Genomic DNA, 57,671 nt, shown 5'->3' with positions numbered 1-57,671 from the left:
TGATTCTATTCGAGCTTCAGATCTCCCAGCTCACATTCTTCCAATACAATTCTTTCGCTCACCTTTTTATGGTACGTCCATTTGATCAGCCTGATACACTTGCCCTCAATTTCTATCCCGGTAATATCTCCGTCATCAAAACAGCAGCAGCCTGTGTTAAAATAGGTATCAAGGTAACCGTTAAAATCGGGTGGGGTATTTCCCTTTAGGTGCAGGCCGGTTATCTCTCTTTCTAATTCGACTGTCTTTATGGTGTCGTTCGCTTCTTTCGCTTTATCCAGGCTGATATACAGGCTTTCCAACTGCGTTAACGACCGGAACACGGGCTGGTGCGTATGCCCGGTTATCAGCAGCAGATCCTTTCGCTGGCTGCTCCATTCGTACATAATACGGTTATGGTCAGTTTTCATTTTGTTATTAAAGGCTGGTGTATTAGGGTTAATGCGCAGGTAACCCTGTAGTGGACCCCACACATCAGACACAAACCATTTGCTAAACCAATTGCCATCGCTTTGCAGATCGCCCTGGTGCCCGTGTGTCATAAAAATGGAGAGCGGCTTATTATTTATGGTGGTTTGTAATACCACGCCCTCGTACACTCTTATCACCTTACCATAAATTTGCGCCAGGCTCACCATCGCCAGCGGATCGTTTCCCCAATACAGATCGTGGTTGCCAAATATTTTAATGAATCTTTCCTGATCAATAAAAAGCTTCTCCCTCAGGAAAGTCGCTTTATTGTGCCTTTTCACGGTTAAAAAAACATTCTCCCAAAGTTCTTCGCTATCCCCAAGGTTGATGTAGGTAAAATCTTGCCGGTAATAATGATCCAGCGCCGCCAGGTAGTTGCGCTCCGAATGCGCGAAGATATCGGCACCATCCCGGGCGCCCTTATGCTGATCGGACAGGATGATGAATTTATCGTGGCTGGCATCAAACGGTATCACCAGCCCTTTTTTGCCGGGCCGGGTTGTAATGCTTTTATAAAGCGCGTTCAGCGCTTTATCCACCCGTTTTTTGCTTGGTCTCGACGAATATTTATCCGTAAGCCGTACTACGGGTTTATATAAAAGTTTTTGCAAAAACTTGCGCATGGGTGGATAACGCACAAGGGGCCTAAATTGTTGCTGGTAGATGCAGGGCCTTTTTGTTGAGGGATAGATGATTTAAATTGGAAGGAGGCGCGGGGGGCGCATTGCCCCCCAACCATTCCTTCCGTCCCTAAATTCCCCCGAAGTAGGGATTAACTTTAAACGCTTATTTGAGCCTAAGCGCTTGTAACACTTTTTTTCCTTTGCCCGGGTGGTAACCCTTAAGCAGAGGCACAATCAACTAATTATCTGATATGTCAAAGTAACGCCATAATTGGCAGCGCCGAAAGAAGCAGAACACCCAAAAAAATCGCGGTTTTAACGGTGAAAAATACCGTGAAAACACCCTCTTAATTTGAACGCCAAATCCTAACTTAGAAAACAGTTTTAAACCCTTAATCATAATTTAACTATGTCATCCCCAGCAGTATCAGCAGATCTGATTAAACTCCTATCAAACAACCTTTTTAAAAAATTGCACATTACCCGTAAAGATGGTTCTATAGCACCGTTAGATACCAGTATCGACACTCGGTCAATCTGGTTTTCAAAAGAGCGTGTTGACCAGCTTTTTGCCGATAACGGTTATAAAGCCGGTGATACCGATTACGGCCTGCGTATTTATTTTGGCTTACATGATAAGGCCAGTATTCTTACAGATATTGCAGACCACGAGCACAACCGCCTTATGGCTGTATTGGTTGCAACAAAAGGCTCGGCCGATGCGCCCCAAGACCTGCTGAACCATCTACCGACAAAACTCAGGCAAAATGCATTACTTACGGGCGGTGAGCTTACAGGCGAAGGGTTAGACAGGGGCAAGATGTGCCCGCCAGATATTTGTGGAAGTATTTAACAACTATACCGTTTGCTGTATTTAAACATTATATTGCGGGGTGTTTCCCCCAGCAATATGGAGCTTGATATTTACTATTGTTTTGAAGTTTTGGCATTGGCAACTGCCTGCTTTAAATATAAGGCGCTTTTAAAAACGCCTTATAAATATTTTTTACCTTTTTTGATCATCATTGTGTCGTACGAAACCTGTACGCTCTACGGCGCGTTTGTGGTAAAGGGCCGCAATTTATGGATAATTAATATCGTAGCTATTTTTGAGTTTTTGTTTTACAGCATGTTCATCCGCAATATTATTACATCGCCCGCGTATAAAAAGGGAATACTTATATCGGTTGGTGTTTTCTTTGTTTACAACATTTTCAGCCTGTTTATTATACACGGCTTTTGGAACCTTAATATCAGCGGGATAATTTTACAAACGATATTCATAATACTTATCACGGGTCGCTACTTTTGGGAATTACTGGAAGTGCCCTTTAGCAGCAGCCTCAGCCTTATAAAGCACCCCGGGTTTTGGCTAAACACCGGGGTGTTATTTTACTATGTGGGCGAATTTTTATTTTTTGTGTCATTCAGCTATATGGCATACAAGCATAACCTTACTTACTTGTACGTTTGGAGGTTTGTTACTAATGTAGCTAACGCGATATTATATGGTTGTTTAATTACTTGCTTTTTATGCCTCAACCAGATCAGGGAATCATCTCGGTTATCGTAGCCGGTACGGTTATTTTGTTATTGTTGGCCATTTTTATTATTGGCTTTTTATTCCTTTACCAGCGCAGGCATAACAAATACCACATGGAACAAGAGCAGCTTAAGGCGGCTTTTAGCCAGGAGCTACTTAAAACCCAGATAGAAATGCAGGAGCAAACCCTGCACTATGTGAGCCAGGAGATCCATGATAATATTACTCAGGTGCTCTCTTTTGTGAAACTCAACCTGGCACTTACCGGCAATTTAAACGAAACCGATAAGGCTCATAAAATAGATGAAAGCCGCAAACTGGTTGCCCAGGCCATCGGCGATCTGCGCGACCTTTCTAAAAGCCTCAGCTTTGAACATATCGCTCAGCTTGGCCTTGTAAAAACAATTACTATAGAGGTAGAGCGGATAAACAAAAGCAGCATTATGGATGCCGTGATGGATGTTAATGGGCAAGCCTTTAGTTTGGGCGACGAACGGGAGCTGGTGATCTTTCGGATCTTCCAGGAGGCGCTGAACAACGCACTCAAACACGCCGGTGCCAAACAGTTTAAGATCAACCTGAAATATACTGAAAACTCATTTCAAATAACCATCGCTGATGACGGGGCGGGCTTTTCCATCGACAACTTGACTACCGGAGGCTCGGGCCTCAGAAACATGCAGAACAGGGCCGCTCTTATTGGTGGCGTTGCCAATATAAGCAGCGAGCCGGGTAAGGGCTGCGCCATCACCATTATCATCGAACCCATAGCGCAACATAGCTAATAGCCGGTATGCACCGTAGGTTTTTGCGGCGTTATCTCCTAACTCTAATTGCCGGTAAAGCCGAATGCGTATATTGCCGCCGATGTTGTGGTCAGACTACCTCTACTTTTTATTTGAGCTGATGGCTTTTATTGCTGCCGTTGTGCAATGGCCAAAAATGAAGGGGACACCATACAGTTATTTTATGCCTTTTTTGTTTTTTATAGTGGTTTATGAGTTCGGCACTATCCGTAACTGGTTCAGCATTAACCACTCTAATTTATGGGTCGCTAATATCCAAATGGCAATTTTCTTTTTATTTAACGCGCTCTTTTTGCTGGGGGAGCTAAAAACACCCGTGTTTAAAAAACACCTGGGGGCGGCCATCGTTTTTACTATCGTATTCTCCATTACCAACATGGCTTTTTTTCAGGGTTTCTGGAAACTCGATACCATGAGCATCCTGCTGCAGGACGTAGTGCTTATTGTTTTGTGCTGCCTGTATTTTTCGGAATTGATGCATTACACTTTGCAACCCTTATCTATTATTCGGCTACCCGGTTTTTGGGTAAATACTGGGCTGCTGTTTTTTTGCATTATTACCTTTATGTTCTTTGCCTCCTATACCTACATGGCCTATAAAAATAACTACAACTATTTTTTACTGTTTCGGGGCATTGCCAATTCTTCAAATGCCATCCTTTATTCGTGCCTGGCGGTTGCGTTCCTGTGTTTTCGCAAGGGTGTGGAACCAGGCTGATCCGGGCTGCAAAGCGCACTTAAACACGCCCAGGTAAACAGTTTAAATTTTGTTTGTGGTATTCTTCACATTTATTTAACTTAACCCTCGCTGATGACAGCGCCGATTTCTTTGATGATATAACTAAAAAACGGCACGTCGGGCATTAAAAACAGGCAGAACAGAGCAGCCTTTACCTGTGCTGTTGCTACTAAAGCAGCAAAAGGATAAGGGTTGTTGTATTACAATTAGTATTGACCCCCTCTTACAACAAACTTATGCCGACGGAAGCTATACAAATAGTGCTGGTTGATGACCATCGCCTGTTCAGAAGTGGGCTGGTGTCGTTAATAAATAGCCTGGGCGGATACAAGATCCTTTTTGAAGCCGCCAATGGCGAAGAACTTACCCGCAAGCTATCCCCCCAGCTAAAACCCGATATTATTTTACTGGATATAAATATGCCGGTAATGGGCGGCATAGAAACCGCGCGCTGGCTAAAATCAAACTATCCCGATATTTGTGTAATTGTATTATCAATGTTTGAGGATGCCGAAAAGGTTTTAACCATGGTAAAGCTCGGCGTAAAGGGCTACCTGCTTAAAGATGCCGAACCCTACGAGTTTGAAAGCGCCCTCCGCAAAGTAGCCCAGGGCGAAATTTATTACCCCGAGTTTGTTACCCGCCACCTCGTAAACAGCTTTAACCGCAATGCCGACGAAATTAAGCTTAACAGCCGCGAGCTGGAATTTTTAAAACTTGCCGGTACCGAACTTACCTACAAAGAAATTGCCGACCACATGTGCATCAGCGCACGCACCGTTGATGGCTACCGCGACCAGCTTTTTGAAAAACTGCAAATAAAAAGCCGCGTTGGCCTGGTACTTTACGCCATAAAAAACAATTTGGTACAGTTGTAATTTGCTAAAATAATTAGCAAATTTGTTCTCATGGCACATGAGGAGAACGGGGAGTTTTTTAAGGGAAGAGGCGCCCAGGTAAACACACACAACAAGTTTTTAAAGCAGAAATACGTACTGGACCACATTGAAGGGCTGGACGAACAGTTGCTGGAAGATACCCGTACGCAGCTTTTTGAAGAGAACGCCAAAAAGATAGTAAGCGAATCTAACAGCCCGGACCTGAGCCATTTTGTTTCCATCAATCCTTACCAGGGCTGCGAACATGGCTGTATCTATTGCTACGCCCGTAACACCCACGAGTATTTTGGTTTTAGCGCAGGGCTGGATTTTGAGCGCAAGATCATTGTAAAGCGCAACGCCGCCGAACTGCTGGAAAAACATTTTAATAAAAAAGGCTACCAGCCCGTGCCCATCGTACTATCGGGCAATACCGATTGTTACCAGCCTACCGAGCGCAAGCTGAAGATCACCCGTTCGCTGCTGCAGGTATTCCTCAAATACCGCAACCCGGTAAGCATCATCACCAAAAACAACCTGGTGCTGCGCGATATAGATATTTTAACCGAAATGGCGCAGATGAACCTGGCGCATGTAAATATCTCCATCACCTCGTTAAACGAATCGCTTCGCCAAAAGCTGGAGCCGCGTACCGTAACCGGCATGGGCAGGTTAGCGGTAATACAAAAGCTATCAGAAAAAGGAATCCCCGTAAGGGTAATGGTGGCGCCCATTATTCCCGGCCTAAACAGTAACGAGATCCCCGATATTATTAAAGCCGCCGCAGATAGAGGTGCCCTCTCCGCCGGATTCACCATTGTACGCCTCAACGGCAGCATTGCCGAAATATTTACCGATTGGGTACACAAAGCTTACCCGGACCGGGCCGAGAAGGTGCTGAACATGATAAAAGCCTGCCACAACGGCAACCTGAACGATAGCGAATTTGGCCGCCGCATGAGCGGCGATGGCCATGTGGCCAACTCTATCCACCAATTGTACCGTATGGCCTGTGTGCGCTTTTTAGCGGGAAGGGAAATGCCCTCGTATGACCTGAGCTTGTTTACGCCGACGGGCGGCAAGCAGATGGGGATGTTTTAGTTAGCTCGGCGAGCTATATAAGGTTGGATGGCATTTCTATCATCAGCGATTTGTCCGTTTCTGAGGAATCGACCCGTCGATTGTATATTTCTATTAAATCCTTCATCCTCAGTCCGATATTGGTCCGATCGAAAATACTAATTTCTTCAATGTTTTGGGACACAAACGATTCAATTGATTCGACAGCAATCTGTTGCTGACACACTTGTTCGGCATTTTGCCTCGCACCAATTAATTTATTATCTGGAACAAGCAAAAAAGGCTTAAATCCCTGAGAAATATTGTCTTTGCACTTTTCATAAACGGCAGGCATTGGCGCTACTGTGACATGAAAAGCCGTTTGTCCTATTAAAAAATCTCCTGGTCGATTGGTTTGCATATCAGCAGTACTTCCCGACTCATTGGATATTACAATTTCGGGGAAACGTAATTGTAATTTAGCCCCGATCAAGTGTTGTGCGATGTAGCCAGACTTGCCTTCTTGCGCCGCCACTTTTAATAAATTATGAATATTATACCAAGTTGAAAGATGCGAATTAAACACAAGTTTTATCTTTTGCCTATTGTGAAAATCGATTACCTTATCAACGAGGAAACGCTGCATTGATATTAGCGCGTCTCCTCTTTGTATTTCATCTAAAGAGTCGAGATTCAATTCTTTCAGCGATAACAACAAGGATTTAACTTCTGAAGGACCTCCTCGATTAGTGCGCCCACCTTCTTTTGCGAATGGTCTCTCCTCTCCAAAAGATTTGAGTATAGCGGCCACCGCTGCCCCACTTGCGCCCTTGATTTGCATACCACCGTTTGCGACGTGTTTACTGAAATCAAGATCGTAGTCGTCTTGCAAGCGATGCAATACCACCAAAGCGGTAGCAATGCTTCCATTTGCGGGTCCACTATTAGCCTTAACTTGCTTTAAAGATTGGTACCAGTTTATAAATTCTTCAGGCAGGTTTTGCATAGTCTCCAATTATTTCCGAAGGTTTTCTCTCCTTAGTATTAGCAATATTTATTAGAGCAGGTTCGAGATAATTTTGTGCTATCCAGGATATAACAGGGACACAAACAGCGTCTCCAAAACCAAATAGCGCCTCATTTGCTGTTCCTGATATTTTGAAATCATCGGCACCCATAAGTCGAGCACACTCTGTAGGATTCAGCAACCTGACTTTAATTTCTCCTTTCCCTACCCGTACTAAGATTTGACGGGCGCTCCCTCCTTTGGGTGTACGTAAACATCCTGCTATTCCATCAAATCTAATTTCGGCCATTGATTTTCCATTTCTAAGGCGTCTAAATGCTGTAAAATAGGTATAGCCAATAGCGCTTTTTAACTCCATCAATTTTTCTAAATGGCGATCGAACGTTTGACTCAAAAAATAATTTCGCCTCTCTTCACTCCACCAAGTATCGGATTGTTCATCAATATTTTGTACAATGTCTTTTAATGAGCTGCTTAAAATCGGCAAGGATGGCAATGTGTGATTTATATCCCAGTTGATATCTGGGTGATTAAAGATAAATTTTACAATTTTATCGGGACGTAGCTCCGTAGCTGGAAAATAATGTCGGATTTTAAATCGTTCTGACCCTTGATTAACACGCTTACCCACTACAAACAATCTAACTCTACTTTGAGGAACAAAATTAGCGGCATTAATTATAAATGCGTCTACAGCGTATCCAACTTCATTTAAAGCCAGCAATGCGTCTTTAAAGTCGTTCCCATCATTTGAGGTTAAAAATCCGGCAACGTTCTCTAAAAGCACCAATGGAGGCTTCCTTTCGCCCATTCCCCTTAATATATCGATAAAGCCCCAAAAAGCGGAGGAATGTTTACCACTTAGTCCTTCTCTGCGACCGGCCAAAGAAAGGTCGGTGCATGGGAAAGAAGCTGTAGCTAATGCCACGTCTGGAATTAAGGTTGGTGAGAGTTTGTGTATATCTTCTAAGCTAAAATGGCTTTTGGCATCGACGAAATTGTTAACGTAAAGGCGCTTTTTAACCGGGTCTATGTCGTTTGCAAAAACAACATCCCAATTCGCCTTCTCAAGGCCTGCACGCATCAAGCCGATACCTGCAAAAAACTCGACAACGTTTTTATTTAGAATATTTTTTACCATACGTAGTCTATCAACGCCTAATTGCTAATGTTCATCGAAGATAAGACATTAATCATAAGTCAACAAAAACCAAGGCCACTACCTACAAAAAAGCTCTCATAAATAGTGCTTTTACCACACCCTCTTAGTTTTCACCCCATCCTATTAAACCCAACCGTGTCCCGGTACATTTGCGGGCTTACGTCGGCATTGGTTTTAAAGAACCGGCTAAAGTAGCTTTCGTCATTATACCCCAGTTCGTAGGCAATTTCTTTTACGGGTTTGTTGGTGAGGTATAATTCGCGTTTGGCTTCAATGATGATGCGCTCGGCTATCAGGTCGGTTAATGTTTTATTGAAATGCGCCTTGGTTATCTTGGCCAGGGCCTTTGGTGTAATATTAAGCAGATCGGCATATTCGCCCGCGGCGTGGCGGGTTTTAAAATGAAGCTCTATATAATCCTTTAGCTTCTGCAGAATAAAAGGCTCCTTGCTGCCGGCTGTTGCTTTTTCCGCTTCGGGCTGCTGCTGCGTTTTTAAGCGCGATGCGGTTATCAGTAATATTTTCAAATAAGATATCAGCAACTCGTACTGCGCCAGGGCCGGGTTCTGCATTTCGGCGCGGATCTGTGTCAGCAGCATTTCCAGCGTAGCGGAGGCAGGCTCGTCTAAATATAAAAAAGGCGGGTTATAAATATTGTTGAACAAAACACCATTACAGGCCACCTCTTTTTGATGTTTGTGGATACAGAAGAAGTCGGGGTGAAAATGAAGTGCGAGCCCGGCTATTCCATCCTTTGGTGTAAACATAAAAGGCTGATAGGGCGAAAAGGCAAACAGCGTATTCGCGGTAAAAGCATAGTCGTTAAAATCGGCCCGTGCATTACCGCTCCCCTGCCTTACCCAAATAAGCGAATAATAGTTATTCCGCTGCACATGGTCGAAATAACTATTATCGGTAAAGTTGACAAGCTTAAAGGCAAGGTTACCCGTTTGCGGGTTAACCAGCGTATAGCTCTGCTGATCTGTCATTACTTATAATTTACGGTCGGTTTCGGCAATGGGCATATCGTTTATGCTGGCAAAGCGTTTTTGCATGTAGCCGTTCTCGTCAAATTCCCAAAGCTCGTTGCCGTAGCTGCGATACCATTGCCCGGCCTCATCGTGCCATTCGTATTCAAAGCGCACCGCCATACGGTTCTCACGGAAGCCCCAAAGTTCTTTCTTCAGCTTGTAATCCAGCTCCTTTTCCCATTTGCGGGCCAGGAAGGCTTTTATCTCTTCGCGCCCGTTTATAAAATCGGTGCGGTTGCGCCATTCCGAATCAATGGTGTAGGCAAGGCTCACTTTTTCCGGGTCGCGGGTGTTCCAGGCATCCTCTGCCGCCTGTACTTTTTGTGAGGCGGTTTCCATATTAAATGGCGGTAGCGGGTATCTTTTATTTTCTGTGCTCATCTTTAATTTACTTAAGCCGGGCGGCATTATTACAATGCCGGTGCCAGTGGGAAATCTACCGCAATATCTGTTAAATTGTGCAGGTAATTCATAGCGGTTTTATCGCTTATCTGTAAAATTAAATCTACCAGGTTTTCGTTGGTGTAACCGTTGGCGTAAAAGTTGTTTACGGTTTCATTTGCGGCGTTACCACGGTTGCGGGTGATGTCGTCGGCTAATTGTACCAGTGCATTCAACTTAGGATTTTCGCTTTTTCCCCTGCGGAAATCTAAGATCTGTTCATCGGTAAAACCATTCATTTTGCCAATTACGGTATGCGCGCTTAAACAGTATGAACATCCGTTTACTTCGCTTACAATTAAGTTAACAGCTTCTTTCTCTTTATTAGTCAACGTTGCTTTTGCGTTTTGATAGGCAAGGTAGCGGGCAAGGCCTGCATCAGAATAGGCGATGGTTGCGTACAGGTTTGGCACAAAGCCAAGTGCTTTTTTCAGGTTATCAAAAATGGCCTGGTTGGTTGGGGTAACTTCTTCGCGGGTAGGTATTAAAAATTGCTTTTTCATTTTGCTTTGTTTTTGTTTGTCGTTATTGACAATACAAAGGTGCAGCATACCCCGTTACGGGTAAATGGATAAAGGGCGCAAGTACATGGATAGTTTTCCCTCGCACAAAACAAGTATCCAACAAAAAGGCTCCATAGCTGGAACCATCTATATATTAGGTTTATTTTGGTTGCGTGTTATCCGTTCTCGTCTTCCAAAGCCATCTGCTCATCAACCAGGATACAGCCGCAGTGCTGAAATCCGATTCGATGTTTTCTACGCAAAAGATGCGAAGCATACGGGATGTTTTAGAAGAATATAACTGTTTATTTGCAGCATCCGTTAACTATATTTGGTTATGCCTATTAGTGCCCTTACCAACAAAATGATCGCCTACCCGGTGATTACTAATTTCAATGCTTGCGAATCTATCGACTGGGCTATTGAGATGATAACCCTCGGATATGAAAATGAAAACATTTTGATATTGGCCGGACTTTCAAAACCATGTAATTATTTTGAAACAATTAAGTATTTGAATGCCGCTTTATCAGAGCTAAACTTACAGCCAAAAAGTGGCGAGAGTGGCATTGTTAGTTATGCGCACTATCTTGTTTCATTAATTAGCAGTGGTAGCTCGATCAGGCGTAGCTTGGCTGAAATAACAGACATTTCTATCGATACAGATAGCAGCAATATACTATTCGACTTTAGATTATTGAATTGGGCTTGGGGAGACTTAGATTATAATAAAGATTACCAGCATTATTGGGAAGGAGCTGATATCAACAATATCGAGCAAATAACTATTGATGTGGCGCGGCAATGGTTAAGTGTATATTCCATTTAAATGCCAACAAAAAAGGCCCCATAGCTGGGGCCTTCTAAATATAAATTTATAGTTGGTTGCTTGTTATACGTTCTCTTCTTCCAAAGCCATCAGTTCATCAACCAGGATACGGCCGCAGTGCTCGCAAACGATAATTTTTTTGCGCTGACGGATATCTGACTGGCGTTGTGGCGGGATCTGGTTAAAACAACCAGAGCAAGAATCGCGCTGAATGGTTACTACAGCTAAGCCATTTTTTGCGTTGCCGCGTAAACGGTTGTAAGCGGTAAGTAAACGTTCCTCTATGTTCGGGATAGCTTTTTCAGCTAACGCGGTCAGTTCGTTTTCTTCTTTTTCGGTTTCGGCGGTAATGGTGCCTAACTCGTCTTTTTTGGCATCAAGATCTGCACGGCGGGCATCAAGGTCGGCCAGTGCTTTTTCGTAAATGGCAGTTTTAGAAGAGATCTCAAAACCAAACTCACGAATTTTTTTCTCGCTTACCTGTATGTCTAAGCCTTGTATCTCAATTTCTTTGGAGATAGCATCGTATTCGCGGTTGTTTTTAACCTCGTTTAGCTGGGCTTCGTATTTTTTAGTGTTGGCTTGTGAATCTTTGATAAGGTTCTTGCGGGTTACAATTTCGTCCTCAAGATCATCAAGTTCATTTTTTATTTTTTGTATACGGGTTTCTAATCCGGCTACGTCATCTTCCAGATCGGCAACTTCCATAGGTAATTCACCACGTACCTGGCGAATTTTATCAACTTTGGTGTGGATGGTTTGCAGGTCGTATAAAGCTTTAAGCTTTTGTTCTACGGTTTGTTCCATTAAATATAATATTTGACGGGGTTTGTATTCACTTTTGTTAAACGGACCGCAAAGTTAACAAATTTATTTTGAATAATTTCATACAATAATTGTTGCGTAAATTGCTCACTTTCAAAATGTCCGATGTCTGCGATCACTATTTTTCCTTCGGCATCAAAAAACTCGTGGTATTTGTAATCGGCAGTGATAAAAACATCCGCTCCGGCTGCTATTGCCTGCTTCAATAAAAACCCTCCCGAGCCTCCGCACACCGCTACTTTTTTGATGGGTTTGCCGGTAAATGCCGTATGCCTTATCACGCTGGCGTGCATCTTCTCTTTCACAAAAGCTAAAAAAGCGTCGGCATTTTTGGCATTCTCCAGTTCGCCTATCATGCCGCTGCCCACCTGTTGATGCTGGTTGGTAATGGGGTAAAGATCGTAAGCCACTTCTTCATACGGGTGCGAGAGCACCAGCGCCATAATAATTTTACTCTCCAGGTTGGCGGGGTAAATGCTTTCTATGCGGATCTCGTGCTCGCGGTGGCGTTTGCCTGGTTCGCCTACGTAGGGGTTGGTATGCTCGTTCCCTTTAAAGGTGCCAAAACCCTCTGCATTAAAACTCACCTCGCTGTAGTTGCCAATATTACCGGCACCGGCAGCAAATAAAGCGCTGCGAACTTCTTCGGCCTGGGCAACGGGCACATAGGTAACCAATTTTTTAAGCAGTTGGTGTTTGGGTGCCAGGATGCGGCTGTTCTTTAAGCCAAGTGTTTCGCAAATGCGGGCGTTAACCCCAGTCATGATGTTATCGAGGTTGGTATGGATGGCGTAGATAGCAATATTATGGCGAATGGCTTTCTCCACCACGCGTTCCACATAGGTTTTGCCGTTGAACTTTTTTAAGCCTTTAAATACAATAGGATGGTGCGATACGATCACCTGGCAGCCGGTGGCAATGGCTTCGTCCACCACGGCCTCGGTACAATCCAGCGAGATAAGCGCCTGGTGGATCTCCGAGTCGGGATGCCCGACGATCAGGCCCGAATTATCGTATTCTTCCTGGTAGGCCAAAGGGGCCAGGCTTTCCAGGTAAGCGGTGAGTTGTGCTAATTTCATATTAGCTAAGGTAGTGTAGGAATTGGGAGATTGGAAGATATTGGAGGTATTTTTATTTGGTAGCCTCACCCTGCCCTCTCCAAAGGAGAGGGTTCTGTAATCTTTTTTAAGTCCTCTCCTTTGGAGAGGATTTAGGTGAGGCCTAAAACAAACAAAGATCAAAACGCATGTAATATTTTCTTTGGTGGGCTAATCGCCGCCGGGCCTCTCTGCCCTTCCCAATGCTTACATTCGTTTTGATCTTCCAGGGCCAATCGCCCTTATTTATTTTACTATCAGGCTTTTTTAGCGCGGACAGATTTCAGGTCGCTCTTCAATAAATTCAACAATTCTTTGTCGAAACGAACGGTTAGTTTATTTGCGGTTTTGTTAAGGGTTTTCATTGTGTATGTATTTTAAGTTTGGTTGATGATGTGTTAATTATTCCTGAACGGCCATTTTGGTGATCTGGAAGCTTTCGTAAGCCATTTTTTGGTTGTACTCCGTAGCAATGTTGCGGTGGTTCACCAGATCTACAATGGTACCGATACCGCAGAAGCCGCCGGTGATCAGGAAGAATATACCCATTGTTATCTGGCCGGTAATAAACCGCTGGATACCAGCAACGCAAATAAAACCAAGCAGGGTAAAGATCAGTATCTCCTGCGGGCTGCGCCTTTTACCGGAGTAAACCATGTAAAAGTATTGCTTTTGTTTTTCGGTAAGGCCGTTTGTTGCCTGTTGCAGAGAACCCATTTCTTCGGCAGTCATGTCCGAGAATGTCATATAAGGATCTTGATACGTGTTCATTGTCTTAACTTTTAAATTGTTTGTGATGATTTATGATGTAAAACTACATCCAAACACAAAAAATGCCAATACAAAATTGGCAGTCAGTAATAAACTATCGGTAAACAAGGTGAATTTTGCGGTGAAGTGAGGATGATTGTTTCGCCGGGTTGCGGGTGTATCGGTGAGTGGGCTTTATGCCGGGCTATTTTACTCACCCCGAATGCGCTATCGCTGTTCAACCTACGTAAATTAACGATCAAGAAATAGACGCAACTGCCTAAATCCTCTCCTTCGCCTCTTCCGCTTTTATCCTGGCTAAATAATCCACCGGTCTTGCCAAAACATAGATCCGGTAAAATATGCCAAACACTACCGGTATCCCCAGCCAGTGCGCGTGAAAAGAATTGCTGATGTCGCCATGGAAAAAATAAGCGATAGAATGTCCCAGTCCGCAGCCCGGGCACCAGGTAAAGCCTATCCATTTAAACGGGCACAGGCTAAAATGCGAATGGTTTGCCGGGTTAGTAAACGCCAGGCAAACCATTGCAGTTATCCAAAATACCAGTTCGAAGTACTTATCGAAAAGCTTTCTAATCAACTTTGTTGCTCTTGGTTGTGAGCAATAAAGATACGCCAAAAGCCATAATTACACCAACCAGCAACGCGCCAAAAATACGACCGCTAAAACTTTGGAAGGTAGTGTCGTGAGAATCGGGGTTACCCCAGTTAATAAATACGATGCCTGCAAAAACTGCCAGGGCGCCGCCAACCAGCAATATTTTAAAGCTTTGTATCAGCGCCTCTAAAAAGCCCATATTGCCTTTCAGTTCGCCATCGCGGAAGTTTCTTACACCAAAGTACAAGCCAACAAGCGGTATAAGTACCGATACATATTCTATGGGTGATGCTTCGCTATCGGTAAGGTTGTAGCCGGTGGCCCGCATTACAAAAAGCCATATCAGGCTTAAAACACCTATTACTAATCCGAAAATTACTGAATTCTTCATGGTAGTATTAAAGTTTGGTATCTGGATTTAAAAAAGCTGTTGCGCCATGTAACAGCGAAATATCATTTAAAAGTAAACAATGCCCGCTTTTGTTTGCTTTAATTTTTGATAATTGTGCGGCGAAAACAAAAACGCCTTTTTTCCATATATTTGCACCGCTTTGAACATCCGCGATATATTAGAAAGATACAAGGCCGACGAACGGATAAAGGCACTGGCGCAAGCGCTTAATGCCGGTAAAAATCCAAGAGTACAGCTTAGGGGGTTAGTCGGATCGGGCGATGCGGCCATGGCGGCAGCATTGTATTTTTTGCAGCACAAGCACATGATATTTGTACTGCCCGAGCGCGAGGAAGCTGCTTATTTCCAGGCCGACCTGGAAAACCTTACCGGTAAAGAAGCCCTGCTTTTTCCCTCCTCATACCGCAAACCCTTTGAATTTACCCAGCCCGATAGCAGCAACGTTCTGGCACGTGCCGAGGTATTAAACGAGCTGAACCATGCTACCGAATACGGGCAATTGATAGTCACCTACCCCGAGGCCATCGCCGAAAAGGTGATAGACCGTGCTTCACTGGAAAAAAACACCCTGGAGATCTCGGTAAATCACAAGTTAAGCATCGAATTCATCAGCGAGTTTTTGGTGGAGTATGATTTCGACAGGGTAGACTTTGTATACGAGCCGGGCCAATTCTCGGTACGCGGCGGTATTGTAGATATCTTCTCCTTCTCGCACGATCTGCCCTACCGGGTGGAGTTCTTTGGCGATTTTATCGAGTCGATCCGTACATTCGAGATAGAGAGCCAGCTCTCTGCCGAAAAAGTAAAGAACATCACCATCGTGCCCAATGTGCAATCCAAATTCCTTACGGAGAATAACATCTCCCTGCTGGAATATGTGGATGCCGGCACGCAGGTGTGGATAAAGGATGTGCAGTTTACGCTCGATATTATCCAAACCGGGCATAAAAAGGCAACCGCCTTGTGGAAGGCTCTATCCGCAGAAGAGAAAAATCAGAACCCCGATTGGATAGACCCCAAGTTTAGCTTTACCGATGAAAAACTGATTGCCGACCAGTTGCACGATTTCCCGCTGGTAGAATTTGGCAAACAATTCTTTTACCACGATGCCGCGCAGATCAGCTTTGATATGCGGCCGCAGCCGTCATTCAACAAAGATTTTAGCCTGCTCATCCATAATTTTAAAAATAACGAGGCGGAAAAGATAGAGAGCTATATCCTCACCGATTCTTCGCGCCAGGTGGAACGTCTTTATGCCATATTGGACGACCTGGATAAAACGGTAAAATTTACCCCTTTAAGCGTATCCATCCGCGAAGGTTTTATTGATAAGGAACAAAAACTCGCCTGCTATACCGATCACCAGATCTTCGACAGGTATTATAAATATAAACTCAAAAAGGGTTACCAGCGTTCGCAGGCCATCACCCTGAAAGAACTGCGCGAGCTGAAGCCGGGCGATTTCATCACCCATATAGACCACGGCATCGGCAAATACGCCGGCCTTGAGAAAGTGGAGGTGAACGGCAAGGTACAGGAGATGATCAGGCTGGTGTATGCCGATAACGACCTGTTGTACGTAAACATCAACTCGCTGAATCGTATCAGCAAATACAGCGGCAAAGAAGGCACACAGCCCCGCATGAATAAGCTGGGAACCGACACCTGGGAGCGGTTGAAGAAGACAACAAAAAAAAAAGTTAAGGATATAGCCCGCGACCTTATTAAACTTTACGCCCTGCGTAAGGCCCAGGATGGGAACGCATTTTCGCCGGATAGCTACCTGCAAACCGAACTGGAAGCCTCCTTTTTGTATGAGGATACCCCAGACCAGGAGAAAGCCACTACCGATTTTAAAAAGGATATGGAATCGCCCCACCCGATGGACCGCCTCATTTGCGGTGACGTTGGTTTTGGCAAAACCGAGATTGCAGTACGCGCCGCGTTTAAAGCCGTTGCGGATAGCAAGCAGGTAGCCATATTGGTGCCGACCACCATTCTTGCCGCCCAGCATTATAAAACCTTTAGCGACCGCCTAAAGGGCTTCCCGGCCAATATAGATTACATCAATCGCTTTAAAACGAGTAAGCAGATCAAAGACACCCTTGCTAAATTAAAAGAAGGCAAAGTGGACATCATCATTGGCACCCACCGTTTGGTGAGCAAGGATGTGAAGTTTAAGGACCTCGGCCTGATGATCATTGATGAAGAGCAAAAGTTTGGCGTAACCGTTAAGGAAAAGCTAAAACAAATGCGCGCCAACGTAGATACGCTAACGCTTACGGCTACGCCGATACCGCGCACCTTGCATTTTTCGCTGATGGGCGCGCGCGACCTTTCCATCATCTCCACCCCGCCGCCAAACCGCCAGCCGGTAGTTACCGAGCTGCATGTGTTTAACGATAAGCTGATAAAAGAAGCCGTAGAGCACGAGATTGAGCGCGACGGGCAGGTGTTCTTTATTCACAACCGCGTAGCGGATCTGCCGCAGTTAGGCGGTATGATCCACAAGCTGGTGCCTAAAGCCCGCATCGGTATTGCCCACGGACAATTAGAAGGCGACGCGCTGGAAGATGTGATGCTGAAATTTGTGAACCACGAATACGATGTGCTGGTGGCCACTACCATCATCGAAGCCGGTTTGGATATCCCCAACGCCAATACCATCATCATCAATTACGCCCACATGTTTGGCTTAAGCGATCTGCACCAGATGCGGGGCCGCGTTGGGCGAAGCAATAAAAAGGCGTTTTGTTATTTGCTGAGTCCGCCTTTGTCTACGCTTACCAACGAGGCCCGCAAGCGCCTGAGTGCCATAGAAGAATTCAGCGACCTGGGTAGCGGCTTCAACGTTGCCATGCGCGACCTCGATATCCGCGGCAGCGGTAACCTTTTAGGTGCTGAGCAAAGCGGCTTTATTGCCGAAATTGGTTTTGAAATGTACCACAAGATATTGGACGAGGCCATACAAGAATTGAAGGAGGACGAGTTTAAAGGCGTATTCCCCGATGAAAAACCGAAGCCATTTATCACTTTCACCCAGATAGATACCGACCAGGAGATCCTTATCCCTGACGAATATGTAACCAGTATAGCCGAGCGCTATAACCTGTACACCGAACTAAGCAAGCTGGAGAACGAAACTGAGCTGGAAGCCTTTAAACAACAGCTGCATGACCGTTTTGGACCAATCCCTCTCCAGGTAAACGACCTGCTGAATTCGATGCGCCTGCAATGGTTGGGCAAAACCATCGGCTTTGAAAAGGTGTCCCTTAAAAACAACGTACTGCGCGGCTACTTTATCACCAACCAGCAGTCCGCCTATTTTGAAAGCGACGCCTTCCGCGAAGTACTCAATTTTGTACAACGTAACCCAAGGCGCACCAACCTCAAAGAGGTTAAAAACACCCTGCGTTTAAGCGTAGACCGGGTGGGGAATATTAATGAGGCACTGGAGGTTTTGGAAGAATTGCTGGTGGTTGGGGTGTAGGGTTAACTTTGTGCCGCTTGGGTGTTTGCAAAATTGTCCATACTTAGCCTATTGCCAAATGCGGTCACGGCTGAGACTATTTTTAACTTATTGAATTTTTTTACACAGTTATCTGCTTCTCGCTGCCTGAGTATTATTAGATCCGGCACATCACATTCAAACTTAGCGAAAGCACCGCCTAATTCCTTAACGATGGTATCATAGCGCACCATGCCCGACTCCTCAACTGTTTTAAAAAAAGACTTATAAACTTTCTTTATAATAACATAATCTACTTTGGGAAGCATTATAGGTATATGCTCGGGCCAAACGCATATGGTGTATAACTGCAAATCTGCGTCGCTTTGCATTACTATTATATTAGGAACAAAAATATCTTCTGTTAGCCCGGCCTCCAATTTCAACCGGTTTGTCTGAAATTGCCATACATAATTAGACTTTTCCGCGGGCATATATCTCAACTTAAGCTCCTCGAACATCTGCGCAGTAAGCTTCTTGTTTTGCTTTAGCCAGCTTGCGCAGAGAGCTCCCGGGGTTAGGTTATCAGATATTTCCGCCTCCCCGTCGGCTTGCGGATCATGGATAATTACACCCAGATCGCTTGCTAATTTCTCAACAATCGGGAAGCTTTCGATACCGAAGAAATCAGGCCTAAAAAAATTCAGGCTAAAATTGAAATTAAGATCTACGAGGCCCTCAAACCCTTCGCTTTCCTCATAATCTTCGTTGGGGTCATTCCAATCAATCAAAAAATAAACCCCAGTTTCCGGATTCGCATAATTCCATTGCCGGGCGTGGTCGCTTATATTACACGGAAGATTGTGATTTAGGTATGTTGCCACGTCCTTTTCGGTTAAAGCGCTTTCCTTCTTTTTATAAAAGTATAGGTCAAAACTCATGCTGGCGTATTAAAATATTTAGCTAAAGATATATAATAGGCTTCAAATCAAAACACCTTTGGGTTAGGTGTTGGCAATATCGATGAAGCGCAGGAAGAATTGTGGTGGTTGGGGGCGTAGGGTTACCAAACAGTTTTTACTTGGTTTTCATAAAGTTTGAATTTATCGTCCCCAGAAATAATTATCGCATTTTCCTCTATCGCGGTGGCAATTAATAACCGGTCAAATGGGTCGCGATGATTGTCGAAAAGTTCAATTTGATTATATTGGAAAATATGGTTGTTTTGAATATTGACATACGAAAACCCGTCTGCCAATGCTTGGGCGTAAACATCTTCGAGGGGCACGAGAAAAGAAAGTTTACCAATCCTTTGCTTTATCGCAAGTTCAAAAATACTGATTTGACTAAATAATATTTCGTTATCCGGGTTTTGAATTATAGCTGACGCTGCATACGGAATACGAGAACTTCCTTCCTGAAACCAAATTAAAGCATGAGTATCTAAGAGATACTTATTTGCCATTACATGTAATCTTTAAGGTCATCAAGTGGCTCATCAAAATCGTCAGGAAGAGAAACTTTGCCTTTCAATCCGCCCGGAATCCTTTTACCTTGCTTCTTCTCTATGGGCTCGGTTAAAAAAGTAACGATTACATCCGTTTTGGTATGCACTGGGGCCTCCTCGCTTAAAACGATTTGCCCTTCTTCGTAATATCCTTTAATTGCGGTTAGCATAATAATCAAATATACAAAATTGTAATTTGTTTTAATATGCTAACCACAAGCTTAAAACTACTTATCTTCCTTTGTCTTCGCCACCATTTCCGTAAAACTCCTCGCGGCATTGGTAAAATCTGATGGTACCAGCACAATGGTGGTAGTATTGTTATCGATACCAATTTCGGAGAGCATTTGCATACGGCGCAGTTCCAGGGCTATCGGACTGGCTTCCATTTGCTTGGCGCCTTGTGTAAGTTTGATGGACGCTTCCAGCTCGGCTTCAGCTTTGATGATACGGGCGCGTTTTTCGCGGATGGCTTCTGCCTCGCGGGCCATAGCGCGCTGCATCGATTCGGGGATCTCTACGTCCTTCATCTCTACCATTACAATTTTGATACCCCATGGCTCGGTAGCCGCGTCGACTATTTTTTGCATGGTAGCGTTTATCTGCTCACGTTCGCGCAGCACCTCATCTAAATGGTGCTGGCCAATAATGTTCCGTAGGGCTGTTACCGCAAACTGGTAAACAGCCATGTTGTAATTGGCCACTTTAATAATGGCATCTTCGGGGTTGATCACCTTGAACCAGAGCACGGCGTTCACCTTAATAGTTACGCTATCCTTGGTGATGGTTTCCTGCTGCTCCAGGTCGACGGTGCGGGTACGGATGTCCACGGTTATCTGTCTGTCGATAAAGGGGATAATAAAGTAAAGCCCGGGCCCGGCGGTGCGGCTGTAGCGGCCCAAACGGAAAACAATAGCGCGTTGATACTCCTGTGCAATGTGCGCACTAATTCCTATCAGCACAATGGCGATAGCTAATCCAATAAGTAAATACATGATGTTTGTTTGTTAAATTTTATCGCCTGCCTGTAGGTTCCGGGGAGGGTTTTTTGAGACGATCGGGGAAGATATCCGGTATGCGATTTGCGCGGTAAATGTAGCGTAGATTTTGATATCTGCAAAAAATATTTTAAGGCATGGTTCGGCGGCAAGATGCCGCGTAATAATCGTCACTCGCCAGGAGGCGAGCGACAGCAGGAAAATTAATTCTTTTAAGCTTTCTTCCTGTATATGCCCTTCAAATTTCTGCCCAGCTCACGGTAATCTAAACCGTAGCCTACCACAAAGTCATTCGGGATCTGGAAGGCTACATAGCGCAGTTCTTCAATACTGTATACAACGGCATCGGGTTTAAACAAAAGCGATACTACGGTGATGGAGGCAGGTTCGCGCACCATTAGTTTTTGGATAAGGTAGCGGATGGTGTTACCCGTATCGATAATGTCTTCCACCAATATCACATCCCGGCCTTTTATATCGCCCGAAAGGTCAAAATCGTCGCGGATGGTTTGCGTGCTGCTTACGCCGCCGAAATAGGAGGCCAGCTTGGTAAAGGTAACCTGGCAGGGTAGGGTTATTTCTTTCAGCAAATCGGCAAAAAACATAAAACTGCCGTTGAGTATGCCTACAAATATGGGTTCCTTATCTTCAAAATCGTTGTTTATATCCTGTGCAACTTCGGCGATGCGTTGTTGTATCTGCTCGTAGGAAATCAGCGGCTCAAACTCCAGATCGGCTATTTGTAGTTTCATCTCACTAAAATAAAATAAATATGTATACCAAGGTATAAATTTTTCGCAGGCGACAAAAATTATAACAATTGGCCTATCTGCCTAAACAAGTGGTGCCCGCACAGGTTAATATAAACACTATCTTTGCGCCTTAATGACAGACCACCAGATACATACCCTGCCCAACGGCATCCGCATATTATTTAAACATTCGCCATCGCCCATTACGCATTGCTGCTTTGTGCTCAACGCCGGTTCGCGCGATGAAACGCCAAACAAAGAAGGCCTGGCGCACTTTATAGAGCACCTGCTGTTTAAGGAAACCGAGCGCCGCAGCACCAACCAGATCCTTAACCGGCTGGAGCTGGTAGGTGCCGACCTGAACGCTTATACTACCAAAGAGTATACCTGCATCCATGCGTCGTTACTAAAACAGCATTTGGAGCGCGCGGTAGACCTTTTTGAGGATATCCTGTTTCACTCCACCTTCCCGGAGGACGAAATGGAGAAAGAGCGTGGGGTTATCCTTGACGAGATCTCCAGCTACCTGGACCAGCCCGAGGAAGCCATCCAGGATGATTTTGAGGCATTTTTGTTTAAAGGGCATACCATAGGCAACAACATATTAGGCACGCCCGAAAGCGTGGCCGCTATAAACGGGCAGGACATAAAGCAATTTATGCTGGCCAACAACAACACGCACCAGATGGTATTTGCCGTATACGGCGATTACGATTTCAAAAAACTGGTGAAGCTTTGCGAAAAGTATTTTGGGAACGTGCCCGAGAATACCAGTCAAAAACAACGCGTAGCGCCTTTGCCAATAATGGGCGGGCAATACGTTATCCAAAAACCCATCTCGCAAACGCATTGCGTGTTAGGTAGCCGGGCTTATCCATCGGCACATCAAAATAAATATGGCCTGCTTCTGCTGAACAACCTGCTTGGCGGCATGGGCATGAGCAACCGTCTTAACCTGGAGATCCGCGAGAAATACGGCATCGCTTACACTATCGAGAGCAATTACACTTCGCTTACCGATACCGGCATTTTCTCCATTTACTTTGGTACCGATGCCGAAAAGGCGGAGAAAGCCCTTAAGCTGGTGCATAAGGAACTAAAAAAGCTCCGCGATAATACCATTGGCACCATTCAGCTAAAACAGGCTAAGGAAAAATTTATAGGGCAGATAGCACTGGCCGAGGAAAGCCGCATGAGCCTCATCATCAGCATGGCCAAAAGCCTGCTCGATTTTAACCATATCGATTCGCTGGAAGACATCTTCGCTAAAATAAATGCCGTAACAGCCGAACAATTATTAGAAATAAGCAACGAAATTTTTGATAATGACGGTATGATAACCTTATTATTTGAGCCTAAACAGTAAATCCCTTATTTTTGCATAATGAAATATCCTATTGTAGCATACGGCGACCCTATTTTGAGGCGTAAGGCCCCATCCATTGAGCCGGATGAGTACCCTCATATAAAAGAACTGGTTACCAATATGTACGAAACCATGTACGCCGCGCGCGGCGTTGGACTGGCTGCCCCGCAGATAGGCATGAGCGCGCGTTTATTTGTGGTTGATCTGTCGCCCTTTGATGATGAAGAGCCGGAACTGGCCGATTTTAAAAAAGCGTTCATCAACGCGGCTATATTAGAAGAGAGCGGCACCGAATGGTCTTTTAACGAAGGTTGTTTAAGCATCCCCGATATCCGCGAGGATGTATCGCGCAAGCCGGTTATCCGCATGTCGTACTACGACCAGAACTGGAAACACCACGAAGAAACTTTTAAAGGCATGGCCGCCCGCGTGATACAGCACGAGTATGACCACATAGAAGGCAAGCTGTTTACCGACAAGCTAAGCCCCCTGCGCAAACGCATGATAGAGAAAAAGCTGAACGATATCTCTAAAGGTGCGGTTGATGTAGATTACAGAATGAAATTCCCCGACGCGAAGAAAGGCAGATAGGAAGAGAGAGTTAAGAGAAACAAGAGTCAAGAGACAAGAATTAAGAGGCGGAAACCAGTAAAGATTCCAAACCAAATTTAGTATAAAACACAAAGAGCCGCGATGTAAATATCGCGGCTCTTCTTTTTATCTTTTGTCTTGAATCTTGTCTCTTGGTTCTTCACTCTAATTAACCCTTAATTCCCCTTCTTATCCCCATCCGTAATGGATTTGATCAGGCTACCCCAGGCAAGCGGGTTGAGGAGCGGGTTGGTAATGGAGTGTGAGTTTACCAGGTTGGTATGCATTTGTGATGCATTGGCCGATTGGATCTCCTGCCCATCGCGCGGCAGCGAAGTGGTTAGCGCGGCAAGCGATGCACGGCTGATGTTCTTCCGGGCTATTTCCAGGTCGTCGTCGGCCAATTTTGCTGTTACAAAATCGCGCTTGAACTCATCCGTAGTGGCCCACGGGAATACCCGGAACACCGGCAGGTTAATGATCTGCGGTTTTATTTTTATTTGGGTGGTGTAGCTTTTGTTGGGCAGATTTGCAGGGATAACAACCGTAAGAGGGGCATAACCAACCGCTGTAAAGCTAATAGTATCCTGCTCGTGCACCACAAAGGAAAAGTAGCCGTTGTAGCTGGCTATAACCGCCGCATTGTGGTAGCTTTTATTGCTGATGCTTACATATGGCACCACCACATTGGCGCTATCGGCATTGTAAATAACGCCGGTAAACTGCACCAAAGGTTTTTCCTTTTGGGCGAATGCCGAAAGCGATACCAACAAAAACAATATGCCAATTAATTTCTTCATTTATCTTATGCGTATTTATACTACCATGCCCGTTTTATTATTGTTTTAAAAACGGGCAGGTAAAAATACATTATTCATTTAAAGCGAATTGCAATTTAACAATTCTTAACACTACCTCAAATTCTCCGGAAGCACTGCATACGGGTCGTCAATGTCTGTTAGGTTAATGGCCTCAACGCCGGTAATTTCGGGTACGGCTTTTTTAATGGCCTGCTCAATTCCTGCTTTCAGCGTCATGATGCTCATGGGGCAAGAACCGCAAGAGCCCAGCAGCTTTAACTTAACAATACCTTCAGGCGTTATTTCTTCCACAGAAACGTTACCGCCATCGGCCTCCAAATATGGGCGAATGGAATCTAACGCTGCTTCAACCTGATCAATTAAACTCATTTTTACTAATTTATATACGTAAAGTTATTAATTATTTGCAACATTCATAACATTTGCTTTTTCGGCATTTGCTATAGATACCTGCTGCGCCACCCTGCGGGCCATCTCCATAAACGCAATGCTCATGCCGCCATCTTCGTCCAACACTATTGGTTTACCCGCGTCGCCGCTGTCGCTTATCCCCTTTATTAACGGAATTTCGCCCAAAAATGGTACATCAAGCGTTTGTGCCAGCTTTTGCCCGCCGCCTTGTCCAAAAATATAGTATTTATTATCGGGCAGTTCGGCAGGGGTAAAGTAGCTCATGTTCTCTACAATACCCAGTATAGGTACGTTAATGGCATTCATCATAAACATGCCTATTCCCTTTTTGGCATCAGCCAGGGCCACATTTTGCGGCGTGGTTACAATAACCGCCCCCGTAACCGGGAAGCTTTGCGTAACCGTGATGTGGATATCGCCGGTGCCCGGTGGCAGGTCTATCACCAAATAATCCAGTTCGCCCCAGTCGGCATCGTTAAACAGCTGCTTTACCGCTGTAGATACCATTGGCCCGCGCCATGGCACAGGTTGGTTAGGGTCTGTAAAAAAACCTATGGATAAAAGCTTAATGCCGTATTTCTCTATCGGCTCTATGCGCGTTTTGCCGTTCACGTTGCTGGCCAGTGGCCTTGCGCCTTCCAGCCCGAACATGATGGGGATGGATGGGCCGTAAATATCGGCATCTATTAAACCAACCTTAGCCCCGGTTTTTGCCAAAGCCAGCGCCAGGTTTACCGATACGGTAGATTTGCCTACGCCGCCTTTACCAGATGCTACCGCAATGATATTCTTCACCCCCGGTACACCGGTGTTCTTTTGCGAGGTAACCCGCGAGGTCATGTTAATACTCACCTCAATATCCTTGCTGATGAAGTGCTTAATGGCATTGCGGCAGGCGTTCTCTATCAGTGCCTTTAAAGGGCAGGCGGGCGTAGTTAATATTACCGAAAAGCTTAATCTTTGGCCATCGATAACAATATCCTGTATCATATTTAGGGTAACCAGATCTTTTTTAAGATCGGGTTCCTCTACGTTGCTAAGGGCTTGTAATACTTGTTGCTGGGTAATTTCCATATTTATCTGGTTACAAAAATACGAAAACAGGGGGCGTGTAGCGTTTGTTAAGAAAAACAATTTGCTGTAACTAAGCGTTGCAGCGCATTATATTTAGTTTAGTTTTGAAATAAATTTCTCAAATGCGCCGTATCCACCCTAAATATATTCGTATTGCAGGTATCGTAGTTGCTGTTTTAGTAGTTCTGTTGATTATAGGCGGTATTGTTGCCTATTCCAAACGGGAAGCTATCCTGCAATCTGCTATCAGCAAAGCTAAAGTAAAAGCAAAAAGGGATTATAATTTAGATGTAAAAATAGGTTCGGCACGCTTTACCGGGCTGGCAACAGTAGCTTTTACCGACATATCGGTAGTACCCTACCAGCGCGATAGCCTGCTGTCTGTCAAAACGTTTAGTGTAAGCGTCAAGATCCTCCCCATCATTTTCGGCACGCTTAAGCTGGGCGATGTGGTACTGCAAAACGGGCACCTTAACCTGACCAGTAAAAAGGGGGTTAAAAACTTCGATTTCCTGTTTAAAAAGAAAAAGGACAGCACCCAAACCAGCCATAAATTGGATCTGGCCGATCTGACCGACAACCTCATTAACGAGGTGCTTTATAAGATCCCGGATAACCTTTCGCTCAATAACTTTTTGATATCGGGAGCAGACGATAGTACGCGAATTACAATGCTGGCCAAATCGGCTATTATTAACGATGGCAAGCTTACTTCCACCATTTTGGTAAATGATGGACTGGCTGCTTCTACCTGGCATTTTGATGGTAAAATGCATCCCTCAGACAAGGATATCGATATCCGCCTGTATGCCGATGGCAAAAAGGTAGAGTTGCCTATCATTGAGAAGAAATTTAAGGTAAAATTGAATTTTGATACGCTGACCACCAAGCTTACCAAAGTAAAAAGCAGTGATGGCGAAACCCAGATCTTCACCTATTGCGCGGTGCGTAATTTATTAGTGAACCATGCAGGCCTTTCCACAAAAGATATTGTTGTGCCGAACGGATCGATAGATGCCAATTTTTTTGTTGGATCTAACTACGTATCGCTCGACAGTTCCTCGATTATCCATTTAAAAAAGATCACTGCTAACCCATTCCTCAAGTATACACTCAACCCGGTTAAGATCTACGAGATGAAGATCCGCACCGGCTGGATAAACGCGCAGGACCTTTTTGATTCGTTCCCTACCGGGATGTTCGAATCGCTGGAGGGCATGCAGGTTGCCGGGAAGCTGAACTATAACCTCAACTTTTTTATGAACTCCGCCCATGTAGACGACCTGGTGTTCGATTCGTGGCTGAATAACCAGGGCTTCCGCATTGTTAAATTTGGTAAAACCGATTTCAATAAGCTGAACAAAACATTTGTTTACACACCATACGAAAACGGCAAACCGATGTCGCCGCATACCATTGGCCCCGAAAACCCGGAGTTTACGCGTCTTGAAGACATCTCGCCGGATCTGCGCAACGCGGTGATGACTGCCGAAGATCCATCCTTTTACCGTAACAAGGGGTTTGTGGATGAATCTATCCGTAAATCTTTAGCTACCGATTTTAAAACCAAAAAATTCACCCGCGGCGGCAGTACCATATCCATGCAGCTGATCAAGAACGCTTTTTTGGTGCGCAGTAAAACCCTCGCGCGTAAAATTGAAGAGATCCTGATCGTGTGGACCATTGAAAACACCCGCCTGATGAGCAAGAACCGTATGCTGGAGGTGTATTTTAACATTATAGAGTGGGGCCGCAACATTTACGGTATCGGCGAAGCCTCGCGTTACTATTTCGGCAAATCGCCTTCGGAACTTACGCTTGGCGAAAGTATTTTCCTGGCCAGTATAGTGCCCCGCCCTAAAGCCGGCTTATACTCTTTCCAACCCGACGGAACCCTGCGGCCCGGGTTGCACGGCTACTTTAACCTTATTGGGCGACTGATGGCTGGCAAGGGCCTCACACAGCGGGACACCAATGCATACGGCTTTTACAGTGTACGACTGAGGGAAGGCCTGCGCAGGCAAATGGCACCAATAGATACCGCCGTTGTTGATAGCCTGATGCAGCAGGGCGGCGAAAATACCGGCGTAGGCGTAGAAGCCCCGGTATATGAAGAGCCCAAACGACCAAACTTTTTCCAGCGGCTATTGGGTAAAAAGGATACCAGCCAGGCAGCCAAGGTGGAGGAGAAGATAAAAGAAACTAACGAGATGATCAAAACCCGCATCAAACAAGAAATTGAAGCGATGAAAACGGATTATAAATTGAAAATTGACAATGTGGATACAGCCGGGCGTACCAAAAAAGAGGTGAAAGAAGAAAAGAAGCGGTTGAAGCAGGAAATGAAGGATAAAGAAAAAGATATGAAAAGCCGGTTACCATAGGCTACAGTTTGTCACACCAAAATACAATTATCTACCGAATTAATAGCCTTTACTAAAGCATGACTTTAATATTTGTTCAAACATGCATGTTTGAACAAATATTAAAAATAGCACCTCATGTCAATAGTAGATAAATTAAAATGGCGCTACGCCACCAAAAAATTCGATACCAATAAAAAGCTTTCGGCACCACAATTAGATCAACTGCTGGACGCTATCCAACTATCCCCATCCTCACACGGTTTACAGCATTACAAAGTGCTTGTGATAGAAAACCCCGGGGTACGTGCCAAACTGCGCGAAGCCGCTTATGGCCAGCCGCAGATCACCGATGCATCGCAACTGATCGTATTTGCCGCAGAAACCAATATGGACGAAGTTTATGGCAAAAACTTTATCAGCCTTATTGCCGAAACACGTAGTGTAGCCCGCGAAACCCTTGGCGGTTTAGAAGGTATGGTGCTTGGTGCCATTGCCAGCCGCACGCCGGAGCAGCGCGTACTGTGGGCGCAAAAGCAGGCTTACATTGCCCTGGGCGTTTTGGTAGCCGCCGCTGCCGCCCTCGGTATTGATGCCGGGCCGATGGAAGGCTTTGATCCTGCAAAATTTGACGAGATCCTTGGCCTGAAAGAAAAAGGTTTGACGGCAACCGTTATCGCCGCTGTAGGTTTCCGTGCCGATGACGACCACTTTAGCAAACTGGTAAAAGTTCGCCGTCCGAAAAACGAATTGTTTATCCATATCTAATTTCCGTCCGAAACTTAGATAAGATCCGGCCTTCATTGAGGCTTTCCTTCCGGGGATAAAAAGGCGCGAAAAAAGCCTGTTTTTATCCCTCTTTTTTGCAAAAAAGCGGAAATTTTGCGCGTGATTTTTAGCCTCCTGAAAGGGTTGAAAACACACCCTGTTTTTACTGTCGCAAAAAGAATTTTCACAAAAATTAATTAGCGGCATGGGCTTTGTATAACTACTTGAAATACATAGCCATGAACAAGAAAATATTGATAGTAGACGACAATGAACTGATAACCGAGGTGATGAGCTACATATTGACCAATAATGGCTATGACGTAACCACGCTGAACACCGGCGACGGTGTGGTAGCCCAAATAAAACAAACCCATCCCGACCTGGTGATTATGGATATATCATTGCCCGGGGTAGATGGCAGGGATATTTGCCGCATCATCAAACATAATAAAGCCACTAAAAATCTGCCGGTTATCATTTGTTCCGGCAATGATGATATCGAATCGGCCCTAAAACAGGATGGCGCGCCAAATGATGTACTGGCTAAACCCTTTGATATGACCGTGTTACTCGACAAAGTAGAATACCAACTGGCAGCGTAATTATACATTGCATCCTTATAAACAAGAAGAGCCCCGGTTTGCCGGGGCTCTTCTTGTTATATTTCATAGTTAAAACGCCGCCTTCAGCGTGATGTATTTATTAATATCATCAGATTTAAAACCTTTCTCTTTCATTTGGGTGACGTATTCTGGGGTTACCCCCATCGCTTTCAGCGAACTGGCCTGCTCCAGCGATACATTGTAACCAATAGCCTTAAAGCCTTTTAGAAACTCCGGCGTAATGCCCAGTGCTTTTAGCCCGCTTGCGTTTTCAATGCTAATATCCTGGTAGCCGGCATTTTTAAAGCCGTTCAAAAACTCGGGGGTAATGCCTAATGCTTTTAAAGATGAAGCCTGGCCAACAGACAATTGTTTATAACCCGCAGCTTTAAAACTGCTCATAAACTCGGGGGTAATGCCCAATGCTTTAAGTGATACCAGGTTTTCGGCCGAGATTTGGTTGTAACCGGCAGCTTTAAACCCATGAATATAGGCTGCGTCTACCCCAACAGCTTTCATGCTGGTGAGTTTGCCTGCGGAGATATTGGTATAGCCTTCTTTTTTAAGGGCGTTGATATAGTTATCATCTACATTAAGCGCCTTAAAGGCAACCATATCATCATCAGATACATCCTTTTTAACAACACCTGGTTTGCCGTTGGCTGCCTTAAATTTGCTAATGTATTTACCATCAATACCCTGGGCCTTAAAGCTTATGAGTTTATCCCAGCTTACTTTAGGGTATCCCGCTTTATGGATGTCGCTGATGAATGCGCCATTGATGCCCAAAGCCTTGCCGGAAATCAACTCCTGTAATTTAATATTAGGGTAACCATTTTGCTTTATCGATTTGATGTACGACTCATCAACCCCAAGTGCCGCGCAAGCTATAACATCGTCTTTCGACGAGGTTTTGTACCCATTGTTTTTCAGCATAGCTATAAAGCTCTTTTTAATGTTGAGAAAGAAAAACGCCATCTCGTCGTCGCTGCTGATGCCGGTTACGCCTTCGCTGCGTAAGTAGCTGTTGAATGCCGCATCCGGCGTAAATTTATATTTGCCTGATCCTTTTGTACCATCGAACCTGCCGGTGAATTGCATAGTGCCTGCTTCTCTTGTCAACTTAAACGCACCCTCCTGCCCCATCGGTAAAGCCGTAAATTCGCTCACCAGGAAATCAGAATTACTCATGTGGTTTTTGTCTTCGTCGCCTTCGTACAGTTTAAGGTCGAGTTTGTTGCCTTTTATGGTCGCTTTCCAATTACCTTCGTTACGGGTCGCGTCCGTTACATTGGGTTTAACTACTGTGCTAACTGTCTTTATTATGCTGGAAGCAGCAGGCTCGTTTAAGGCACACACCAAAAATGCCATCATGGGCACCAGGAAAAGGTATTTCCAGGCGGTATGTATGTTTGATTTTTTTGCGTTCATCATAACTATTCGTTTTTTTAAGAGTGATTGATTATAGTTGGTTGTTATTCTCAGGGATAAATTGGGGACGGATACTTTCAATAAATTCATCTGGTAATCGGCACGTTCTACTGTTGCGTCGTGCAGCACTTCATTATCAGCCAGGTATTCTAAATTGCTTTCTACTTCTTTGCGGTATAACCAGGCAAAGGGGTTAAACCATTGGAATGCCAGCATCAGTTCTGCTATCAGCAGATCGAGGCTGTGGCCCTGCCGAATGTGGATTTTCTCGTGCAGCAGGATCTGGTTAAAGGTATCCGGCTCGTATTTGGTTGGGTTAATGAAAATACTGTTGCCAAAACTGCATGGCGCTTTATCATCATCCAGCTCCACAATGCGGAATTGCCCATCAATAATAACCGGCTTGCGGTAAGCCTGGAAAAGCAGTACACATACCTGCAGCAGCAAATTCCCGCCGAAAGCCACCACGCCAAACCAATACAGGTAAAACGCCCATTTTATGATGCGTGTTAACAAGGGTACCTGCGGCTCAGCAACACGCGTAACCTTGGCGGCAGGTTCTGCTTGTTGTTTCGGACTATAGCTTTCTGCCGGGGTAACCTGCGGCAGGTGAATAGCCACAACAGGGATGCTTTCTGCGGCAACCGGCTGGGGGCTTTCTCTTAGCGCCCATTGCTGCGGTACGTGTATCAACGGCAGCAGAAAAGCCATGGCCAGGCAGCCCAGAAGGATAGCGCGGTTGAGGCGGTAATAGGTTTCCTTTTGCAGCAGCAGTTTGTAAAACAACAGGCAAATGGCCAGCAGCAGGGCCACGTGTAATATGTATGGTATCATTTCTTGTTGGATTTGATAAGGGTTAATATTTCTTCCAGTTCGGTTTCCGAAATTTTTTCTTCTTTGGCAAAGAAGGCCAGCATGCTGGGGTACGAGTTATTGAAGTATTGGCTCACAATATCTTTCATGGCGTGCTTTTGGTATTCCTCGCGTGTAATCTTTGGATAATAGTTGTAAATGTTGCCAACCGTCTCATGGTCCAAAAAGCCCTTCTCCTCCAATATCTTCACCATAGTGGCCACCGAGTTATAGTGAGGCTTCGGATCAGGCAATTCGGGTATAATTTCTTTGATGTATGATTTTCCGAGGCTCCAGAAAGCCTGCATTATTTGTTCTTCGCGCTTAGCCAGTTTTTGCATAATTCTCTAATTATAACGCAAGCTACTACTAATGAATTAGGATTGCAACTAATAGATTAGGATTTGGTGAAATAAATTACAATAAATTGATTATTAATGAGATAATTTTATACGCACCGGTTTAGATTGTGCAACCTTGTAAAAGAAACAAGAGATTGCTTCGTTCTTTGGCACCCCCAACTCCACCTCGCGTCATTGCTGCGAGATTGCTTCGTTCCTCGCAATGCCGCGCGGTAAAACTTTCGCTTATACGGTCCCGCAGGAGCTATTTAAAAAAGTCTCCTGCGAGGACTAAAATTGGTTAAACTGCGGGAATGAATAATCCGTTCAAGAAATGGGTGTTCCAAAAAAGCATTTCACCTTGTTTAAAATCGAATTTCCATTTTTAATTAACGCCTTGATAACAAGATATATACAGGCGTTACTTAACGTACAGGGGTGTTCCAAAGTGTTTCATGAAAAACCGTAAAGCGCTGATAATCAACATTGTTTTAACAATAAGTGTTCCACTTTCAAAAGTGGAACACTATTCGCGTTATTTATCTTATGGCTGGAAAATACTCCGGGCTTTCTTAATGGTTTTTTCTAAGTCTATCCCCTCGCCTAAAACGCCTTTAAACAGGTCGCCTTCTTTTTTTAAGCGGGCAATGGAGTTATGGATGGTGAAGTGTTTCATGGTGAGGCCGGGTTTCACCTCGTCCCAATGCAGCGGCATAGATACTGTTGCGCCGGGTTTCGGTCTCAGCGAATACGGACCGGCAATGGTTGCACCGGGGCGGTTTTGCAGAAAATCGAGGTACATTTTGTCGTGGCGGTTTTTTATCATCCGCTCCAGCGAGGTATAATCCGGAATTTGCTTGTGTACGATGTTTACGATTAGCCTTGCAAACATCTGCGATTGGTCGTAATCGTATTTCGCTTCCAGTGGGATATAGATATGCATCCCGGTAGAACCGGATGTTTTACAATACGATGGTACGTCGATAGCATCCAGCACGTTTTTCACTTCAAGGGCCGCTTCAATTACCTGGTCGAAAGTATTTTTATCTGGGTCCAGGTCGATAACGCAGTAGTCCGGGTTATCCGGCGATTGTACGCGACTGAACCATGGGTTCATTTCTATACATCCCAACGACGCCATCCAAAGCAGGGTAGCTTCATCATGCCCCACCAAATAATCCTTATCCTCGCCATCGCTGGTGGTATAGGGGAAGGTCTTTACCCAATCGGGCGATTTGCCTCTTACATCCTTCTGGTAAAAGCTTGGCCCATGGATCCCGCCCGGGAAACGGTTAAGCGACTGCGGACGATCCTTTAAATAAGGCAGAATATATTCGGCAACCTGGTAGTAGTAGTTGAACATATCCCTTTTGGTGATGCCGTCTTCGGGCCAGTAAACTTTGCTCAGGTTGGTGAATTTCAGGTCGTGCCCGCAGATTTTTTTCACCTGGGTTTCTTCCTTGGGGTTGAGCAGGGTGCGTTTGGTGCTTTCCTTTGGCGCCTTTACCAGATCGTGCTTTTCGGCTTTCGTTTCTTTTTGGGGGTTTACATCTTCTTCAATTACCTCGTCGGTGTGCACCTCGGTTTCCCTTACCACATCCTTCGCCTTTTTATCATCGCGCATTCCCTGGAATGAGGGGTGCCGGAAAACGCCATCGCTGGTTACTTCGGCAAAACTTACCTCGCAAACCAACTCTGGTTTTAGCCAGGTGGCTTTCGCCTTCGGCGGGTTTGGGCGAAACCGCGAAGGCTTGTTTACATCGGGTTCGCTCTCAAATGGTGTTTTCTCTATAATTAATGGCTTAAATTGCGCCATCATTTCCTTTTGCAGCTTATCCGAAAAGCCGGTACCCACCTTGCCTACATATTGAAAACGACCATTCTCATATACCCCCAGTAACAAGGAACTGAATTGCTTTGCTGTTCCCTCGTTTTTGGTGAAGCCGCCAATAACAACTTCTTGCCGTTTATTTATTTTAACCTTTAGCCAATCTTTAGACCTATTATCTGCCAAATAAGGGCTATTTGCTTTTTTGGCCATAATGCCTTCCAGTCCTGCTTTTTCAGCCGCGGCAAAAAATTCCAGTCCGTTAGCGGTAAAAACCTGGCTCAGGCGGATGCGGTCATCATCCGTTGGCAGTACTTCTTTTAATATGGCCTGTCGCTGGATAAGCGGCAGGTCCATCAGATTTCTGCCCTCATACCAAAGCAGGTCGAAAACGTAAAGCATCAGTTCGCCATCGGCCTCGCTGCGCCAGTTTTGCAGGGCACCAAAATTTGACACGCCTTTATCGTTAGATACCAAGATCTCGCCATCTATTACGGCATTTATCTTCCAGCTTTCCAGCAGCTGTGTAATGGGGTAATATTTTTCGTTGAATGACTTGTTGTTTCGCGAGAGCAGTTGCACCTCGCCTTTGTTGATGAACGCAAGCGTGCGGTAACCATCCCATTTTATTTCGTAAACCCAGTCCTTGTCGTCGAAGGGTTTATCCACCAGGGCTGCCAGCATAGGCTTCATTCCGGTGGGGATTTTTGCTTTGGGTGCTTTTTTCAGGATGGCTTCAACATCTACGGTTTCAGTCGGCGCAGATTCCTCTACAGCGTCTTCAAATTGATCGGTTTGGAGTTTTTTTTTAATCTCTTTTTGGGGCTTTTCTTCCTCTACATCTTCCTCGTGCCCGTGCTGCCAAACCTTTTCGCCGGTTTTTTCCATGCTTTCGATGGTTTTCCCGGAAAGTACCGACTTGTCTTTTTTGGTGATATCCTTGTCCGAAGCAAAATCATCTTTATGCTTGATCAGCAGCCAGCCGTTCTCGCCCATACCATGGGTTTTCACCAGGGCGTACTCCCCTTCCAGCTTCTCGCCGTGGAGCTTTATTTTTAAGGATCCTTCTTTAAGCTGTTTCAGCAGATGTTTTTCCTGGGCCTTTTTACCTTCTATTTCTTCAATAGGCTCGTAGGTACCTTCATCCCAAACAATAACGGTTCCGCCGCCATACTCCCCTTTGGGGATGAGACCCTCGAACAAGCGGTAGTCGTACGGGTGGTCTTCCACCATCATGGCCAGCCGCTTGTTTTTAGGATCTGTTGATGGGCCTTTTGGTACTGCCCAGCTTTTTAGCACCCCCTCCATCTCCAGCCTGAAATCGTAATGCAGGCGGGAGGCGTCGTGCTTCTGGATCACAAACCGCAGTTTATCCTTATCCTTGCTTTTACCGGCTTTGGGTTCCGCCGTTTTGGTAAAGTCCCGCTTCTCTGCATATTTCTCCAGGCTCATGGTATGGGCGTTTATTTGTTAAGGTATGCTTTCACTTTTTCTACCGATGTACCTGCTTGTTTTACAGCTTCGCGCAGTTCATCCCGGCTTACACCAAATTTTTCGCTCCAGTATTGTAGTTCGTAATCTTCGTTTACGTTGATGAGGTTCCTGTCCGGCGCACCTACCTGTTGTTTATTATCCATGGCTTTAATATTTTGTTTATGAATAATTAACAGCCTTATTTCTATATGGTTTGAAAGAAATTTACTTATTAGGAAATGGTCGGTTATGCTCCGGCATCTTCAATTACCGATAGAATATTGCCTGCAGGATCTGTAAACCAAGCAATGCTTGGGCCACGTTCGCCTCCATCGCCGCGGGAAATGTTGTTTTCGTCGGTTTTTAAGTATTCCGAATCGTAGCTTTCAAACGCAACGCCTTTTGCCTTGAGCCCTTTAACCGCCTCGTCGATATTTTTTACCAGAAAGTTATGCACGGTGAAGGTTGCCGGGGAGTGGTTCGGCTTGGGGTAAATAATAAAATGCCCGCTTCCCGTCGTCACCGTAAGGATGTTCCCCATTTTTTCATTCTTCTCTACCGGCAAACCCAATGCTTCCCTGTAAAACTGTTCCGCTTTCTCAATGTCGTTCACCGAGAAACTGCCAAATGCTTTTGAATCTTTTAACATGATGGTTTTTATTTTGTTATTGGTTATGGTTTTTGGTTGAACAGCGCTTTACCGTTTTCCATATCTATTGGTTCGGAAAGGTGCTCATGTACGACGAGCCACCTGCCGCCCACATTTTTGTAACAGGTAGTAACCCGGTACCACATGTCCTGTTCTTCGCCCTGCACACTTGTACCCCAGGTACGCATCAGGCAATGGCTGTATGCAATGTTGCCGCTTGCCGCTACCTCCACATTGGCAACCTCCTGATTAATGTGACCCGTGTAGCCCGAAAACCACTTTTGCAGCCGCTCTTTCAGTCCGCCGTTATTTTGCAGCGGCGGGGCAAGGTCAAAAGTTATCACATTGCCTGCATATCGGTTTAAAATGGCATGTTCATCACGGTTATAAATGGCTACTATCTTATCATCTATCAATTCCCTTATTTCCACTTCGGCAGTAAGGGCGGTTGTTGCATTGTCCATAAAAATTCAGTTTGATTTAACGGCATTTATAGGATATGACCCTGCAAAAGTGCTGCCAATTAACTGACAAATAAAGTATTATTGCGCCAGCCTATAGGGGCAAATGCGGCATTTTTACACGATTGCCAAAATATCGCTATATTTACGCTGGTGATCAAAAAAGTGCCCATATCGTTATTCTTAAAAAGCAGGCTAAAGAGCGTGCTGCTTGTTACTGCCTTCCTGGTAAGTTTTTTTGCCGTGTTGGGATCTGCCAGTGCAACCAGTGCTACGCTAAATTCGCAACAAACCACGCAGGCGTTTTTAAAATGGGCTGTTATCAAGAAGAGCGCGGGCTATCAGCGCTTTTTAACATCGCTCTACAAAAACAAGCATCAGAACATTTCCAGTTTACAAGCCCTTGCTACAGCGGGCCGTTGTTTCGATTCTGGCGTCAACATCCGCATAAAAACCCAATTGGCCTTTTTCGGGCTTATCAAAGCTAATATTACCTTCCCGGTTACCCATCAATATTACACTGCCGACAATTTTTCTACTGTCAATTCCGGAGTAGCACTATACTCCTACCTCCATTGATATCGTTTAATTTCTGAAAAGATGGTTACGCTCTGTGCGTAAACCATCTGCATTTCTTTTCCGAATGAAAAAATTCAAGAAAATAATGCGGCTTTGCGGGCTTGTGTTATTTTTACTATTAGCCGTTGGGGGCGTCTCCCTCACCGGCGCAGCCCCAACACGGCCGCAAAATCGCGATAGCTTTTTAACAGAACAAATAGAAGACGAGCGGGAGGAAACCGATGAGCCGCTTAACGAAAATTTCTACTAATAAAAAAGCCGGCCGGTATAAATACCGGCCGGCCACTTGTTAATTATGATGAGATTAGTTGATCTCGTAAATGGTTGCTGTTATCTTTTGGTCCGGGTCGGAGGTGGTTGATTTAAGTATTACCTCGGGGATGGTTACCTTAACTTTTCCACCGGTAATAGTGATATCTACATCAGTATCTACGCCAATATAGCCATACGCTTTACCGTTGCCGCCTGCCGATAGTTGAAACTGCTTGTCGGTGGGTGTGCTGCCCAGGCCTACCAGGGTGTATTTACCACTTGCAGTTGGCGATGTTTTAAAAGAAAGGTTTACCGTATTTACAGCCGGGTCGGCCCCAACGGGGATCTTATCTGCAAAGATAATAAGGGTTGATGGCGTACCGCCACTTGTTAGGCCTTTGTTGGTGAAAGTAACCGTGTGCTTGGTGCCACCCAGTGTCCAGGTGTTGTCGCCGGTTGGGGTTGGGTCACCGCTGCTTTTTGTACATGAGGCAGTAAGTATGATAACCGCCGTACTCATCAGGAAGAATAATTTTTTCATGGTTTTTGGTTTTAAGCGTTGTTGTTCTACCATACAAAAAACCGAGTTTACCCTCATGTCTTCAATAACTCATATGTAGTATTTTACGGGCAAAGCGCATAATATTTCTTAAATTACTAAATTATTGCGTTTATAGATTTATATTTAACACACTAATTATCAACCGTAACCCAAGCAATGAGCAGCCATTATTTAACCTTTTTAAGGATTATGACCTATTGCGCCTGCTGTTTTGTGGTTGCCCCGGCCTTTGGCCAAAAGGGCAAGCCTTCAGATGCTTCATTTTACGCCGATTCGATAAAAGTGAATACTCTTATTGTTGAAGGTAAAAAGCTTGCAACTGCTTTTGATAAAAAAGCCCCTGATAACCTTTTAGTGGCCATCAGTATCTGCGAAGGCAAAAGTCATCCCTACTTTAAACAACAACAAATACTGGGCTTTATGGCTATAGGGCCATACTACCTGTATAAAGGCCGGCATGATAGCGCTGCTTATTTTTATACCCGCCTGATGCAAACCGGCGGCGGAATGGCAATTGCGCGCGCCAACCTTGGTTTTGGCAATATTGCCGATTACAAATCAGACTATGAGACCGCCATCAGTAAGAACATGCTGGCGCTTAAATACTTCGAATCTATTAAGGATACCAGCGGTATGGCGGCGGCATCCGGCAATATCGGCAACTCCTATATCCGCCTGCGGCAATATCAAAAAGCGGTGGGTCTGCTTACTTATGCAGTAGATATGTTTACCAAAAAGGGCATGAAAAGGCAGGCTGCAAATAACATGGGCGGGTTGGCAAGAGCCTATAAAGGTTTAGGCAACACGCAGAAAGAGCTTGAGCTAAAACTTAAGGCTTTCAACATTTTTAAGGCGGAGGGTTACAAAAAAGGGATGGCTACGCTCGGTACTAACCTCGGCGTGTTTTACAGCAATAACGGGCAACAGGCCGAAGCTGAAAAGTATTATAAAATAGCGTTAAGTAACAGCTGGCAAATTGGGGATAATGGCAATATTGGGTTGTTATACAACAACCTGTCAGACTTTTACCTTAAACAAGCAAAATACGATGCCGCCATGCTCTGTGTAGATTCGGCCTGGTACTATTCGCAAAAAAGCGGCGACAGGCTGGCCCAGGCCGATGCTATGCTTGGTAAAGCCATTTTGCTGCACTTGCAGCGCAAGCATGTAGAAGCCGAAAAATATTCTGAACGGTACATTGGTATAAAAGATTCTATCTACACCGATAAGATGCAGGGCAAGGTGGCCGAGATGGATGTACAGTACCAAACCGAAAAAAGAGAGAACCGCATTGCTTTTTTAAATGTAGAGAACACCAACAAATCGTTACTGCTTAAAAACAGTATGCTGCAAAACAACAAAAACCAGCTGCAAATAACCCAGCAAACACAAGCATTAATTATTAACCGGCTGCAATTAAAAAACAAGGATCAAATACTCGTTAACGAACGTCTTGATGCCGAAAAAAAGGAGCAGAACATCAAATCACTTCAGAAACAATCGCGGATACAGAAACTGGAGTTAAATAATAAGGCCCTGCAGGTAAAAGACAGAAACCTGGCCATTAGTATTATCCTGATAGTTATTATTGCCGGGGCATTGTTAAGCTACTTGTTTTATAATCGTTACAAATTAAAGCAAAAAGCGCTTTTACAGGCCGAGATGCTTCACCAGCAGGACCTGTTAACCAAAGCCGTTTTGGATGCGGAAGAAAAAGAGCGCCAGCGGATTGCCGGCGACCTGCACGATGGCGTAGGCCAACTGTTTTCGGCAGTAAAAATGAACCTCACCGGTATTTTTGACCGCGTGGCCCTCAGCCGCGACGAGGACCGTTTTTTGGTTGAAAAAACCCTCGCGCTTGTTGATGAAAGCTGTAAGGAGGTAAGGGCGATATCGCACCAGATGATGCCCAATATGCTGTTGCGATCGGGCATCGCATCTGATATAAAAAGCTTTATTGAAAAGATAGATGCCGAAAGCCTGAAAGTTACCCTTGATGCCAAAGGGTTTACCGATAAACTGGAAAGCAATGTAGAAGTGGTACTTTACCGTGTGATACAGGAAACGGTTAATAACGTGATCAAACACGCTAAAGCAGATAAGCTGGACATCAAGCTAACCCGAGACGCAACCGGGATTAATGCTGTGATAGCGGATAATGGCGTTGGGTTTAACACCGCGCTTAAAGACGACTTTGGCGGCATTGGTCTAAAAAATATAGCCACCCGAATAGAATACCTGAAAGGCACAATTGACTATTTTTCTGCAAGAAATAAAGGCACCACCATAAAGGTTTGGGTGCCGGTGATGTGATAAAAAAGCATCCTTTTAAACTTACGCCACCACCCTATTCTCTACCGACACTGAATATAGCGGTATGGTGAACGAAAACTCTGTGCCTATGCCGGGTTCGCTGGTTACCCATATTTTGCCGTTGCACTTTTCTACCAGGTCCTTACAGAAGAGTAAACCCATACCCGTGCCCAACTCATTGTTAGTGCCGGTTTTGCTGTCCACCTTGCTTTTGAATAGCTTGTCGGCCTGCTCTGCGGGCATGCCCATGCCGGTATCTTTTATGCGCACCAAAACGGTGTCGTCATCCTGCACGTCTGAGAACACTTCAATAGAATCGCCCTTGCCGGTAAATTTAATGGCGTTGGTAATGAGATTGCGGAGGACAATACGGATTGAATTTGGATCGGCAGATGCCGACAGGCCTTTTGGAACATGGTCTATCAGCTTAACGCCTTTTTGTTTGGCAGCGTCGTGGTAGTTTTCTACCTCGTACCTCACAACATCCTTTAAGGAAAATGTGGTTACCGAACTTACAAAGCTTTCCATCTGGCTGTTGATCCAAAAGAGCAGCGTATCCAGGAAATCGGAAGTGTACTCCAGTTTTTTCAACACGGATGGGATCATATCCAGCATTTCCTCGTGGGTAATGGTATCATCCTGCAGCAGATCAAACATCCCGCGCAGAGTGCTTAACGGCGCGCGCAGATCATGTGCGAGGATGGATATCAGCCTGTCTTTTAGTTTATTCAGCTCATTTAGTTCGTTGGTTTGCTCATCCAGGCTCGCCTTCTGCTTCAGCACCTCGTAATTCTTTTCTTCCAGCTTCGCGTTTATCTGTTGCTGCCTGCGCCTTTGCATGTAATAATTTGCAAGGATGATCACCATTGCCAGGATAATGATCCCAAAGATAATATTGATAGAACGCTGGCTGGCTATTTTTTGACGGTACAACAGAGTTTCTTCACGCTGCTGCTCCTGTAGCTGGTGCTCTTTGGTTGCAAAATCAAGATCGTAATTATAAGAGGTTAGCTTTTGTATGCTCTCGTTATCCTTCAGTTTGGATTTCATATCCATGTACTGGTTAAGGTAAACATAGGCATCCTTAAACTTGCCCAGGCCGGCCAACGTTTTACTCAGCTGTAACGATGCGTTGGCCCTTACAGATAAATTACCCAACCGGATAGCCAGTGCCTGCCCCGCCAAGGCGTGCTCGTATGCTTTGCTATACTCTTTTTGCAAATTATATGCTGTGGATAAGCCTATAAGCGCATATGCCTGGTTGTAAACGTACTTATATTTTTTAGATAACAGTATAGCGGTATCCAGGTAATTGACGGCAAGCTGCCCCTTGCCCTGGTAAGCGTAGCAAAGGCCCAGATCGGTATAAAGGGAGCACAATCCATCAATATCCCCCTGGCTTTTGGCAACCTTTAGCGAACTTGACAAATAACCAATTGCCTTACCGTATTCTTTCTGCGCCAAAAGCACCTCGCCAATATTTTCGTTTACAGTGGCGATGGCCTGGTAGTTTTTTGTCCCCTGGAAAAGATTGAGCGCCTTTTGGTAATGCTCGAGCGCCTTAGGATACACCTCCATGTTTTGCAGCACCAGCCCAATATCGTTATACAATTCGGCCGATGGCCCGCTGTAGCGGTTTTTTACAGCTATAAACAGCCCCTTGTAGTAAAAATCGAGCGCTTTGGATAACTCTCCCTGGCTATAGTAAACAACGCCTATGTTTTTGTAATTATCGGCCAGTGCCTTTTCGTCCTTACTGCGCAGGTTGATCTGCAGCGCGAGATTTAAGTAAACCAGAGATTGCCTGTAGTCGGCAAGCAGGGTGTACATTCGCCCAAGCGACACGTAGCACATACTAAGCCCCTTGTCGTTTTTTAAGCGCTTAAATATCGTTATAGCTTCATCAAAATCTTGCTGCGCTTTTTCAGACCGGCCTTTAAAATAGTTTACGTGGCCGGTTTGCAGCAGGCCATTGGCAATGCCTTCGTCGTACTTTATTTTGCGGGCCAGTTCAATCCCTTTCTGGCCATAGTAATAGGCACTGTCCGGGTTCGATTGGAAATAATCGGCCGCAAGTTTATTCATCCGGTTTATGGTAACCGTGTCCGTTGTCGCCTGGCCATCTAAAGAGATGCCTATTAAGTTTTTTATGCTATCCACATGAGGATTGCGCACCCCTGCAAAAAGCGAGGCATTGGTAAACGCGCATATAAGGGCAACACCAAACTTTAACTGGCGTATATGTTTGAGGGGCATGTATTTAATTTAACTCCGATTGCTTGTTTTATACGAAAAATGCCGTAAAAAAAGTTTTCGATAAGATAAATAAAAAAATGCAAAATTAAACCATTCGGACCAAAATTGCTAAAAACCTATTTATTAGCCAGGTTCCAGAGCGTTGTAAAGGCCAGTTGCGTTTGTTTGGTAAGCAACGCATAGTTTATTTTATCGGGGGTATCGGTTGGTTTGTGGTAGTCGATACAAAAACCGCAATCTATCCTTATAAACGGAACGCCTTTTAAATAAAACGAATACTGGTCTGAACCGGTCAGCCTCCGCATCATGTATTTCGGGTTTTCATAATAAGTATCCAGGGTAAGTTTAGTTGAGGCATCATTGGCTGTGTATAACGCATCGCGCAGGCCCCGGTTAAGGGTGTCTTTTACCAATATGTATGCATAGTTGGCGCTATCGGGCATCTGGTGGTTTAGGTGGATGGTATCCGGGCGGCCAAACATATCAATATTCAATACTGCATAAGTCTTTTTCATCTCCTGCAGCGGGTGGTCCACGTACCAGGCCGAGCCAAGCAATCCCCTTTCTTCGCCGGTAAAGGAAGCAAACACAATTGTGCGCTTTGGTTTTAAGCCAAGCTTATTTGCCCGGTTCATCATCGCCGCAACCTCCATTATAGCTACGGTACCGCTTGCATTATCCACCGCTCCGTAATAAGTGTCTTTCCCGTTTACGCCATCGTGATCATGATGGGCGCTAATGACAACGCTTGCCAGCGAGGTGTCGCTACCTTTTATAACGCCGATAACGTTTGGTGCGTGGGTTTCTTTAAATTGCCGGTAAAGCTCCACGCTTACGATCGTTTTCAGCTCGCGATACTTTTTCGTGCCAGGATTAATGAGCGTGCCGTCTGGATTTGCGCTCAGGTGATCCGGTGCCAGCATCTCTTTCATGCGTTCGGGGGTTAAAGCAATTTCGGGCAGCGGTGATATCTCGCCAAGGCCCGGAGCGTGAGGCTGCACATACTGCTGTATAAACCGGCGCGATTGCTGCCTCTCGAGTATTTTAGGAATACTCGGTCCGCTCCAGATAATGGCGAGCGCACCCCGTTTTCGCAGGATTTGTTCCAAGCTGTCTATACCCACCCTCATCAATTTACTGGTAATTATATTGTTTAATACCACGGCCTTCTGTCTCACTTCCATTTGCGGCAGATCGCGGTAAAGGCTATCCACATCTACATGATCAGCAAGTATCACATGTATCTTTTTCAAGTCTACAGGTAAGCCTGGGTACAATTGCCATCCGTCAAAAACATCGTAACGCTTGTTTTTGATGGTAAGTGTGGCTTTATCTTGTTTAAGCACCGCCGTGATAGATTGAAAATACGATCGTTCTCGGTTATAAGGGGCCAACAAGCCACTTGCCCTGTACGATGCCGCTACATAATTAGCCGCAAGCGTATCTCCAGGGCTTCCCATGGCCCGGCCTTGCAATTTATTACTCGCTAAGTAGTAAAGGTTTTTCTTCAGATCGGCCGTCGAGCAGCTGTTGGTAATATTTTCAATGGTTTTTTGCTGGGCCATACAGGCCGTGCCGCAAAGCATCAGGAACGTTAATAAGCGCATGTACTAAATAGTAGGCAGTGTTTTAATAATGAGGTAGTTGTGGGGCTAATTTATTAAAACATTTTTAAAATCCAACAGTACCGGTTGTTAAAGATAACCCGGCGACTCCCCGTGATCCTCTTACGCCCTCTTCCGCAACAAATGCATTCCCGTTTAACAGCGCAATTTATTTAACCACAAGTATAGTTTTGGCTAAAGTAAAACTATATAGCATTTTATTAGTTAAGCTTTATTGTTAACTAATTTGATATCAAAAACATACATTATGAAACTTCACGTAATTATCCCCGCGTTACTAATTGTGGCAGCAATGACACAAAGTTGCGTCAGTTCCAAAAAATATAAAGAACTGGAAACCAATTACAGTTTACTCGATAGCAATAACCGCGACCTTAAAAGCAAATACCTAACCAGCGAGCAAAATCTGGCGGTACGTACCGGCCGCGTAGTAAGCCTGGAAGAGCAATTGGCATCTGAACGTGCAAATGCAAAACAGCTGCAGGCCGCGTTAGATAAATGTTTAACATCCGGTAGCCAGGGCAATGTTAATATCTCTAAACTGGTCGATGAGATCAACAGCTCTAACCGCTATATTCAGCAATTAGTCAACGCCAAAAACAAAAGCGATTCGCTTAACATGGTACTTACCAACAACCTTACCCGCTCGCTTAGCCAAACAGAGGCACAAGGTGTTGATGTACAAGTGCTGAAAGGAGTGGTTTATATTTCGTTGTCAGATAATATGCTTTACAAATCGGGCAGTTACGAAGTATCTGACCAGGCAGGTGCAACATTGAGCAAAATAGCGAAGATCATAAAAGACTACAGCACCTACGATGTATTGATAGAAGGTAACACCGATAACGTGCCAATCGCTCAAAAGAATATCCGCAACAACTGGGATTTGAGTGCGTTAAGGGCATCCTCTGTGGTGCAGGCCTTGCAAACCACTTATCAGGTAGACCCAAAACGCTTAACCGCAGGCGGCCGTGGCGAGTATAACCCTGTTGCAGATAACGCTACCGAAGCTGGTAAAGTTAAAAACAGGCGCACACAAATTATTATCACACCAAAACTTGATCAGTTTATGGAGCTGATAAACAAAGCACCAGAAAAACAACAGTAGTAGATAGAGGATCGTTAGACGAAAAGCGGCGGGCCAGTAGGCCCGCCGCTTTTGTTTTGTATTGGGATTGCAAATACCCCTATTTTATTGCTTAAATTTATACTGCCTTTCCGGGCAATTATAAACCAGTTATATCGTGCATCAGGCTGGTGTAACTGCCTTTACCTTAAATCAACCTAAATGAACACAACTAAAATAATTAATCGCGCAATCGTGTTCGGCATGTTGCTTGGCGCGATCTGGAATGCAACCCCGGCGATTGCCCAGGTACCGATCCGCGACCCGCATACGCCGGGTTATGTTGTGGCTACGGAACTACCCGATGGAACCATTCCTTCGGCCAGCGCAAACGGTAACTTTATTATCGGCCCCACACATGATGCCGCACCAGAATCGATCATGCAGGATAATGTCCCGCAAGGAACTGTATACCGCTTTACCATCGATTCGAAGGACAGCAAAATTTATCCCGGCATTGCCCGGGAACCTAAAACATTCGGAACTGCAGATCCGGCGAACCCGGCAAAATTAATTGTTACTACAAGCCATCCGGATCCGTATAGCAGGCAGATAGCCGTGTATGTTCCGAAACAATATGTTGCGGGTACCGCAGCGCCATTCATAGTAGGTGCTGATGGGCCCGACGATTTGCTTTTTACGGTATTGGATAACCTGATTGCCGAAGGCAAAGTGCCCGCGATGATCGCTATTTCTATCGGGAATGGCAGCGGCGACGCCCAGGGCAGCCAGCGCGGTTTGGAATATGATACTATGAACGGCGTATATGCCGAATTTGTTGAAAATGAAATACTGCCTTTGGTGGAAAGTAAGTACCAGGTAAAACTAACCAAAGACCCATCTGGCCGCGCAACCATGGGCGGCAGCTCCGGCGGGTCATGCGCGCTCATCATGGCCTGGTACCACCCGGAGCTATATCACCGTGTGCTTACCTATTCGGGGACCTTTATAAACCAGCAATGGCCATACAACCCCAAAACGCCACAGGGCGCCTGGGGATTTCATACAACCCTGATCCCCAAAAGCCGCCCAAAACCATTGCGGATATGGATGGAGGTGGGCGACCAGGACCTGTTTAATCCAAACATCATGCGCGATGACATGCACGATTGGGTAGCCGCCAATGAAAACATGGCAAAAGCCCTTGCGGTCAAAGGCTATCAATACCAGTTTGTTTTCGCCCGCAACGCCCGGCATGTTGATTATAAAGTAAAAAAGCAAACACTGCCCGAAGCACTTGAATGGCTTTGGAAAGATTACCGCCCGGCTCAGAGTGCAAAATGATTACGAATTTATTCGGTAACAGGAACACAATTCCAAGCCAATGCAACCGTTTTAATTATACAATATGACATTTGTAAATTATTTCTTCAGATACTTTACTATTTCGCTCCTGTTTGTCGTTTCACAGGCGAACGCACAGGATACAAAGCCCTATAAATATCCACAAAGTGATATTATAACAATTCATTCCAAAGTTTTGAATGAAGACCGTAAAATTTATATTCATTACCCTAAACCCGACTCAACAAATTTAGACCAACGATTCCCCGTGTTGTATTTAATGGATGGTGAAAATCATTTTGAACTGCTTGCCCAGTATGCCGATTATCTTAGCCGACCAGATGTGCTCGCAATACCTAAAATGATAATCGTTGGCATACCTAATACAGAACGAAGAAGAGACTTAACGCCCACAGCGAGCATAACTGATTATTCCGGCAAACCCGATTCCAGTAATTTAACGAAACCCAGCGGAGGAAATGAAAATTTTTTGAAATTTATCACCACTGAGTTAATACCAGCCATTGACAAAGGCTATAAAACGAAACCCTATAAAATTCTTGCAGGGCACTCTTTCGGCGGGCTTTCATCTATTAATTGTATGTTGACGCATCCTGATATGTTTGATGCTTACATTGCTGTCAGCCCATCATTTTGGTGGGACAATAAGTATCTTTTAAAATTGGCCGACAAAAAGCTAGAAAAAGGATCTCCTTTAAACAAAATGCTGTTCTATAGCGATGGAAATGAAGGGGGTAGTTCCTCTTTTTTTCATTTAGATTTATTGACGTTTGATTCCTTGATTTCAAATAAAAATTTAACCGGTCTTAATTATATGTATAAACACTATCCAACCGAGACGCATATGACAGAGCCGATTATTGCTTATTTTGAGGCATTAAGATTTATTTTTAAGGAATGAATGCGTGCAAGTAAATGTCTCCGCAGGTATGCTGCAAAGCGTATAATCAGGCATTGCAATCACATTGGTTTCGCTTTATTTGGGTTTACTTGAATAACCCGGGTTTTAATAAAACAAAAGGCCCTGTAAATGATGAATTTACAGGGCCTTTATAGTACACTTCTGGTCGGGATGAGAAGATTCGAACTTCCGACCTCCAGCACCCCATGCTGGCGCGATACCGGGCTACGCTACATCCCGAACAATTGGGGCTGCAAATATATAATCTGGCCAAAATAAAACAATGCGTTTAGCCTATTATTTACAGCGGTATTCTAATTTATACCCGTAAACAGACCCGCTGTTTGCGGTTTCTGTCATAGTAGCAACGTTTCCTACCGAATTGGTTGTTTATACAATGTACTCTGCATGTCACAAAAAAAGTCTTTTACATATTAATTAAACTGTATTTTCGTTTTATCCGGTACATTGGTAGCTTAGCCATTTTATGACACCCGCTGAAAATTATGACCTGTTGATCGATAAGATCAACACTTTTATTCGCAAATACCATTATAACAACCTGCTGCGCGGGCTGATATTTGTGGGCGCGGGTATATTTTCGGCTTATGTTGTTATTACCCTGGGCGAATACTACGGCAATTTTAATACCACGCTACGTACCATCCTTTTCTACTTTTTTATTTTACTGAATCTCGGTTTGATCGCCTGGTTGGTGCTTCCGCCCCTCCTGGCGCGCTTGCAATTAGGCAAAACACTCACGCACGATCAGGCGGCAGAGATCATCGGCAAGCATTTTCATGATGTAAATGATAAACTGCTGAACACGCTGCAGCTAAAAAAACAATCGCTCGATAATGCCGAGCACCGCGATCTGATAGAAGCCAGCATCAATCAAAAGATAGAAACCCTGAAGCCGGTAAGCTTCCCCTCGGCGGTAAACATTCGCGAGAATAACAAATACCTAAAATATGTTATTCCACCTGCGGCCATTATTTGCATCATCGCGTTCGCGGCACCATCTATATTAACCGAAAGTACCAAAAGACTTATCCGCCATAACGAGTATTTCGCACCGGTTGCGCCGTTTCAATTTGTGGTAGCGAATAAAGACCTCTCCGCGGTTCAGGGCGAAGATTTTAAGCTGGATTTGAAACTAACCGGCGATAAACTCCCCTCAGATGTTTATGTGGAAACCGCGAGCAACACCTTTAAGCTGGATAGGGAGAATATCAGCCGCTTTCATTACTTGTTTACCAACCTGCAGCAGAACACCATATTTAAGCTTTCGGGCAATGGCTTTACTTCTGTTCCCTACGAAATTAAGGTAAACCTTAAACCCGTTTTGCTTCATTTTGATGCCGAACTAAACTATCCCGCCTATCTCCATAAAAAAAACGAGTTGGTTGCCAATGCCGGCGATCTCACCCTTCCCGCGGGGACGGTGGTAAACTGGCAGTTCCATACACAAAATACAAACACGCTGGAGTTCCGCATCAACAATAATAATATAACCATTCAGCCGTCGACAACCGATGTTTTTGAGCACCGCGAACGGGTCCTAAAAAACACATCCTACAATGTTAGTCCGCTAAACAGTTCGGTTAAACGCAGCGATTCTGCCAGTTACCGCATCAGCGTGATTGCCGATGAAGCCCCTTCAATAGAAGTGCAGGAAAAGCCTGACAGCGTTAGCCTTAAAGCCATTTACTTCAACGGAAAAATACAGGACGATCACGGTTTTTCTTCCTTAATCTTTCATTATAAAATTGGCGACAAAGCCTTCACCAAATCAGTTAAGGCCGATCTATCGGAAACACAAACAGGCTTTTTCCATTTTTGGAGCCTGAAGGAAACCGGCATACAGCCCGGCGATGTGGTTACTTATTATTTTGAAGTTGCCGATAATGATGGTGTTAGCGGTCCCAAGATTACCCGCTCGCCCGAACGGACCTTAACCGTACCGGATGCCACCGCTTTGGCCGAACAACTAAATGCCAGCACACAAGCGGTAAAAGACAAAATGGCTTCGGCGGTAAAGCTTGCCGCGCAGATAGAGAAAGACGCCCAAAAGCTAAACCAGGCGCTGCTTGATAAAAACAACCTCTCCTTTGATGAGAAAAAACAGGTTGAAGAGCTGCTGCAGAAACGCAAGGACCTGGAAGGGTTGGTAAAAGACGTTCAAAAGGAAAACAAAAAGAACCTGTATAACCGTCAGGAAAACTTTAAACAGAACGAAGAACTGCTGGAGAAACAAAAGCAGATAGAAGACCTGTTTAATAACGTGCTGGATGAGAAGACCAAAGATATGCTGGAGAAACTGCAAAAGCTGTTAGACCAGGATCAGAAGGATTCTACACGCGATGAACTCTCCAAAATGCAGAGCGACAATAAATCTTTAAAAAAAGAGCTCGACCGTATGTTGGAGCTTTATAAAAAACTGGAGTTTGAACAAAAACTTAACCAGGTTATTAACCAGTTAGACCAATTGGCCAACGACCAACAGCAGCTTGCCGATAAAACCCAAAAGGATGGCAATAACCAGCAGGATCTGCAAAAACAGGAAAAACTAAACAAGGATTTTGATAACGTTAAAAAATCCATGGACGATCTGCAAAAAACCAACGAGCAGAACGGCAAAAAGGAATCTTTTGAGAACCCGGAGAAAGAGAAGCAAGCCATTGAGCAGCAGATGGAGCAAAGCAGCGATAACCTGAAAAAGGAGAACCGCAAGCAGGCATCCAAATCGCAGCAATCTGCCGCTAAGCAAATGAAGGAACTTGCCCAAAAAATGCAACAACAGGAGGCCGAGGGCGAGGAAAGCGAGAACGCGATAGATGCAAGGCAGCTGCGCGAGTTGTTAAAATCGTTGGTGAACAGTTCTTTTAGCCAGGAAAAACTGATACAGCAATTGCGCAGCACCAACCCATCAGACCCAAACTATACCAAACTGGCACAAAGCCAAAAGGATATTAAGGATAACCTTAAAACCGCCGAAGATAGCCTGTATTCGATAAGTCGCCGCGTTCCGCAGATCCAATCAACGGTTAACAAAGAAGTTACGGCAATCAATTCAATGATCGATCAGGCGCTGGAAAAACTGGGTGACCGCCGTACCGCCGAAGCCTTACGCAATCAGCAGTTTGCCATGACATCTATGAACAACCTTGCCCTGTTGCTAAGCGACGCCCTTAGCCAGCTGCAAAAGCAAATGAACAAAAGCAAGGGCGGCAAGGGTAAAAGCGGGCAGCCATCCTTATCGCAACTAAGCAAAATGCAACAAAAGTTAAATGAAAACATGCAAAAGGCTCGCGAACAGATGCAGCAGCAGGGTCAGCAACAAGGACAACAGCCGGGCAAAAGTGGAAAGCCGGGACAGGGGCCTGGCATGAGCGAACAGCTGGCACGTTTGGCCCGCGAGCAACAGTTAATAAGGCAAACCCTGCAGCAAATAAGCCGCGAGCAAAAGAAGGATGGAACGGGGCAGGCCGGCGGTTTGGACAAAATTTCAAAAGAAATGGAACAAACTGAGAACGATCTCGTAAACAGGAGAATTACCGATGAAGCACTAAAGCGGCAGCAGCAGATACAAACACGTTTGCTTGAGGCCGAAAAGGCTGAGCAGCAACGCGAACAAGACCAAAAAAGGGAGGCCCGCGCCGCTACAGATATGCCTCCCGGATACATTAAAGCCCTGCAAAATTACGAGCAGGTAAAGGCAAAGCAAACAGAACAGCTTAAAACCGTTCCATCGGCACTAAATTTGTACTACAGGCAAAAAATAAAACTATACTTTGATCAACTTAATGGTAAATGATATGGAGCAGGCAAACGTTCAAACAGGACGATTATACACACTACAGCTTCCGTCTAAGTATGAAAGCATAAACCTGCTGGAGGCTTTGATAGAGGAAATTGCAGATAAGTACCAGGTGAGCGATGATACGTTTGCTAACATGATGACCTGCCTTAATGAAGCCGTAGTGAACGCTATTGTACACGGCAATAAGCTTGATGCCAACAAAATGGTTATAGTAAATGCCGAAGTTGAAACCAAACGTGTGGTATGGACCGTTACCGACCAGGGGGCCGGATTTGATTATAACAACCTTGCCGACCCAACCGCGCCCGATAAATTAGAAGAACTCACCGGCCGTGGCGTATTCATTCTTAAACACCTTGCCGACCAGTGCATTTTTAACGCCAGCGGCAATGAGGTGGAACTACATTTTAAAATATAATGCCCGCTATAACTTTTTTCGAAGAAGGCATCAGCTATAAACTAAAAAACAAAACCGCGGTACGCAAATGGCTAACAGATACCATTGTTGCTGAGGGCTTTAAGCTGACCGAACTTAACTACATTTTTTGCTCGGATGAGTACCTGCTACAAATAAACCAGCAATACCTGGATCATGATACCTATACCGATATCATCACGTTTGATAATTCCGAAGAAGAGGGCATCATCGTAGGCGATATTTTTATCTCCATAGAGCGGATAAAAGAGAACGCTGGCAAGTTTTCCGTTACCGAAGCACAGGAACTCCACCGGGTAATGGTACATGGCGCATTGCATTTATTAGGGTATAAAGATAAATCTGCCGCTGATAAGAAAAAAATGACTTTAAAAGAAGATCATTATTTGGGCGAAAGAACTTTTTAATCCTACTTTTACAGTATAAATTATTCATCTCCAATTTTTTAACCAATGAAAACACTTGCATTAATACTTACGCTGATGTTTGTAACATCTGCCCCCTCATCTGTATATGATTTTAAGCTAAAAACCATCGATGGTAAAAACTTCTCGCTTAAAAAATACAAGGGAAAAAAAGTACTGATCGTTAACACAGCTTCTAAATGCGGATTCACCGTACAATACACAGATCTGCAGAAACTTGCGGAGCAGTACAAAGACAAATTGGTTGTTGTTGGTTTCCCCGCAAATAACTTTGGCGGCCAGGAACCGGGTACCGAGCAGGATATCAAGACCTTTTGCCATGATAACTTTAACGTTACCTTCCCGATGAGCGGCAAAGTAAGCGTTACTGGTTTGGATATTAACCCATTATTTAAATTTCTGACCACTGCGGATAACCCTGATTTTAAGGGCGATATTAAATGGAACTTTGAGAAATTCCTGATAGATGAGAATGGTAACCTGATACACCGTTACCGTTCGGCCACAAAACCGCTTGATCCTGCGATCACCAGCGCGTTATAATCCAACAAAGCATTTTTTAAAGGCTGTTCCCGTTTCGGAGACAGCCTTTTTTGTTATTATACGCCCAACGTTTTAAGCTTTTCCACCTATATTAGCGATAAACCTTTTTGCGTCAACATGAAAAAAATCATCCCATTGCTGGCCATTGCCCTGGCAACAGCCAGCCTCACAAAAGCACAAATGACTATTAAAACACTCCCGTACCCCCAAACAAAAAAGGGTGATATTACCGATACGTACTTCGGCACCTCTGTGGCCGACCCATACCGCTGGCAGGAAGATGACCGTGCCGAAGACACCAAGGCCTGGGTTATTGCCGAAAATAAGGTTACACAAGATTACTTAGGGCAGATCCCCTTTCGCGAAGACATCCGCAAACGCCTGGAGGTATTGTGGAATTATGAGAAATATAGCGCTCCTTTCAAAGAAGGGAAATACACCTACTTTTATAAGAACGATGGTTTGCAAAGCCAATCGTTACTATACAGGCAGTTGGGCGAGGGCAAGCCGGAGGTTTTCCTGGATCCTACAAAATTCTCTACGGATGGTACCACTTCGCTGTCCGGTATCGACTTTTCTAAGGATGGCAGCCTTGCAGCTTACCAAATCTCCGAAGGCGGGTCCGACTGGCGGAAGGTAATCGTTATTAAAACAGCCGATAAAAGCATTGTTGGAGATACGCTAACCAACGTAAAGTTTTCGGGTATTTCCTGGTATAAAAATGAAGGGTTTTATTACAGCAGTTACGATAAACCAAAAGCCGGCAGCGAGTTAGCGGGTTTAACGCAATACCATAAATTATACTTTCATAAGCTCGGCACACCGCAAGCCGAAGATAAAATGATATTCGGTGGCGATGTTACACCGCGCAGGTACATTGGTGGCGATGTAACGGAAGATGAGCGCTACCTGGTTATCAGCGCGGCTACATCTACCACCGGTAATGAGTTATACATCAAAGACCTATCAGCACCAAACAGCCCGATAGTCAATATCGTAGATAATTTTGAAAAAGAGCATCGCGTGATAGATAATGTGGGAAGCAAGCTTTACATCTTTACCAATTTTAATGCACCAAACTACCGCTTAGTAACTGTCGATGCTGCGAACCCAAAACCCACCAATTGGAAAGACTTGATCGCGGAAACTCAAAATGTATTGGGTATATCAACCGGAGGTGGTAAAATTTTTGCGGAGTATTTAAAGGATGCTACCTCATTGGTGAAACAATACGATATGAATGGCAAATTTGAGCACGATATCGCGTTACCCTCTGTTGGTACAGCGGGTAGTTTCGGGGCGAAAAAACATGAGACAGAAACTTACTACAGCTTCACATCCTACATATATCCCAGCACTATTTTTAAATATGATATAGCAAGCGGCAGATCAACCGTTTATAAAAAATCGGGGGTGCAGTTCAACCCGGAGTTATACGAATCCAAGCAGGTATTCTATTCCTCAAAAGATGGTACAAAGGTGCCAATGATTTTAACCTATAAAAAAGGCACGGTGCTTAATGGCACAAACCCAACTATGCTATATGCTTACGGCGGCTTCAGCGTAAGCCTTACGCCCGGGTTTAGTACCTCCAATATTGTTTTGCTGGAGCATGGTGGTATTTACGCGGTACCAAACCTTAGGGGCGGTGGCGAATACGGGGAAAAATGGCATCTCGCCGGCACTAAAATGCAAAAGCAGAACGTATTTGATGATTTTATAGCCGCAGCACAATATCTTATTGATAACAAATACACCTCCAAAGAACACCTCGCTATTGCTGGTGGTTCTAATGGCGGGCTGCTTGTTGGTGCGGTTATGGCGCAAAGGCCGGATCTTTGCAAAGTAGCCTTCCCTGCGGTTGGAGTAATGGATATGCTGCGTTACAACAAGTTTACGGCAGGTGCCGGATGGGCATATGATTACGGCACTGCCGAAGATTCTAAGGAAATGTTTGAATATCTGTACAAGTATTCGCCTTACCATGCTATAAAACAGGCCGATTACCCGGCAACTATGGTAACCACCGCAGACCATGACGATCGTGTGGTACCCGCGCATTCCTTCAAGTTTGCATCCCGACTGCAGGAAATGCAAAAGGGTGCGGCACCCGTACTTATTAGGATAGAAACCAAGGCCGGGCATGGTGCAGGCAAGTCAACCGCACAAGTAATAAACGAGCAGGCCGATAAATGGGCTTTCATGTTCCAAAACATGGGCATAAAATATTAGCCCGATGTTCCATGTGGAACATTCATAAAAAAGACGCGCTCATAAGAGGCGCGTCTTTTTTATAATCCATTGATTATGCGACTGTTAGTTGCCTTTCTTAGCATCTTCTGCCGCTTTCTGCTTTACTTTTAACTTATCTTCCTGCACTTTTTTGATTGAATCTTGTTTTGCTTTTTTAGCTTTCTCTTTTTTCTTAAAAAACCCTCTCAGCAAAAAGTTATGCTGGGCGGCCTGCAGGTCTTCGTTGAGGGTGGCGGTAGTGGCATGTACGCCTTTCATGGTGGTTTGGGCCTGTTTCACCGTACCTTCCAGGTCGCGGGCAATTTTATCGTTGTTAAGCAGGCGGCCTATACTGCCTTTGCCATTGTTTACTTTGGCCACAATTTCGGCCAGGTTGCTGGTTAGCACCTCGGCGTTATCTGCAACTTTGGTTAGCTTGGTTATTATCCTATCTACATCCACCGGGTTCACGGAGGTTAGCTCATTATCATCGCCAATTTCTTCTGTGCTGGTAACACCGCCGGGGGCTATTACCACCAGTTTATCACCCATCAGCCCATCGCTGCCGATGCTCATTTTAGAATCTTTTTTGATGAATTTTTTAACCGACTTATTCAAGCTCAATTCTACCCTTACCGAGCTATCGGTAACAATATTGATGCTCTCCACCACGCCCACATTAATACCTGCGAAGCGCACGTTATTACCTACGGTAAGCCCATTTACGTTTTTAAAGGTTCCGTATACATTGAAGGTGGAGTTGAACAGGCTTTTTTGATTGCCTATAAAAAATACAGCCAGCAGCAGTATTACAAACCCGACGACGGTAAATACCCCTATTTTTATTTTTTGTGATGATGTGGTTTTCATGTTGTTTCGTTAAAAAATGATCTTACCAGTTCGTCGTCAGATGATTGCAATTCATCGAACGAGCCTTCGGCTATATATTCTCCATCGTTCATGATCACTACACGGTCGCCGGTTATTTTGGCGCATTCCATGTCGTGTGTAATAATGATGGATGACGTTTTATATTTCTTTTGCATATTCAGGATCAGTTCGCTTATCTCGCGCGAAGTAATTGGGTCTAAGCCGGTTGTGGGCTCATCGTAAAGCATAATTTCGGGCTTCACGATCATGGTACGCGCAAGGCCCACCCGTTTTCGCATCCCGCCGGAAAGGTCCGATGGCATTTTATCTATCGCGTCGAGCAATCCTACACCATCCAGTACCTCTTCTACCAGCTGGTCTATCTCTGCCTTGTCCCTCATTTTTAACACGCGGGTAAGCGGAAATTCGAGGTTCTCGCGCACGGTCATAGAATCGTACAAAGCTCCGCTTTGAAAGAGGAAACCGACTTTGGTGCGAAGCGCTTTCAGCTGCTTATCGCCCATATCAGCCACTACATCGCCAAATACTTTTACGGTACCTTCGTCGGGGTTTAAAAGGCCAACTATGCACTGTATTGTAACCGATTTACCTTGTCCCGATTTGCCTAATACCACCACATTCTCACCGCGTTTTACTTTCAGGCTAATATCCTTCAGCACCTCATTGTCGCCAAAGGATTTGGAGATCCGTTCTATATCCACCACAACCTCATTTGGATCATGCTTTTGCTGCGCGGCTTGGTTCTTCTGCTCTTCCATGTTACCTGTAGAATAAAATACTGGTGACTTGTACAGCAAAAGCATCTATTACGAAGATCCAAAGCGAGGCGGTTACAACGGCAGAATTTGCTGCCAGGCCCACGCTTTCGGTACCTTTATTAGAATGAAAGCCTTTATAGCAGCCCACAAAGCCTATCGCGAAGCCAAAAAATATGGTTTTAACTAAAGCCGGTAAAAAATCGATGAACTCCAACGAGGAGATACATTTATGAAAGTAAAGCGAAAAGCTGAGATCATCGGTAAAATTCAAAGCCAGGAAACCACCAAATAAGCCAATTACATCGCCCATTAAAGCAAGGATAGGCACCATTATGCTGGTTGCCAGTATGCGTGTAACCACGAGGTATTGCATAGGGTTGGCCCCCGATACTTCCATCGCGTCTATCTGTTCCGTTACCTTCATACTGCCCAATTCGGCGCCAATACTCGATGCTATCTTACCGGCGCAGATGATAGCGGTAATTACAGGCCCCATTTCGCGGATGAAGGATACGGCGAGTGTTTTTGGCAGCATGCTTTCGGCACCCATATCAACCATAGAGGGGCGCAGTTGAAGGATGAGCACCAAACCCATGATAAAAGAGGTGAGCCCAACCAGCATAAATGATTTGTAGCCGATCTCGTAACACTGCCGCACAAATTCCGACCACTCAAATCCACCGGTAAAAATATTACGGAAAAAACGACTGAAGAAAACGCCCTGTTCGCCAACGCCCTCCATCCATTTTTTGTACCCGGTTAATGCTTGTTCTGCCATAAAATTCTAATTACTTGCCAGTTATAAACAATTGGTTTTGTATTTGTTTGGGTTGGGCTATTATTTAACTCCGGCTTAAAAACTTATGCTAAACAAGAAAGTAGCTGCGGACGAAAAGTTATAACTGGTTGGGAGATTAACAGCGGACGAGGGTAATTGTTTACTGGCCTATTTGTGGCTTAGGTTCTTAGCGATCAACGCATTTCTTCAGTGTTCAGATTTTAATCTTCCCCGCCTGTCTTGTGTCCAAAATGTGATTTCCTGTCAGACCTTCCAACAGATTTTTTTATATATATCTGATTATTACATGGT

Annotated in this window: 55 protein-coding genes and 1 tRNA gene; 24 read left to right on the top strand and 32 right to left on the bottom strand. The window is 44.8% G+C overall.

The features are described from left to right. Positions 1-5 precede the first annotated feature (5 nt). Complete coding sequence (locus tag ABIX36_RS19785; RefSeq protein ID WP_348083902.1) at positions 6-1,094, bottom strand: metallophosphoesterase; 1,089 nt, start codon at positions 1,092-1,094, stop codon at positions 6-8. Between the two features lie 409 nt (positions 1,095-1,503). Between ABIX36_RS19785 and ABIX36_RS19780 the strand changes: the two genes are divergently transcribed. The 6 genes from ABIX36_RS19780 to ABIX36_RS19755 all read left to right on the top strand — a co-directional run bounded on the left by ABIX36_RS19780 (position 1,504) and on the right by ABIX36_RS19755 (position 6,161). Continuing rightward, positions 1,504-1,947: a hypothetical protein gene (locus ABIX36_RS19780; RefSeq protein WP_348083901.1), complete on the top strand. Its 444-nt coding sequence runs from the start codon at positions 1,504-1,506 to the stop codon at positions 1,945-1,947. Between the two features lie 57 nt (positions 1,948-2,004). After that, complete coding sequence (locus ABIX36_RS19775) at positions 2,005-2,667, top strand: hypothetical protein (protein ID WP_348083900.1); 663 nt, start codon at positions 2,005-2,007, stop codon at positions 2,665-2,667. Continuing rightward, the gene (locus ABIX36_RS19770) at positions 2,628-3,422 is read left to right on the top strand and encodes a sensor histidine kinase (protein WP_348083899.1); all 795 of its coding nucleotides are present in this window, start codon (positions 2,628-2,630) and stop codon (positions 3,420-3,422) included. The genes ABIX36_RS19775 and ABIX36_RS19770 overlap by 40 nt, the downstream gene beginning before the upstream one ends. 64 nt (positions 3,423-3,486) lie before the next feature. After that, entirely contained in the window at positions 3,487-4,161 is a 675-nt protein-coding gene (locus ABIX36_RS19765; RefSeq protein WP_348083898.1) for a hypothetical protein, read from the top strand. A 257-nt stretch (positions 4,162-4,418) separates the two neighbouring features. Beyond that, positions 4,419-5,060 (top strand): response regulator transcription factor, encoded by a 642-nt coding sequence (locus ABIX36_RS19760; RefSeq protein WP_348083897.1) that lies wholly within the window; start codon positions 4,419-4,421, stop codon positions 5,058-5,060. Between the two features lie 30 nt (positions 5,061-5,090). Beyond that, the gene (locus ABIX36_RS19755; RefSeq protein WP_348083896.1) at positions 5,091-6,161 is read left to right on the top strand and encodes a PA0069 family radical SAM protein; all 1,071 of its coding nucleotides are present in this window, start codon (positions 5,091-5,093) and stop codon (positions 6,159-6,161) included. Between the two features lie 13 nt (positions 6,162-6,174). On the opposite strand, the gene ABIX36_RS19750 is transcribed toward ABIX36_RS19755, so the two are convergent. The 5 genes from ABIX36_RS19750 to ABIX36_RS19730 all read right to left on the bottom strand — a co-directional run bounded on the left by ABIX36_RS19750 (position 6,175) and on the right by ABIX36_RS19730 (position 10,283). Continuing rightward, on the bottom strand, positions 6,175-7,125 hold the full coding sequence (locus tag ABIX36_RS19750) for a DUF4928 family protein (protein WP_348083895.1): 951 nt from the start codon (positions 7,123-7,125) through the stop codon (positions 6,175-6,177). Continuing rightward, positions 7,109-8,287, bottom strand: coding sequence for a DNA (cytosine-5-)-methyltransferase (gene dcm / locus ABIX36_RS19745; RefSeq protein ID WP_348083894.1), 1,179 nt, complete (start codon positions 8,285-8,287; stop codon positions 7,109-7,111). The genes ABIX36_RS19750 and dcm overlap by 17 nt, the downstream gene beginning before the upstream one ends. Positions 8,288-8,418: 131 nt before the next feature. Next, positions 8,419-9,297 carry a helix-turn-helix domain-containing protein gene (locus ABIX36_RS19740; protein ID WP_348083893.1) on the bottom strand — a complete coding sequence of 293 codons (879 nt, stop codon included), beginning with the start codon at positions 9,295-9,297 and terminating at the stop codon, positions 8,419-8,421. 3 nt (positions 9,298-9,300) lie between these two features. After that, positions 9,301-9,720, bottom strand: a complete 420-nt coding sequence (locus ABIX36_RS19735) for a nuclear transport factor 2 family protein (protein WP_348083892.1) — start codon at positions 9,718-9,720, stop codon at positions 9,301-9,303. Between the two features lie 29 nt (positions 9,721-9,749). Further along, complete coding sequence (locus ABIX36_RS19730; protein WP_348083891.1) at positions 9,750-10,283, bottom strand: carboxymuconolactone decarboxylase family protein; 534 nt, start codon at positions 10,281-10,283, stop codon at positions 9,750-9,752. 337 nt (positions 10,284-10,620) lie between these two features. Here ABIX36_RS19730 and ABIX36_RS19725 point away from each other — a divergent pair, with 337 nt between their 5' ends. After that, positions 10,621-11,112 (top strand): hypothetical protein, encoded by a 492-nt coding sequence (locus ABIX36_RS19725; protein ID WP_348083890.1) that lies wholly within the window; start codon positions 10,621-10,623, stop codon positions 11,110-11,112. Between the two features lie 63 nt (positions 11,113-11,175). Here the strand turns inward: ABIX36_RS19725 and ABIX36_RS19720 are convergent, their stop codons facing one another. The 5 genes from ABIX36_RS19720 to ABIX36_RS19700 all read right to left on the bottom strand — a co-directional run bounded on the left by ABIX36_RS19720 (position 11,176) and on the right by ABIX36_RS19700 (position 14,794). After that, the gene (locus tag ABIX36_RS19720) at positions 11,176-11,919 is read right to left on the bottom strand and encodes a C4-type zinc ribbon domain-containing protein (protein ID WP_348083889.1); all 744 of its coding nucleotides are present in this window, start codon (positions 11,917-11,919) and stop codon (positions 11,176-11,178) included. Continuing rightward, positions 11,919-13,016 carry a Nif3-like dinuclear metal center hexameric protein gene (locus ABIX36_RS19715; protein WP_348083888.1) on the bottom strand — a complete coding sequence of 366 codons (1,098 nt, stop codon included), beginning with the start codon at positions 13,014-13,016 and terminating at the stop codon, positions 11,919-11,921. Before ABIX36_RS19715 ends, ABIX36_RS19720 begins: the two co-directional genes overlap by 1 nt. 420 nt (positions 13,017-13,436) lie before the next feature. Then, positions 13,437-13,805, bottom strand: a complete 369-nt coding sequence (locus ABIX36_RS19710; RefSeq protein ID WP_348083887.1) for an NINE protein — start codon at positions 13,803-13,805, stop codon at positions 13,437-13,439. A gap of 259 nt (positions 13,806-14,064) precedes the next feature. After that, positions 14,065-14,385 carry a DUF2752 domain-containing protein gene (locus ABIX36_RS19705; RefSeq protein ID WP_348083886.1) on the bottom strand — a complete coding sequence of 107 codons (321 nt, stop codon included), beginning with the start codon at positions 14,383-14,385 and terminating at the stop codon, positions 14,065-14,067. Beyond that, positions 14,378-14,794 (bottom strand): DUF4199 domain-containing protein, encoded by a 417-nt coding sequence (locus tag ABIX36_RS19700; protein WP_348083885.1) that lies wholly within the window; start codon positions 14,792-14,794, stop codon positions 14,378-14,380. The genes ABIX36_RS19705 and ABIX36_RS19700 overlap by 8 nt, the downstream gene beginning before the upstream one ends. Before the next feature lie 160 nt (positions 14,795-14,954). Here ABIX36_RS19700 and mfd point away from each other — a divergent pair, with 160 nt between their 5' ends. Further along, positions 14,955-18,305 carry a transcription-repair coupling factor gene (mfd, locus tag ABIX36_RS19695; RefSeq protein ID WP_348083884.1) on the top strand — a complete coding sequence of 1,117 codons (3,351 nt, stop codon included), beginning with the start codon at positions 14,955-14,957 and terminating at the stop codon, positions 18,303-18,305. A 2-nt stretch (positions 18,306-18,307) separates the two neighbouring features. Here the strand turns inward: mfd and ABIX36_RS19690 are convergent, their stop codons facing one another. The 5 genes from ABIX36_RS19690 to hpt form a co-directional block, all read right to left on the bottom strand. After that, a complete protein-coding gene (locus ABIX36_RS19690) occupies positions 18,308-19,204 on the bottom strand; it encodes a hypothetical protein (protein WP_348083883.1) in 897 nt (298 codons plus the stop codon). A 122-nt stretch (positions 19,205-19,326) separates the two neighbouring features. Next, on the bottom strand, positions 19,327-19,728 hold the full coding sequence (locus ABIX36_RS19685) for a type II toxin-antitoxin system VapC family toxin (protein WP_348083882.1): 402 nt from the start codon (positions 19,726-19,728) through the stop codon (positions 19,327-19,329). After that, entirely contained in the window at positions 19,728-19,940 is a 213-nt protein-coding gene (locus ABIX36_RS19680) for a DUF2281 domain-containing protein (protein WP_348083881.1), read from the bottom strand. The genes ABIX36_RS19685 and ABIX36_RS19680 overlap by 1 nt, the downstream gene beginning before the upstream one ends. A 57-nt stretch (positions 19,941-19,997) precedes the next feature. Next, positions 19,998-20,765: a nucleotidyltransferase gene (locus tag ABIX36_RS19675; RefSeq protein ID WP_348083880.1), complete on the bottom strand. Its 768-nt coding sequence runs from the start codon at positions 20,763-20,765 to the stop codon at positions 19,998-20,000. A 215-nt stretch (positions 20,766-20,980) separates the two neighbouring features. Further along, complete coding sequence (gene hpt, locus ABIX36_RS19670) at positions 20,981-21,520, bottom strand: hypoxanthine phosphoribosyltransferase (RefSeq protein ID WP_348083879.1); 540 nt, start codon at positions 21,518-21,520, stop codon at positions 20,981-20,983. A gap of 133 nt (positions 21,521-21,653) precedes the next feature. On the opposite strand from hpt, the gene ABIX36_RS19665 reads away from it, so the two are divergent. Beyond that, positions 21,654-22,886 carry a pitrilysin family protein gene (locus ABIX36_RS19665; protein ID WP_348083878.1) on the top strand — a complete coding sequence of 411 codons (1,233 nt, stop codon included), beginning with the start codon at positions 21,654-21,656 and terminating at the stop codon, positions 22,884-22,886. 18 nt (positions 22,887-22,904) lie between these two features. Next, entirely contained in the window at positions 22,905-23,477 is a 573-nt protein-coding gene (gene def / locus ABIX36_RS19660; protein ID WP_348083877.1) for a peptide deformylase, read from the top strand. Positions 23,478-23,653: 176 nt separating this feature from the next. Here the strand turns inward: def and ABIX36_RS19655 are convergent, their stop codons facing one another. The 3 genes from ABIX36_RS19655 to ABIX36_RS19645 all read right to left on the bottom strand — a co-directional run bounded on the left by ABIX36_RS19655 (position 23,654) and on the right by ABIX36_RS19645 (position 25,783). Continuing rightward, positions 23,654-24,277, bottom strand: a complete 624-nt coding sequence (locus ABIX36_RS19655) for a hypothetical protein (RefSeq protein ID WP_348083876.1) — start codon at positions 24,275-24,277, stop codon at positions 23,654-23,656. Positions 24,278-24,388: 111 nt separating this feature from the next. Next, positions 24,389-24,667, bottom strand: a complete 279-nt coding sequence (locus ABIX36_RS19650) for a NifU family protein (protein ID WP_128533862.1) — start codon at positions 24,665-24,667, stop codon at positions 24,389-24,391. A 27-nt stretch (positions 24,668-24,694) separates the two neighbouring features. After that, a complete protein-coding gene (locus ABIX36_RS19645) occupies positions 24,695-25,783 on the bottom strand; it encodes an Mrp/NBP35 family ATP-binding protein (RefSeq protein WP_348083875.1) in 1,089 nt (362 codons plus the stop codon). A gap of 122 nt (positions 25,784-25,905) precedes the next feature. Between ABIX36_RS19645 and ABIX36_RS19640 the strand changes: the two genes are divergently transcribed. From ABIX36_RS19640 to ABIX36_RS19630, 3 genes are all read left to right on the top strand, one after another. Continuing rightward, on the top strand, positions 25,906-28,167 hold the full coding sequence (locus ABIX36_RS19640) for a biosynthetic peptidoglycan transglycosylase (protein ID WP_348083874.1): 2,262 nt from the start codon (positions 25,906-25,908) through the stop codon (positions 28,165-28,167). Between the two features lie 117 nt (positions 28,168-28,284). Continuing rightward, positions 28,285-28,914, top strand: a complete 630-nt coding sequence (locus ABIX36_RS19635; RefSeq protein WP_348083873.1) for an NAD(P)H-dependent oxidoreductase — start codon at positions 28,285-28,287, stop codon at positions 28,912-28,914. A gap of 239 nt (positions 28,915-29,153) precedes the next feature. Beyond that, a complete protein-coding gene (locus ABIX36_RS19630; RefSeq protein ID WP_348083872.1) occupies positions 29,154-29,519 on the top strand; it encodes a response regulator transcription factor in 366 nt (121 codons plus the stop codon). A gap of 69 nt (positions 29,520-29,588) precedes the next feature. Here the strand turns inward: ABIX36_RS19630 and ABIX36_RS19625 are convergent, their stop codons facing one another. The 6 genes from ABIX36_RS19625 to ABIX36_RS19600 all read right to left on the bottom strand — a co-directional run bounded on the left by ABIX36_RS19625 (position 29,589) and on the right by ABIX36_RS19600 (position 36,557). After that, on the bottom strand, positions 29,589-31,784 hold the full coding sequence (locus tag ABIX36_RS19625; protein ID WP_348083871.1) for a M56 family metallopeptidase: 2,196 nt from the start codon (positions 31,782-31,784) through the stop codon (positions 29,589-29,591). After that, positions 31,781-32,143 (bottom strand): BlaI/MecI/CopY family transcriptional regulator, encoded by a 363-nt coding sequence (locus ABIX36_RS19620; RefSeq protein ID WP_348083870.1) that lies wholly within the window; start codon positions 32,141-32,143, stop codon positions 31,781-31,783. The genes ABIX36_RS19625 and ABIX36_RS19620 overlap by 4 nt, the downstream gene beginning before the upstream one ends. Positions 32,144-32,687: 544 nt before the next feature. Continuing rightward, on the bottom strand, positions 32,688-35,423 hold the full coding sequence (gene ligD / locus ABIX36_RS19615) for a DNA ligase D (protein WP_348083869.1): 2,736 nt from the start codon (positions 35,421-35,423) through the stop codon (positions 32,688-32,690). 11 nt (positions 35,424-35,434) lie between these two features. Then, positions 35,435-35,608, bottom strand: a complete 174-nt coding sequence (locus tag ABIX36_RS19610; protein ID WP_348083868.1) for a DUF3606 domain-containing protein — start codon at positions 35,606-35,608, stop codon at positions 35,435-35,437. Positions 35,609-35,691: 83 nt separating this feature from the next. Further along, a complete protein-coding gene (locus ABIX36_RS19605) occupies positions 35,692-36,093 on the bottom strand; it encodes a VOC family protein (protein ID WP_348083867.1) in 402 nt (133 codons plus the stop codon). A gap of 23 nt (positions 36,094-36,116) precedes the next feature. Beyond that, positions 36,117-36,557 carry a nuclear transport factor 2 family protein gene (locus ABIX36_RS19600; RefSeq protein WP_348083866.1) on the bottom strand — a complete coding sequence of 147 codons (441 nt, stop codon included), beginning with the start codon at positions 36,555-36,557 and terminating at the stop codon, positions 36,117-36,119. An 81-nt stretch (positions 36,558-36,638) separates the two neighbouring features. Between ABIX36_RS19600 and ABIX36_RS19595 the strand changes: the two genes are divergently transcribed. Both ABIX36_RS19595 and ABIX36_RS19590 read left to right on the top strand, forming a co-directional pair. Continuing rightward, positions 36,639-37,133 carry a hypothetical protein gene (locus ABIX36_RS19595; protein WP_348083865.1) on the top strand — a complete coding sequence of 165 codons (495 nt, stop codon included), beginning with the start codon at positions 36,639-36,641 and terminating at the stop codon, positions 37,131-37,133. Positions 37,134-37,197: 64 nt separating this feature from the next. After that, a complete protein-coding gene (locus ABIX36_RS19590; protein ID WP_348083864.1) occupies positions 37,198-37,383 on the top strand; it encodes a hypothetical protein in 186 nt (61 codons plus the stop codon). 54 nt (positions 37,384-37,437) lie between these two features. Here the strand turns inward: ABIX36_RS19590 and ABIX36_RS19585 are convergent, their stop codons facing one another. Beyond that, entirely contained in the window at positions 37,438-37,926 is a 489-nt protein-coding gene (locus ABIX36_RS19585; protein WP_348083863.1) for a hypothetical protein, read from the bottom strand. A 177-nt stretch (positions 37,927-38,103) separates the two neighbouring features. Here ABIX36_RS19585 and ABIX36_RS19580 point away from each other — a divergent pair, with 177 nt between their 5' ends. Beyond that, positions 38,104-40,260 (top strand): sensor histidine kinase, encoded by a 2,157-nt coding sequence (locus ABIX36_RS19580; protein ID WP_348083862.1) that lies wholly within the window; start codon positions 38,104-38,106, stop codon positions 40,258-40,260. A gap of 21 nt (positions 40,261-40,281) precedes the next feature. Here ABIX36_RS19580 and ABIX36_RS19575 read toward each other — a convergent pair whose 3' ends face one another. Both ABIX36_RS19575 and ABIX36_RS19570 read right to left on the bottom strand, forming a co-directional pair. Beyond that, positions 40,282-42,516 carry a tetratricopeptide repeat-containing sensor histidine kinase gene (locus ABIX36_RS19575; RefSeq protein ID WP_348083861.1) on the bottom strand — a complete coding sequence of 745 codons (2,235 nt, stop codon included), beginning with the start codon at positions 42,514-42,516 and terminating at the stop codon, positions 40,282-40,284. A 116-nt stretch (positions 42,517-42,632) separates the two neighbouring features. Continuing rightward, positions 42,633-44,123 (bottom strand): M28 family peptidase, encoded by a 1,491-nt coding sequence (locus tag ABIX36_RS19570; RefSeq protein ID WP_348083860.1) that lies wholly within the window; start codon positions 44,121-44,123, stop codon positions 42,633-42,635. Positions 44,124-44,388: 265 nt separating this feature from the next. On the opposite strand from ABIX36_RS19570, the gene ABIX36_RS19565 reads away from it, so the two are divergent. From ABIX36_RS19565 to ABIX36_RS19555, 3 genes are all read left to right on the top strand, one after another. After that, positions 44,389-45,249, top strand: coding sequence for an OmpA family protein (locus ABIX36_RS19565; RefSeq protein ID WP_348083859.1), 861 nt, complete (start codon positions 44,389-44,391; stop codon positions 45,247-45,249). 180 nt (positions 45,250-45,429) lie between these two features. After that, positions 45,430-46,551 (top strand): alpha/beta hydrolase-fold protein, encoded by a 1,122-nt coding sequence (locus ABIX36_RS19560; protein ID WP_348083858.1) that lies wholly within the window; start codon positions 45,430-45,432, stop codon positions 46,549-46,551. 64 nt (positions 46,552-46,615) lie between these two features. Further along, positions 46,616-47,473, top strand: a complete 858-nt coding sequence (locus ABIX36_RS19555) for an alpha/beta hydrolase-fold protein (protein WP_348083857.1) — start codon at positions 46,616-46,618, stop codon at positions 47,471-47,473. A 163-nt stretch (positions 47,474-47,636) separates the two neighbouring features. Here ABIX36_RS19555 and ABIX36_RS19550 read toward each other — a convergent pair. Beyond that, positions 47,637-47,713, bottom strand: a tRNA-Pro gene (locus ABIX36_RS19550). A 247-nt stretch (positions 47,714-47,960) separates the two neighbouring features. Between ABIX36_RS19550 and ABIX36_RS19545 the strand changes: the two genes are divergently transcribed. From ABIX36_RS19545 to ABIX36_RS19525, 5 genes are all read left to right on the top strand, one after another. Continuing rightward, on the top strand, positions 47,961-51,290 hold the full coding sequence (locus ABIX36_RS19545; RefSeq protein ID WP_348083856.1) for a hypothetical protein: 3,330 nt from the start codon (positions 47,961-47,963) through the stop codon (positions 51,288-51,290). Further along, positions 51,268-51,714: an ATP-binding protein gene (locus ABIX36_RS19540; protein ID WP_348083855.1), complete on the top strand. Its 447-nt coding sequence runs from the start codon at positions 51,268-51,270 to the stop codon at positions 51,712-51,714. Before ABIX36_RS19545 ends, ABIX36_RS19540 begins: the two co-directional genes overlap by 23 nt. After that, positions 51,714-52,139 carry an rRNA maturation RNase YbeY gene (ybeY, locus tag ABIX36_RS19535; protein ID WP_348083854.1) on the top strand — a complete coding sequence of 142 codons (426 nt, stop codon included), beginning with the start codon at positions 51,714-51,716 and terminating at the stop codon, positions 52,137-52,139. Before ABIX36_RS19540 ends, ybeY begins: the two co-directional genes overlap by 1 nt. A gap of 45 nt (positions 52,140-52,184) precedes the next feature. Continuing rightward, on the top strand, positions 52,185-52,700 hold the full coding sequence (locus ABIX36_RS19530; protein WP_348083853.1) for a glutathione peroxidase: 516 nt from the start codon (positions 52,185-52,187) through the stop codon (positions 52,698-52,700). A 117-nt stretch (positions 52,701-52,817) separates the two neighbouring features. After that, the gene (locus ABIX36_RS19525) at positions 52,818-54,932 is read left to right on the top strand and encodes a prolyl oligopeptidase family serine peptidase (protein ID WP_348083852.1); all 2,115 of its coding nucleotides are present in this window, start codon (positions 52,818-52,820) and stop codon (positions 54,930-54,932) included. 84 nt (positions 54,933-55,016) lie between these two features. Here ABIX36_RS19525 and ABIX36_RS19520 read toward each other — a convergent pair whose 3' ends face one another. The 3 genes from ABIX36_RS19520 to ABIX36_RS19510 are packed head-to-tail and all read right to left on the bottom strand — an operon-like array spanning position 55,017 to position 57,359. Beyond that, positions 55,017-55,802 carry an MlaD family protein gene (locus tag ABIX36_RS19520; RefSeq protein WP_348083851.1) on the bottom strand — a complete coding sequence of 262 codons (786 nt, stop codon included), beginning with the start codon at positions 55,800-55,802 and terminating at the stop codon, positions 55,017-55,019. Then, entirely contained in the window at positions 55,799-56,581 is a 783-nt protein-coding gene (locus ABIX36_RS19515; protein WP_348083850.1) for an ATP-binding cassette domain-containing protein, read from the bottom strand. The genes ABIX36_RS19520 and ABIX36_RS19515 overlap by 4 nt, the downstream gene beginning before the upstream one ends. Position 56,582: 1 nt before the next feature. Then, complete coding sequence (locus ABIX36_RS19510; RefSeq protein WP_348083849.1) at positions 56,583-57,359, bottom strand: ABC transporter permease; 777 nt, start codon at positions 57,357-57,359, stop codon at positions 56,583-56,585. Positions 57,360-57,671: the final 312 nt, after the last annotated feature.

This window comes from Mucilaginibacter sp., from assembly GCF_039925265.1.
GTDB lineage: Bacteria > Bacteroidota > Bacteroidia > Sphingobacteriales > Sphingobacteriaceae > Mucilaginibacter.
The sequence above is the reverse complement of the archived record's forward strand: the minus strand, read 5'-3'. Positions and strand labels throughout refer to the sequence as shown.

Bases quoted from the DNA above. Each gene is read 5' to 3' on its own strand.
- ABIX36_RS19785 (WP_348083902.1), bottom strand. From the start codon at position 1,094: ATGCGCAAGTTTTTGCAAAAACTTTTATATAAACCCGTAGTACGGCTT.
- ABIX36_RS19780 (WP_348083901.1), top strand. From the start codon at position 1,504: ATGTCATCCCCAGCAGTATCAGCAGATCTGATTAAACTCCTATCAAAC.
- ABIX36_RS19775 (WP_348083900.1), top strand. From the start codon at position 2,005: ATGGAGCTTGATATTTACTATTGTTTTGAAGTTTTGGCATTGGCAACT.
- ABIX36_RS19770 (WP_348083899.1), top strand. From the start codon at position 2,628: ATGCCTCAACCAGATCAGGGAATCATCTCGGTTATCGTAGCCGGTACG.
- ABIX36_RS19765 (WP_348083898.1), top strand. From the start codon at position 3,487: ATGCGTATATTGCCGCCGATGTTGTGGTCAGACTACCTCTACTTTTTA.
- ABIX36_RS19760 (WP_348083897.1), top strand. From the start codon at position 4,419: ATGCCGACGGAAGCTATACAAATAGTGCTGGTTGATGACCATCGCCTG.
- ABIX36_RS19755 (WP_348083896.1), top strand. From the start codon at position 5,091: ATGGCACATGAGGAGAACGGGGAGTTTTTTAAGGGAAGAGGCGCCCAG.
- ABIX36_RS19750 (WP_348083895.1), bottom strand. From the start codon at position 7,125: ATGCAAAACCTGCCTGAAGAATTTATAAACTGGTACCAATCTTTAAAG.
- dcm (WP_348083894.1), bottom strand. From the start codon at position 8,287: ATGGTAAAAAATATTCTAAATAAAAACGTTGTCGAGTTTTTTGCAGGT.
- ABIX36_RS19740 (WP_348083893.1), bottom strand. From the start codon at position 9,297: ATGACAGATCAGCAGAGCTATACGCTGGTTAACCCGCAAACGGGTAAC.
- ABIX36_RS19735 (WP_348083892.1), bottom strand. From the start codon at position 9,720: ATGAGCACAGAAAATAAAAGATACCCGCTACCGCCATTTAATATGGAA.
- ABIX36_RS19730 (WP_348083891.1), bottom strand. From the start codon at position 10,283: ATGAAAAAGCAATTTTTAATACCTACCCGCGAAGAAGTTACCCCAACC.
- ABIX36_RS19725 (WP_348083890.1), top strand. From the start codon at position 10,621: ATGCCTATTAGTGCCCTTACCAACAAAATGATCGCCTACCCGGTGATT.
- ABIX36_RS19720 (WP_348083889.1), bottom strand. From the start codon at position 11,919: ATGGAACAAACCGTAGAACAAAAGCTTAAAGCTTTATACGACCTGCAA.
- ABIX36_RS19715 (WP_348083888.1), bottom strand. From the start codon at position 13,016: ATGAAATTAGCACAACTCACCGCTTACCTGGAAAGCCTGGCCCCTTTG.
- ABIX36_RS19710 (WP_348083887.1), bottom strand. From the start codon at position 13,805: ATGAACACGTATCAAGATCCTTATATGACATTCTCGGACATGACTGCC.
- ABIX36_RS19700 (WP_348083885.1), bottom strand. From the start codon at position 14,794: ATGAAGAATTCAGTAATTTTCGGATTAGTAATAGGTGTTTTAAGCCTG.
- ABIX36_RS19690 (WP_348083883.1), bottom strand. From the start codon at position 19,204: ATGAGTTTTGACCTATACTTTTATAAAAAGAAGGAAAGCGCTTTAACC.
- ABIX36_RS19685 (WP_348083882.1), bottom strand. From the start codon at position 19,728: ATGGCAAATAAGTATCTCTTAGATACTCATGCTTTAATTTGGTTTCAG.
- ABIX36_RS19680 (WP_348083881.1), bottom strand. From the start codon at position 19,940: ATGCTAACCGCAATTAAAGGATATTACGAAGAAGGGCAAATCGTTTTA.
- ABIX36_RS19675 (WP_348083880.1), bottom strand. From the start codon at position 20,765: ATGTATTTACTTATTGGATTAGCTATCGCCATTGTGCTGATAGGAATT.
- hpt (WP_348083879.1), bottom strand. From the start codon at position 21,520: ATGAAACTACAAATAGCCGATCTGGAGTTTGAGCCGCTGATTTCCTAC.
- ABIX36_RS19665 (WP_348083878.1), top strand. From the start codon at position 21,654: ATGACAGACCACCAGATACATACCCTGCCCAACGGCATCCGCATATTA.
- def (WP_348083877.1), top strand. From the start codon at position 22,905: ATGAAATATCCTATTGTAGCATACGGCGACCCTATTTTGAGGCGTAAG.
- ABIX36_RS19655 (WP_348083876.1), bottom strand. From the start codon at position 24,277: ATGAAGAAATTAATTGGCATATTGTTTTTGTTGGTATCGCTTTCGGCA.
- ABIX36_RS19650 (WP_128533862.1), bottom strand. From the start codon at position 24,667: ATGAGTTTAATTGATCAGGTTGAAGCAGCGTTAGATTCCATTCGCCCA.
- ABIX36_RS19645 (WP_348083875.1), bottom strand. From the start codon at position 25,783: ATGGAAATTACCCAGCAACAAGTATTACAAGCCCTTAGCAACGTAGAG.
- ABIX36_RS19640 (WP_348083874.1), top strand. From the start codon at position 25,906: ATGCGCCGTATCCACCCTAAATATATTCGTATTGCAGGTATCGTAGTT.
- ABIX36_RS19635 (WP_348083873.1), top strand. From the start codon at position 28,285: ATGTCAATAGTAGATAAATTAAAATGGCGCTACGCCACCAAAAAATTC.
- ABIX36_RS19630 (WP_348083872.1), top strand. From the start codon at position 29,154: ATGAACAAGAAAATATTGATAGTAGACGACAATGAACTGATAACCGAG.
- ABIX36_RS19625 (WP_348083871.1), bottom strand. From the start codon at position 31,784: ATGATACCATACATATTACACGTGGCCCTGCTGCTGGCCATTTGCCTG.
- ABIX36_RS19620 (WP_348083870.1), bottom strand. From the start codon at position 32,143: ATGCAAAAACTGGCTAAGCGCGAAGAACAAATAATGCAGGCTTTCTGG.
- ligD (WP_348083869.1), bottom strand. From the start codon at position 35,423: ATGAGCCTGGAGAAATATGCAGAGAAGCGGGACTTTACCAAAACGGCG.
- ABIX36_RS19610 (WP_348083868.1), bottom strand. From the start codon at position 35,608: ATGGATAATAAACAACAGGTAGGTGCGCCGGACAGGAACCTCATCAAC.
- ABIX36_RS19605 (WP_348083867.1), bottom strand. From the start codon at position 36,093: ATGTTAAAAGATTCAAAAGCATTTGGCAGTTTCTCGGTGAACGACATT.
- ABIX36_RS19600 (WP_348083866.1), bottom strand. From the start codon at position 36,557: ATGGACAATGCAACAACCGCCCTTACTGCCGAAGTGGAAATAAGGGAA.
- ABIX36_RS19590 (WP_348083864.1), top strand. From the start codon at position 37,198: ATGAAAAAATTCAAGAAAATAATGCGGCTTTGCGGGCTTGTGTTATTT.
- ABIX36_RS19585 (WP_348083863.1), bottom strand. From the start codon at position 37,926: ATGAAAAAATTATTCTTCCTGATGAGTACGGCGGTTATCATACTTACT.
- ABIX36_RS19580 (WP_348083862.1), top strand. From the start codon at position 38,104: ATGAGCAGCCATTATTTAACCTTTTTAAGGATTATGACCTATTGCGCC.
- ABIX36_RS19575 (WP_348083861.1), bottom strand. From the start codon at position 42,516: ATGCCCCTCAAACATATACGCCAGTTAAAGTTTGGTGTTGCCCTTATA.
- ABIX36_RS19570 (WP_348083860.1), bottom strand. From the start codon at position 44,123: ATGCGCTTATTAACGTTCCTGATGCTTTGCGGCACGGCCTGTATGGCC.
- ABIX36_RS19565 (WP_348083859.1), top strand. From the start codon at position 44,389: ATGAAACTTCACGTAATTATCCCCGCGTTACTAATTGTGGCAGCAATG.
- ABIX36_RS19560 (WP_348083858.1), top strand. From the start codon at position 45,430: ATGAACACAACTAAAATAATTAATCGCGCAATCGTGTTCGGCATGTTG.
- ABIX36_RS19555 (WP_348083857.1), top strand. From the start codon at position 46,616: ATGACATTTGTAAATTATTTCTTCAGATACTTTACTATTTCGCTCCTG.
- ABIX36_RS19545 (WP_348083856.1), top strand. From the start codon at position 47,961: ATGACACCCGCTGAAAATTATGACCTGTTGATCGATAAGATCAACACT.
- ybeY (WP_348083854.1), top strand. From the start codon at position 51,714: ATGCCCGCTATAACTTTTTTCGAAGAAGGCATCAGCTATAAACTAAAA.
- ABIX36_RS19530 (WP_348083853.1), top strand. From the start codon at position 52,185: ATGAAAACACTTGCATTAATACTTACGCTGATGTTTGTAACATCTGCC.
- ABIX36_RS19525 (WP_348083852.1), top strand. From the start codon at position 52,818: ATGAAAAAAATCATCCCATTGCTGGCCATTGCCCTGGCAACAGCCAGC.
- ABIX36_RS19520 (WP_348083851.1), bottom strand. From the start codon at position 55,802: ATGAAAACCACATCATCACAAAAAATAAAAATAGGGGTATTTACCGTC.
- ABIX36_RS19515 (WP_348083850.1), bottom strand. From the start codon at position 56,581: ATGGAAGAGCAGAAGAACCAAGCCGCGCAGCAAAAGCATGATCCAAAT.
- ABIX36_RS19510 (WP_348083849.1), bottom strand. From the start codon at position 57,359: ATGGCAGAACAAGCATTAACCGGGTACAAAAAATGGATGGAGGGCGTT.